The following is a 54,984-nucleotide window of genomic DNA, read 5'->3' on the forward strand; positions in this document are numbered from 1 at the left end:
CGGAGACCTCGCCGGAACCGCCGGAACTCCCCGACCCGGTACCGCCCGTCGAGCCGTCACCGGACGGCAGTTCCGCGTCCGCGCTCAGCGCCACCGACAGGTCGACCGGGTCGAGTGCGGTACCGGCCTGGTAGTAGCCGCTGAACGCCTTGGCCCCGGCCTCGGTGAGGGTCGCCGTGACGTCGTCAACGGTGATCACGTCGTCCTTCGCGGTCAACTCCCCGGAGTCCGACTTGAGTTCGGCGAGGACCACGTCCTGCGTCGTCGTGCCGAGGCTCGTCACGTCCGCGCTGAGCTGACCCGAGCCGTCGGCGAGCTTCACATGGAGGTCGCTGAGGGTCAGGTCGAGGGCGTAACTGCCGTTCGTCTCATGGCCCTTGAAGTTCACGGCGCCCTCGAAGGCGGCCGAGAGGCTGTCGGGACCCTTGTCGCCCCTGTCGTAGGAACCGGTCGCGTTGACGAAGGTGAACGCCCCGTTGCCCGTGGCCTGCGTCGCGCCGCCGGACGCGGTGATCTTCCCGTTGGCCACCCCGCCGACCACATAGCTGCGGAAGGATTCCTTGACGCCCCAGCCGAGCCGCCCGTTCACGACCTCGCCCTCGGCGGCGGGTTCGGTCGCCGTCGCCGACGGGCTCGCGCTCGAACTCGCGCTGGGAGAGGGGCTGTTCGGGGTCGGTGAGGTCTCCGGGGCGGTCGGGGTCGGCGACGGCGAGGTGTCCCCGGTGGGCGACGGCGTCGAGGTCGGCGCCGGTGAGGTCGACGCCGTCGGCCGGACGACGGTCAGGGGGTCGCCGGCCGCGTTCTCGTAACCGGCGCTGCCGAAGACGTCCGCGGCCTGCTTGGTGAGGGTGGTCGCCATCTCCTTCATGCTCTGGGTGACGGTGACCGTGGCGAGCGGCACGTCGTCCGTGGTCGTGCCGTCCTTGGTCACATCGGCGGTGATCTCGGCGTCCTTGCTGTCGAACTTCACGTCCGACAGGGTGATGTCGAAGCCGTGCAGTTTCGACTGGATCGTCAGGCCGCCCTGGAAGGCGAGGTCCACGGTGTGGCCCGTCGCGTCGTAGGTGCCCGCGCCCTCGACGAAGGTGAACGCCCCGTTGTCGGCCGCCTGCGTCGCCCCGGCCGACGGCGTGAAGGTTCCCATGGCGAAACCGGTCACATAGGTGCGGTACGACTGCTTGATGCCCCACGTCAACTCGTAGCCGCTGAGCGGCACTTCAGCCGCCGAGGCGGTCGTCGCCCCGGCCGTGGCCAGCACGGTGGCCCCGAGCACGGCGGCGGTCGCGACGGCGGCGGCGAGCGCGACGGAACGCCGCCGTCTGCCGGCGAGGACGGCCGAGGTGGCCGAGGTGGCTGGGGTGTCAGGTGTCGCCGGGTTGGCTCGCATGACGGGGTTCTCCTTGGGAGTGGCCCACCCGACGAGGGGCGGGTGCAGTGAAGTGCGGGGGGTGCGGTCAGGCTTGCGGGGGCTCGGGGGCGGTGCCCTTGTCCGGGGAGCCGCCGTCGGGGGTGGCCTCCACCGCGACCCGTGTCCGGCGGGCCCTGATGGCCAGGTACGCCGCTCCCGCCAGCAGCAGCGCTCCCGCCGCCAGGCTCACCGGCAGGGTCGGGAAGGCGTCCTCGCTCGACGTGCCGGAGACCGGCTCGGGTGAGGCCTCGGTGGTCGACGTAGCAGACGGGGAGGGGGAGTTGGTGGGGGTCGGCGTGGCGCCCAGGTCGGGGAGGGGCGGCAGCTTCGCGTCGTCGGTGAGGGCGACGGCGAGGGAGACCGGGTCCATCGCGGTGCCGGGCTGGTACATGGCGCCGAACGCCTTCGCGCCCTCGGCCGTCAACGTGGCCGGTGCTTCGGTGAGTTGGGCGAGACCGTCGGCCGACTTCAGGCTCTTGGCCTCGAAGGTGACCAGCGCGACCTTCTTACCGGTGAAGTCGGCGCCGGTCACGTCCGCGGAGAGCGTGCCCTTCCCGTCCTCGACGGCCACCCGCACCCCGCTGAACCGCAGATCCAGCCCGTGGGCGCCGGTGAACGCGACGGCTCCCGCGAACGCCGCCTTCAACTCGCCCTTCTCGTAGGTGCCTTCGCCCTTCGGGAAGCGGAAGAGGGCGCCGCCGTCCTGGGCGCCGTCGGACAGGGTCCACTCGCCCTGGGCGATGTCGCCGGTGACGTACTCGCGGAAGGTGCGGCGCACACCCCAGTCGACGGCGCCGTCCTTCACCTCGTCGCCCGACGTCTCCCTCTTCTCCGGCTTCTTCTCCGGCGACGTGGAGGCCTTCGGGGTGCTGGTCGGCGTCGGGGTGGAGGCGGCGGCCCGGACGTCGGCCGTGAGGCTCACCGGGTCCAGGGCGGTTCCGGCGGTGTAGTAACCGGCGAAAGAGGCGGCGCCCTGGGAGGTGAGGGTGGCGGGGAGGTTGGTGAGGACGACCTCGTTGCCGTCGCCGTGCATGTCGATGGAGCCCAGGGACAGGGCGGCGAAGGGGACCTGGCTGGACGTGGTGACCTTGCCGGTGTCCTTCGCCTTGCTGACGATGTCCACGGACAGCGTGCCCGTGGAGCCGGAGATGCTCACCGTGGGGCGGCTGATGGTGAGGTCGAGCTGGTAGACACCGGCGTCGGTGCGGTGCCCGAGGAAGTGCACGCCGCCCGAGAAGCCCGCCCGGAACGACCCCGCCGCACCGTCGTAGCTGCCGCTCGCCGAGTGGAACCGGAATCCGGCGCTGCCGACCGTGGCCGCGCCGCCGGTGAGGGAGTAACTCCCCTTGGCTATCGGCCCGGTGACATAGGACTGGAACGACGATTTGATGCCCCAGTCGAGCCGGCCGCCCTGCACGGTGCGGCTCGCGGCGTGCGCCGTGGACACAGGGAGCAGGGCGCCCAGGACGGCCGCGCAGAGCACGGTCACCAGGGCACGTAGACGCGCGGGCATGGGGAGTCCTCCGGATACGACAGCCGGTAGCGAGCAAAGGTAAGGCTAACCTAAGCTTTACCGAAGCCCTACGGCAGTGGCCGACAGAGAGGAACGGACCAGACAGTGCGACGCTTGCGCACACGACTGGCGGGAGCACTGGTGTCCGTGCTCACCCTGACCCTGACCGCGACCGCCTGCGGTGGACCGGCGGACACGGGTTCCGCCGCCAACTCCCCTACCACAAAGGCCACGTTGGCCGCCGCCAACCGGGTCGAGCCGTTGACCGGCACCGCCCGCCCCGACCTCCCCGTCACCGTCGGGTCTGCCGACGGGAAGAAGGTGACCGTCGAGCGGGCCGACCGGATCGTGCCGCTCTCCGGCAGCCTGAGCGAGATCGTGTTCACCCTCGGCCTCGGCAGCCGGGTCGTCGCCCGGGACATCACCGCGACCTTCGAGCAGGCGGCGAAGCTGCCCGTGGTGACCCGCGCCCATGACGTCTCCGCCGAGGGCGTGCTCTCCCTCAAGCCCGATCTGGTGCTCGCCGAGACCACCACCGGGCCTTCCGAGGCCATGGACCAGATCCGCGCCGCCGGCATCCCGATCGTGGTGGTCTCCCCCGCGCAGGGTCTCGACGACGTCGCCACCCGCATCGGCGCGGTCGCTAACGCCCTCGGGGTACCGGCGGCCGGGAAGCGGCTCACCGCGCGGTCGGAGGCCCGTATAGCCACCGTCCGCAAGGGAGTTCCCCGGGAGACGAAGAAGCCGCGGGTCGCCTTCCTCTATCTGCGCGGCTCCGCCTCCGTCTATCTGATCGGCGGCAAGGGCTCGGGCGCCACCTCGCTCATCGAGGCGGCGGGCGGCGTCGACGCCGGGGCCGCGTCGGGGCTGACGAAGGACTTCACCGCGATCACCAGCGAGGCCCTGGTGAAGGCCGCGCCGGACGCGATTCTCGTCATGAGCAAGGGACTTGAGTCGGTCGGCGGCATCGAGGGACTGGTCAGGATTCCCGGCGTCGCCCAGACCCCGGCCGGGCTCGACCGCCGGGTCGTCTCCGTCGAGGACGGCGTCCTGCTCAACTACGGCCCCCGCACCGACCAGGTCCTCACCTCCGTCGTCGCACAGCTCTACGGCAAGGGCGGCGACGCCCGATGACCGTGCTGGACAAGGCAGTTGAGGGCGATGTCACCGCGCCCGTCCGGCGTCGGCGGCCCACCGGGGCGCTGCTCACCGGCGCGCTGGTCGTCGCGTTGGTGGTGCTGATCCCCGTCGCCGCCTCCCTCGGCGCCTACCCGGTGCCGGTCGGCCATGTGCTGGCCTCCGTGCGGCACCATGTCGGGCTCGGCGGCGGGGAGTTGGACCGGGTCGCGGAGTCGGTGCTGTGGAACGTGCGGTTCCCGAGGATCGTCCTCGCGCTGCTGGTCGGCGCCTCCCTCGGGTGCGCCGGGGCCCTGATGCAGGGGGTGTTCGGCAACCCGCTCGCGGAACCGGGGGTGATCGGCGTCTCGTCCGGTGCGGCGGTGGGCGCGGTCGCGGTGATCGCGTTCGGCATCGACTTCCTCGGCACCTGGACGGTGTCGCTCTTCGCCTTCGCCTCCGGGCTCGTGACCGTGCTCCTCGTGTACGCGATGTCCCGGTCAGGGGGGCGCACCGAGGTCGTCACGCTGATCCTGACCGGCATCGCGGTGAACGCGTTCGCGGGGGCGCTGATCGGCCTGTTCCTCTTCTTCGCGGACACCGCCGCGATCAACCAGATCACCTTCTGGCAGCTCGGTTCGCTCTCCCAGGCGACCTGGCCGAAGGTGCTCGCGGTGCTGCCGTGCGCGGCGATCGGCCTGGGGATAGCGCCCCTGTACGCCCGCCGTCTCGACCTCCTCTCGCTCGGTGAACGCCCGGCCCGGCACCTCGGCGTGGACGTGGAGCGGCTGCGGATCGTGCTGGTGCTGGTGATCGCGCTGCTGACGGCGGCCGCGGTGAGCGTCTCCGGGATCATCGGCTTCGTCGGCCTGGTCGTGCCGCATCTGCTGCGAATGGCGGCGGGCCCCGGGCACCGGTTGCTGGTGCCGGCGAGTGCGGTGCTGGGCGCGCTGGTCCTGCTCGCCGCCGACCTCACGGCCCGCACGGTGGCCGCCCCCGCCGAACTTCCCCTCGGCGTCCTCACCGCCCTGCTCGGCAGCCCCTTCTTCTTCTGGCTGCTGCGCAGAACCCGCCGCAGACAAGGGGGTTGGGCATGACAGCCCCGCCGAGCCACCTCCCGCGACGACGCCTGCACCACCGTTCCCCTCGTACGGAACGGCGCCTGCACCACCGTTCCCCTCATGCGCAACGACGCCTGCACCACCGTTCCCCTCATGCGGAACGACGCCTGCACCGCCGTTCCGCCGCCTCGCAACGACCCCTGCACCGCCGTTCCTCCTCCAAGGACCCCGTATGAGACGCCTCCTGCGGTCGCGACCCGCGCCGCCCTCTCCCGCCGCTCCCGGTGATCTGCTCGCCGAGGCCGATGCCGTGTGCGTGCGGCTCGGGGGCCGGGATGTCCTGGACGGGGTCGGTCTCGGGGTGCGGGCCGGTGAGGTGTTGGCGTTGGTCGGGCCCAACGGGGCCGGGAAATCAACCCTGTTGGGAGTGCTCGCCGCCGATCTCCCGGTCGTCTCCGGTGTCGTGCGCATCGACGGCCGCCCGGTCACGGAGTGGTCCGCGCCCGAACTCGCGCTGCGGCGGGCGGTGTTGCCGCAGTCGGCGGCGCTGTCGTTCCCGTTCACGGTCGAGGACGTCGTGCGGATGGGGCGGGCACCGCACGACGCCTCCCCCGCCGAGGACGATCTCGCGGTGGCCGGTGCGATGGCCGCGACCGAGGTGACCGGCTTCGCGGACCGCCCGTTCTCCGCGCTGAGCGGCGGGGAACGCGCCCGGGTCGCGCTGGCCCGGGTCCTCGCCCAGCAGACGCCGTTGCTGCTGCTCGACGAACCGACCGCCGCCCTGGACCTCAAACACCAGGAGCTGGTGCTGCGGCTGTGCCGGGAGCGGGCGCGGGCCGGGGACGCCGTGGTGGTCGTGCTGCACGATCTGGGGCTCGCCGCCGCCTACGCGCACCGGGTGGCGGTGCTGCACGCCGGACGGGTCGCCGCCGACGGGCCGCCCGGTGAGGTGTGCACGCGGGCGCTGCTGTCCCGGGTCTACGACCAGCCGGTGGACGTGCTCCCGCACCCGCGCACCGGCGCGCTCCTGATCACCCCTCAGCGGGACCTTTGAGTTCCCTTTGACCACCACTTGGCGCGCATTTTGAGCCACCGTGATCGGCTTGTGCCCCGTCACCCCACATGAGAGCTGAATCACCGCATGGGCGGGTATCACCTACCCGAGGCTTGGATAAGTTAGGCGAGCCTCACCAATCCCGGGTGAGCCCGGAACCGCGATTTCTCGCCACCTCTTGGAGCCCGTATGCGAGCCGTCAGACTCTCGTTCGTGACCGCCGCCGCCACCGCGGCGGCCCTGACCGCGGTCACCGGCTGCACCGAGAAGAGCACCGGCGACGGTGACGGCGCGATCCAGGTGACCGCCGCCGACACGACGTGCGACACCTCGACGAAGTCCGTCCCGGCCGGGCAGGTGACGTTGAAGATCGCGAACTCGGGTTCGCGGGCGACCGAGGTGGAGATCCTCTTCCCGGACGACCGGATCGTCTCCGAGAAGGAGAACATCGGCCCCGGCACCAAGTACACGCTGACCGCCGAGGTGAAGGCCGGTGCGTACGAGATCGCGTGCCGCCCGGGGATGAAGGGGCACGGGGTGCGGCAGAAGCTGACCGTGACCGGCGGCAAGGTCGCCAAGCGGGACCCGAAGCTGGACCAGGCCGTGGCCGCCTACCGCGCGTACGCGCAGGAGCAGGCGGACGCGACGATCCCGAAGGTGGAGACGTTCGCGAACGCCGTCAAGGCGGGCGATCTCACGGCCGCGAGGAACGCGTTCGCGCCGTCCCGGGTCGGCTGGGAGCGCACCGAGCCGATCGCGGAGTCGTTCGGCGACATCGACCCCAAGACCGACACCCGCGCCGACGGCCTGGAGGCCGGGCAGAAGTGGACCGGCTGGCACCGCCTGGAGAAGTCGCTCTGGGAGGACAAGAAGATCGGCGCCACCGAGAAGTCCCTCGCCGCCGAACTCGTCACCGACCTGAAGGACTGGCAGCAGCGGGTCGGCAAGGCCGAGATCACCCCGACCTCGATGGCCAACGGCGCCAAGGAACTCCTCGACGAGGTCGCCACCAGCAAGGTCACCGGCGAGGAGGACCGTTACTCGCACACCGACCTGAGCGACTTCCAGGCCAACGTCGACGGCGCGCAGAAGGCGTACGAGCTGCTCAAGCCGGTGGTGCGGAAGAACGACGCGGCGCTCACCACCGAACTCGACAAGGAGTTCGCGGCGTTGGACACACTGCTCGACACGTACCGCTCGACGTCGACGTCGGACGGGTTCGAGCCGTACGACAAGGTCGGCAAGGCGCAGCGCAAGGAGCTGTCGGACCAGGTCAACGCCCTGGCCGAGCCGCTGTCCAAGCTCGCCGCCGCTGTCGTGAAGTAGGCGTGGCCATGACCGAGACTCAGGATGCGGGGGCGTCGGCGTCCCCTTCGCGGCGGGCGCTGATCGGCTGGGGCGGGGCCGGGCTCGCGCTCGGCGCCGTCGCGGCGGGCGGTGCGGTGGCGCTGGCCGGGGAGAGCGACGACGCCGATCCCACCGGCGGCGCGGTCGCCTTCCACGGCGCGCACCAGGCGGGGATCGCCACGCCGGTGCAGGACCGGCTGCACTTCGCCGCGTTCGACGTGAAGACCGACGACCGCGCGGAGTTCGTGCAGTTGCTGAAGGACTGGACGGCGGCGGCGCGGCGGCTGACGGCCGGGCACACCGTCGGCGACGGCGCGTACGGCGGGCTCGCGGAGGCGCCGCCGGACGACACAGGCGAGGCGCTGGGGCTCACACCGTCGCGGCTGACGTTGACGATCGGTTTCGGGCCGACGCTCTTCGACCGCTTCGGCCTCAAGGACAGCCGTCCCGCCGCCCTCGTCGACCTGCCGAAGTTCCCCGGCGACAACCTCGACGCGACCCGCACCGGCGGCGACCTGTGCGTGCAGGCCTGCGCCGATGATCCGCAGGTCGCCGTGCACGCGATCCGCAACCTGGCCCGCATCGGCTTCGGCACCGTCGCCGTGCGCTGGTCCCAACTGGGCTTCGGGAAAACGTCGTCGACGACCCCGAACGCCCAAACCCCCCGCAATCTCATGGGGTTCAAGGACGGCACGCGCAACATCGCGGGCACCGAGACGGACCGTCTGAAGAAGTACGTGTGGGCCGGTGCCGGGGACGGACCGGCCTGGATGACCGGCGGCTCGTATCTCGTGGCCCGGCGTATCCGCATGAACATCGAGACGTGGGACCGGAGTTCGCTCCAGGAGCAGGAGGACGTGTTCGGCCGCGACAAGGGCACCGGCGCCCCGGTCGGCAAGGCGAAGGAACACGACCAGCCGTTCCTGAAGGCGATGAAACCGACCGCGCACGTCCGTCTCGCGCACCCCGACTCCAATCACGGCATCACCATCCTGCGCCGGGGCTACTCCTTCACCGACGGCACCGACGGCCTCGGCCGGCTGGACGCGGGGCTGTTCTTCCTCGCCTACCAGCGTGATGTGCGCGAGGGGTTCATCCCGCTCCAGCGCAGCCTGTCCGCGAAGGACGCGCTCAACGAGTACATCCAGCACGTGGGTTCGGCGGTCTTCGCCGTGCCGCCGGGCGTCCGCGACCAGGACGACTGGTGGGGCCGCACGTTGTTCACCAAGGAGGCGTAGGGCCGTGTTCTCCAACTATCTGATCGGCCTGCGTGAGGGCCTCGAAGCCAGTCTCGTCGTCTGCATCCTGATCGCCTACCTGGTCAAGACCGGGCGGCGGGACGCGCTGAAGCCGATCTGGACCGGCATCGCCGTCGCGATCGTCCTCGCCCTGGGCTTCGGCTGCGTCCTCGAATTCGGTTCCCAGGAGCTGACGTTCCAGGCGCAGGAGGGGCTCGGCGGCTCGCTGTCGGTCATCGCGGTGGGCCTGGTGACGTGGATGGTGTTCTGGATGCGGCGCACCGCCCGGCACCTCAAGGCGGAGCTGCACGGCAAGCTGGACGCGGCCCTCGCGATGGGCACCGGCGCCCTGGTCGCGACGGCGTTCCTGGCGGTGGGCCGGGAGGGTCTGGAGACGGCCCTGTTCGTGTGGGCGTCGGTGCACGCGGCCGGTGACGGCACCCCGCGTCCGCTGGTCGGGGCGGCGCTCGGCCTGGCCACGGCGGTGTTCCTCGGCTGGCTGTTCTACCGGGGCGCGCTGCGGATCAACCTCGCGAAGTTCTTCACCTGGACCGGCGGCATGCTGGTGGTCGTCGCGGCGGGCGTGCTGGCGTACGGCTTCCACGATCTCCAGGAGGCCAACCTGCTGCCGGGCCTGACCGACCTGGCGTTCGACATCAGTGGCACGATCCCGCCGGACAGCTGGTACGGCACGCTCCTGAAGGGTGTCTTCAACTTCCAGCCCGACCCGACAGTCCTCCAGGTCACGGTGTGGCTGCTGTACCTGGTCCCGACGCTCGCCGTGTTCTTCGCCCCGGTAGGGTTCGCCTCCGGGAAGGGGAAGGTGGAGCAACCTGATGAGCAGGGATCGCGGCCCTCGCAGGCCCCGCAGTCTTGACCGGCGCGTACCGCGGCTCGACCGGCGTGTACTGATGGCGGCCACGGCGTTGGCGTTGTCGTTGACGGCGAGCGGGTGCGTGGTGGTCCACGGGGAGCGGGTCGTGCTCCCCTCGACCACCCGCGCCGAGGCCGCGAAGGCGCTCCAGCAGTTCACCGCCGCGTACAACAAGGCCGATGCGGCGTACGACAGTTCACTCGACGCCGACCATGTGACCGGGGCGCTCGGGGACATCGACGCGGCCCGGTTGAAGGCCGGTCACGCCAACAGTCCGAGCGGCAACGCGGCGCACACTCCGCTGGAGTTCAGCGACGTCACGTACACGATCCCGGAGAAGGCAGGTTGGCCGCGCTGGTTCGTGGCGGAGGCGCAGGGCAACAAGGGCGGAACGTCGCACTGGTTGATGGTGTTCACCCGGCACGGTCTCCATGAGACGTGGCAGGTCGCCTACTTGACGTTGATCGCGCCGAACGCGCTGCCCGAGATCAAGAAGAACGCCGCCGGCTGGGCCGAGAACGTCCCCGCGAACTCCCCCGAACTCGCCGTCCCGCCCGGCGAGTTGAGCAAGGACTACGCGACGTATCTGAAGAGCGGCGGGCAGACCTTCGCCGCCGGGCCGCACACCGACCAGTGGCGCGCGCAGCGCCAGAAGGCGGGCAAGCGGCCGGGGCTCACCACGCAGTACATCGACGAGCCGCTGACCGACGGCGACTACGCCCCGTTGGCGCTGCGCACCGAGGACGGCGGCGCGCTGGTGTTCTTCACCACCCGGCGCTACGAGAAGCAGACGGCGTTCACCGGCACGTCGATCCCCACGCCGAACGCGAATGTGCAGGCGCTCACGACCGGCGAGATCAAGCAGTCGCTGACGATGGAGTTCATGTCGAACGGCGTGGCCGTCGACCCCGTCAAGGGCGCGTCGAACGACAAGGTGAGCATCGTGTCCCGCCTGGAGGGTCTGACGTCGGCCGAGGGCGGCTGAGGGTCAGCGGCGCATCGGCCAGCCCGCGCCGACCTGGTCGTGGTCGGCGGGGTCGCTCTCCCGTCCGGCGTACCGGGCGCAGGCGTCGGTGAGGGTTTCGAGGAGGCTCAGCGGGTCGGGCAACGGGTGTTCCGGGCCGCGCACCCAGTGCACGGACTGGCCGTCGTCGCCCGGGAGTCGGGCGGGCGGGACCAGCACATAGGAGCCTCGGCAGTGCCAGCGAAGACCGGGGTGTTCGTCGGCGGTCTCGGGGTGGCAGTCCAGCTCGCACGGCCACCACTCGTCCTCGTCCTCGGGGGTGCCCCGGGTGAGGGTGAAGAACAGCAGCCGCCCGTCGTCGCTCTCGGCGACAGGCCCGACGTCGATCCCGGCGCCGAGGAGCCGTTCCAACGCTTCCTGACCGGCCTCCAGGGGCAGGTCGAGGACGTCGTGGACCATGCCGGTCGCGGTGATGAAGTTGGCCTGCGGCTGGTGGCGGGCCCAGCGTTCGATCTGCGCGCGGTCGGTGGTGGACTGCGTCTGCCAGGCGAACGACACCGGGTGCCGGGCCGGGGTGGGACAGCCGACGCGGTCGCAGGAACACCGGTAGCCGGGCGCCGGGTGGGCGGCGGGCGCGAGCGGCAGTCCCGCCCCGGCGGCGGCCAGCAGCAGGGCCTCACGGTCGGCGGTGTCGGCGGCCTCCTTCGGCCGGCGTTTGCGCAGCCACTGGGAGAGCCTGCCCGGCAGGCCGGTCCGTTCCGAGTCCGCGTTGTCCGCGCTCATCTGCCCCTCGCCTCGCTGTCGTGCAAAACAGCATGCCCTATGGTCCCACTCGCGAACGCCTCGGGGGGCCGGAGCGGGCATCCCGGGCACGGGGGACGAGAGCCCCCTCACACCGTAATCACACACCATGACCACTTTTCACGCCCTTTTCACGGCGCACGCCCCCGGCGCCGAGGCCGCTGTTCTCACACACTCCTCACCTCGGGGTGAGGCCGCCGAGGGCGTAGTCGACGAGGGTGTCGGTGTAGGCGTGGCTGATGGGGCCGGTGTGCTGGAGCCAGCGCTGGGCGAGCGGTGAGACGAACAGTTCGAGGGCGATCCGCGGGTCGACCTCGCGGCGGACCTGTCCGGTCTCCTGCGCGGCCGTCAACCGGTCGACGTACAGCTGGAGTTGGGGTTCGAGGAGCCGGGCCACGAACTCCCGCCCGAGCCGTTCGTTGACCACGCCCTCGGCGGCCAGCGCGCGGGTCGGGGCCTCGAAACGGGGGTCGAGCAGCTCGTCGACGGTGGCCCGCAGCACGGCCTTGAGGTCGGCGGCGAGATCCCCGGTGTCCGGGAAGACGAACGGTTCCTGCCCCGCGTCGAGGGCGGCCCGCTCCGACAACGCGAGAAACGCCTCAAGCAGCACCTCGGCCTTCGAGGGCCACCACCGGTAGATGGTCTGCTTCCCCACCCCGGCCCGCGCGGCGATCCCCTCGACGGTGGTCTTCGCGAAACCGACCTCGACCACGAGAGCGAGCGCGGCATCCTGAATAGCCCGCCGAGCCCGCTCACTACGCCGCCCGCCCCCGCCGGAGCCCTCCTTGACCATAAAGAAACGGTACCAACGAGCCGGGGGGCCTTGAGTGGCCTGCTCTCGGGGGGGCACTTGCAGCCTGCGGCACGGACACACCGACAGGGGCGCGGGGCACTTGCAGGCGGGCGTCCGGGCAGCCCACATAAGGGGCGCGGGGAACTGCGCGACCAGCCACGACGGCGCCGCACCCGACAACCGCACCGCACCGCACCGCACCCCGCGAGGGCTGCCGCCCGCTCCGGCGACGAGACATCTCCCGTCGCCGGAGCGACCAACCACCCCTACGAGTACTTCACGCACACATTCAGCCCGAGGGCGCGGCCCGATCTTATGCGACCCTCACATCCCGAAAGCAAACGGGTTCGGGGCACCGAAACGCTAGCTCTCACCGTCCGCCAACAGCCCCGCAGGCGGCCACACATCGCCCCAACTCGCATCACGCGCCGCCTTGTAAAGGTCCCCGTGACGTTTGGTGATCGTCGTGCGATGGAGCGCTGGTTCCCGTTCGCACAGATCCAGAAGCACCTGCCCCTTGCGGATCTGCGGCTTGCGAACGACGCGGGAGGCAGCCGGCACGACCGGCAGCCGGGTTGCCGCGACGTAACTGAACTTCTCGTCCTCGTACGCGAGCGACCCCCCCTTCACCTGCCGGTGCAACGACGACCGACTCACCCGAGCCGAGAAGTGGCACCAGTCCTCACCGGGAACGATCGGACACGCGTCGTCATGCGGACAGGGCGCGGCGACCTTGAACCCGGCGGCGACCAGTCGCCCCCGCGCCTCGATGACCCGCGCATACCCCGCGGGCGTCCCCGCCTCCACGATCACGACAGCCTGCGCCGCACCGGCAACCGCATCGACAAGGGCGACCCGATCGGGCTCGGTGAGTTCGTTGAGAACGTAGGAAACGGTGACCAGGTCCGCGGGCTCGACAGCGAGCGCCGACCCGATGCGGGCCCGCTGCCAGCGGACGTCCGCCAACTCCGGGAGCGCGGCGGCGAGTTCACGCCCGAGGGCGAGGGCGGGTTCGGCCCAGTCGAGAACGGTCACCGGACGGACGCCGCCCCACGTCGCCGCCGTTGCCCAGGTCGCCGCGCCGGTGCCGCCACCCACGTCCGTGTGATCGGCCGGCGTCCACTCCGGAACGGCGTCGGCGAACTCCGCGAGCGCGGTGCGGACGGCTTCGAAGGTCGCCGGCATGCGGTACGCGGCATACGCGGCGACGTCGGCGCGGTCGCGCAGGATGGGGGCGTGGGTGGGGGGCGCTCCGCGGTACGTGGAGATGAGCCGGTCCACTGCCGTGGCGGCCTGGCGGGGTGGGAGGCCGTCCAGCACGTCGGCGAGTATGCGGCGCAGGGTCTGGGCGGCGTCGTTCACCCACCGAATTCTAGGCGACCAACGCGAGTGGAACTGCGCCGCTGAACGGGCACCGCCCTCACCCGCCGGACGGGCTGTTTGATGCCGACCTGCACTTCCTCGGCACCCAAGAGCCCTGGGGGCTGCGCCCCCAAACCCCCGCGTCGGCCCTGAACGGGCCTCGTCCTCAAACGCCGGACGGGCTGGTTGGGGCTGGCCCGCGCTCCCTCGGCGCCGAAGAGACTTGGGGGCGCTGCCCCCAAACCCCCGTTCGGCCTGAACGGCCTCGTCCTCAAACGCCGGACGGGCTGGTTGGGGCTGGCCGTGCCGGAAGAGGTACCCCGCCCCACCACGTCGACCGGCACTCCTGCCGCGCGGGCCTCGACGACGGTGTCGGAGGTGGCGGTGCGGGACCAATAGCCTCGCGGAACGACTGGCTACGGCCACGGGCCAGGTCCAGAAGGACAGTTGGGCACCTTCAGCTCGCCGCCCTCATGTGGCCGGTGTCAGCGTCGCCCACGCGTCGAGCCGCCGGACGGCGTGGCCGTGCTTCACGCGTGCCGGGGGCGGGCAAGCCGTTCCGCCGCGTCCAGTACCAGCCCCCACGGGTACTCCTTCGGTCGGCTCTGGCCCGGTTGGTTCGGTACGAACCCGCCCTCGCCGTAGAGGACTTCCACGCCCATCTCGCGGAGTTCGCTGATGCTCCGCTCGAATCGCAGGTGCTGTACGTAGGCCGCGTTCACGCACGGCATCAGTACCAGCGGGATGTCCTTGCCGACTCCCTCGGCGACGACCCCGACCACGAAGTCGTGAGTCAGCCCCAGCGCCCAGGAGTTCACCGTGTTGAAGGTGGCCGGTGCGACCGCGATGACGTCCGCCTTCGGCCACACGTCCGGCTCGCCCGGGGTCTTGTACTCGGACCGCACCGGATGCCCCGTCAACTCGGCCAGTACAGGCACCTGATCACCGAGCCACCGCACGGCCGTCGGCGTCAGACCCAGACACACATCGAACCCTCTGGCCTGCGCATCCTCGACCACCCGCCCGACGTCGAAGACGGGAGGCGCTGCCGAGCCGAACAGGTAGAGCACAGGAGTCGTCATGCGCTCTATCCGATCACACACGACCGGCCCGCTCGGGGCCGAGGCGATGGCAGCCCGGAGCCGACCGGGCGTACCGTTCTGAGTGTCGACGTCAGAACGGAGCCGATCGTGCCCTACCCAACTGACCTTCACAGCGGCGGAATCGGTGCCCGCATAGAGGAACTGCGCAAAGTACGCGGCTACTCCCTCCGCCAGCTCGGACAACGCGCACACGTCTCGCACGGCATGCTCGGCATGATCGAGAAGGGCGACAGGAACGCTTCCGAAGCCGTCGTCGGGGCCGTCGCCCGCGCGTTGGGGGTGGGTGTCTCGGTGCTCCGTGGACAGCCCTACCGCGAACAGCTCCAGCAGGACCAGATCGACCAGATGCTGGAGCCCATGGGCAGCGCGCTCGACAACTGGGACGTCCCCCCTGCCGACGACGCCATGGCGCCCCGGTCCGTGGCCGAGCTGCGGCAGGCCACCATGGAGACCCGCGGGATGCGGGAGCGTGCCGAGCTGGGGCAGCTCGCCGCCACGTTGCCCGGCCTGCTGGAGGAGTTGGCGCTCGCCGTCTTTCAGCACGACCGGCCGGGCCGTGATCGCGAACTCCTGCACTGGTGCCAGGCAGAAGCCGCGCGCGGCGTCTGGCGCGTCGCCTACCGGATCGGCGAAATGCATCTGGCCCGCCTGGCGCTGTCCCGCATGGCCTCGGCCTCCGCCCGGTCCGGCGACCCCCGGCAGGTGGCGATCGAACGGTGGATGCGCGCCCAGACCAGTTTCGAGGGCGGCCGGCCGGGCCTGGACATAGGAGTCCGGCTCCTGCACCAGGCGCTCCGGGACCTGGACGACGACGGCGATGTCCACACCCGGGCCGTGCGCGGCTCGCTCTACCTGAAGGGCTCGATCCTCGCGTCCCGTCAGGGCGACGCCGACGGCTCGAAGGGGTGGCTGGCCGAGGCCAAGGACCTTGCGCGGCAGACCGGCGAGACCACGTCCTACGAACTCACCTTCGGCCCGACCAACGTCGCCCAACACGCAGTGGCCGCCGCAGCAGACCGGGACGAGCACGGCGAGGCCCTGGAGTTGGCGCGGGAGGTGCACCTGCCCGAGGGCTACCCGGCCGGGCGCGCCGGCCACTTCTACATCGACCTCGCGCGCGCTCAGGTGTGGACGGCACAGCACGACGCCGCGTTCAACTCACTGCTGAAGGCCAAAGAGGCAGCACCACAGCAGACGCGGCATCACCCCCAGGTACACGAGACGGCCGCCGCTCTGCGCCGAGCACGCGCCAAAGTGACCGACCCACTCCGGGAGTTCTCCCTCTGGTGCGGCGTGTAGCGCTCCATTGACTGTGTGTCAAGAACCTTGGTGTCCACAGTCCGTGGACACCAAGGGCTTGCGCGCTGGCGACGATGTGACGAGTAACTCACTCACCGTCACATGGAGCCGACCCCATGACACCCCAGACCTACCGCCCACCCATCGAGGCCGCCCTCGCCCTACCCGCCCTCGCGGACCTGGACGAGCCCCGCGCGACCGGCCGCGCCTGCGTCTGGAACGGCGAACCACTCACCATCGAGACCGCCGTCGACCTGGGCGAACAGACGGACCCCGCCGGCCGCGTCTGTTTCCTGCGGGCCTGCCGCAAGCACGCCGGAAACGCCGCCCACCGCGCCCTCATGGAGCACGCCCCGAGCTGTGAGCAGTGCACCGACAACGCCGGTGGCTGCGACCTGGGCCGCATCCTGCTGCGCCTCATCCGGGACGGTCGCCGGTGATCCGCCCGATCCGGTACTGGAACGGCGTCCCCGTCCCGTTTCTCACTGCCTGGTCCGGCGAGGACGCGCCGCCGCAGGCGTTGGTCGTGCGGCACGGCAGGCAGGTCAGTGGCCTCGGCTTCCGCGACGAAGACCCGGCTGTCGACCGGCAGTTGAACGTGCTGTGGATGCGCATGCCCGCCGTGCCCGGCGTCGGTGAGCCCCGCTGGGACACCGTCCACGCCCTGCGCCAGCGCCAGACCATGACCCGCTCCCGCTGCCAGCTCTGCGGCGGAGCCGTACTCGACGCCCGCGCGGACCAACGCCTGCTGTTCCTGTTCGGGGCGTCGGCCGACCGGCACCCCATCGGCGACGGTGAGCGCACCTCCAGTCCCCCGCTGCACGCCACCTGCGCTCAACTCGCCGTCCAGCAATGCCCATTCCTCCGGCGCGGGTGGGTCGCCGCCCTCGTCGGATACACCGTCGACTGGGGCATCGCCGGAACCGTCTACGACCCGGACACCCTCACCCCGCTCACCGGACGCGTCGACGAGGTCCGCTACTACTCCGACCCCGTCGCCCTGCGGTGGGTCCTCGCCGCCCGCCTCATCGTCACCCTGCACGAGATCGACCCGGTGACCGACCTGGACACCCTCGCCGCCGGGGAACGCGCCCGCATCGAAGTCAGGCAGGCACCCCGGTGACCGCCCGCCCCCGGCGCACGTTCCGACTCCCCCGCTGGTTACGCCGACGCCGACGCCGTTCAACTGGCCTGCCCTGTAAGCCGTTTCCCCGTACCGGCACCCCGCCCCTGGAACCCTCCCTCTACCGGGCCGAGGTCCGTGCCGAGGGTCCCATCCACGGCACCGGCGAGAACGCCCAGTGCGTGCTGGCCGCCTTCCAGTCCATCTCCCCCAAGCTGGTGCTGCGGTGGCTCAGCTCACGGGCGTTGCACCTCGCCCACCGGCTCGACCCCGTCCCCGTCCGGCGGCCCTGGGTGTCGCCGCTGATGCACACCATCAGCTACCCCGCACCCGCCGGGCCCGCCCGACTCCGTGCCTGGGCGGCCGATCCGGCCCAACTCGACGCCGCCCGGGCGCACATCAAGAGCGGCTACCCCCTCTTCGTGAGGTTCACAGACACCGACGGCTGCATCTACACCCTCACCGTCTGGCCCGTCGCCTTCCACGCCAACTGGCCTGTCCAGCACGGCCGTTCCGCACCCGGCATCCCCGCTCACCCCCTCCACGCACTCGCAACACAGGACCCATGGACGTCACCGTGACAACTCCCCCTCACCTCAAGGCCGCCGCCCGCGACGCCGCCCGCGCCGACAGTGACGCCATCATCCAGCGTTACCAGGCCCGCGAACCCGTCTCCCGCATCGCCGCCGACTACCACGTCACCGCCAACTGGCTCGGGCTGCGCCTCATCGAGTGGGGCGTCCCCCGGCGTCACCGGCACGAAGCCCACGCCCTGCGCCGACCCGCCGGGCACGTCTTCCGAGGCCGCACCCGGCGTCGTTCCACCGCCGAAGTCAGGGCCGCCCAGGCCCAGTTCACCGGCGACCGAGCCGACGTCACCGCCCGCTACCTCGCCGGAACCTCCATCACCAGCCTCGCCCGCGAATACCAGGTCAACCCCGTCTGGATCACCGAGCGGCTCGACTGCTGGGACGTTCCCCGGCGTCGGCGTCCCGCCCCGCGCCCGGCGGAGAGTTGAGCGTCAGGCGCCGCGAGCCATTGTGCTGACCCGCGTCGGTGAGCCGTTCCACAGGCTGGTCGGTACGGACCTGCACCACAACGAACCGCCGAGCCAGCTCAGACAGCCCGCGCCACGAAGAACCGCCCCCCCTCACCGCACCGCCCTGCGCAACCGCGTCGCCGCGCTTGCCCTGGGGGCGTTGTTCGGAGGTTTGCGGCGTGGGTGGACCGTGTTGGCCAGGAGGATCAGGAAGGTGTCGGTCGAGGGGTCGAGGACGAGGGACGGGCCGGTGAAGCCGGTGTGGCCTGCCGCGCCGTTGCCTGCCAGGTCGCCCATGAACCAGGGCTGGTCCACCGCGAAGCCCAGGCCGGGCGGGGTCAGGAGGAGGTCGACGAGGTCGGGGGCGAGGATGCGGGCCTGGCCGTAGGCGCCGCCTGCCAGGAGGGTGCGGCAGAAGACGGCGAGGTCGCGGGCGGTGGCGAAGAGGCCCGCGTGACCGGCGACGCCGCCGAGCGCCCAGGCGTTCTCGTCGTGGACGACACCCCGCAGCATGCCCCGGTCGGCCTTGGCCCACGGGCGGCGCTGGTCCTCGGTGGCCGCAGCGGCGGGGCAGGGGCCGAAGTGGGTGGACGGCATGCCGAGGGGGCGCGTGATGCCGTCGCGGACGAGGACGTCGAGGGGGCGGTGGGCGACGCGTTCCAGGACGCGTTGGAGGAGGAGGAAGTTGAGGTCGGAGTAGGTGTAGGTGCCGGGCGGGCGGGCCGGGGGCTCGGTCTTGAGTCGGGTCCAGGCCTCGGCCGGGGTGCGGTGTTCGTAGAGCGGGAGTTCGGGGCGCAGGCCCGAGGTGTGGGTGAGGAGCTGGCGGACGGTGAGGCCCGCGCGGGCCGCCGCCGGGAAGTCGGGGAGGTGGCCGCCGATCCGGGCGTCGATGCCGAGGGTGCCGCGTTCGATCTGCTGGGCGGCCGCGACCGCCGTGAACAGTTTGGTGACCGACGCCAGATCGAAGGGCGTGGACGTGGTCGCCAACACCCGTTCGCCGGGCGGGAGTTCGACGCCGGTGTCGGTGTCGGGGTCGTAGGCCGCGTAGCGGACCGCCCAGCCCGCCGCGCGTTCGACGGCGATGACGGGGCCGCGCCCGGCCACCACGACGGTGGCCGGGGCCCAGGGGCGCTCGCCGGTGGTGAGGTCACGGACCTCGTCGGCGAGCAGCCGCAGCTCACCGGCGTCGAGTCCGGCCCGCTGTGCCGTGCCCCTGCGCAGTCTCGGTGCGCTCAGTTCCCCGCTCCCTCCACTTCCGCACGCCTGTTCCCAGGACGGCACAGTCCCACGAAGAAGGCGAGGGCCACCAGTGCGGACGCCAGTTGGACGACGGCCATCGGGACGGCGGTGTGCTCGCCCGCGATGCCGACCAGCGGCGAGGCGACCGCCCCGATCAGGAACGACGACGTGCCCAGCAGCGCCGACGCGGAACCGGCCGCCTGCCGGGTGCGCATCAGGGCGAGGGCCTGGGCGTTGGGCAGGGTCACGCCCATCGCGGACATCAGCACGAAGAGCCCGACGGAGACGGGGACCAGGCCGACCGGGCCGAAGACGCCCGTGGTCATGAGGAGCAGGGCGATCGCGGCGCCGATGACGATCAGCAGGCCCACCCCGAAGACCCGGTCCAGGCGGGCCCGGCCGACCAGCACCTTGCCGTTGAGCTGCCCCGCGAGAACCAGGCCGACGGAGTTGACGCCGAACAGCAGGCTGAACGTCTGCGGCGACGCCCCGTAGATCTCCTGGATGACGAACGGCGACGCCGAGACGTACGCGAACAGCGCGGCGAAGGTGAAACCACCCGCGAGCATGAACCCGGTGAACGGCAGATCGGCGAGGAGCCCCCGCATCGCGCGCAGGGCGTCGCCGACCCCGCCCGCGTGCCGGTCGGCCGGTGCGAGCGTCTCGGGGAGCTTGGTCCAGACGATCGCGGCGAGCAGGACGCCGACCCCGATGAGGACGACGAACACGCCCCGCCAGTCGGTCACCCGCAGGATCTGGCCGCCGATCAGCGGCGCGACGATCGGCGCGACGCCGGATATCAGCATCAGCGTGGAGAAGAACCGGGCCATCTCCATGCCGTCGTACAGGTCGCGGACGACGGCCCGCGCGATCACGATCCCGGCCGCCCCGGCCAGCCCCTGGAGCAGCCGGAACGCGACGAGGAGTTCGACCGTCGGCGCGATCGCGCACAGCGCGGTGGCGACGACGTACACGGCGAGCCCGACGAGCAGCGGGCGGCGCCGTCCCCAGCGGTCGCTCATCGGGCCGACCACCAGTTGCCCGAGGGCCATGCCGAGCAGGCAGGCGGTGAGGGTGAGCTGCACGGTCGCGGCGGACGCGCTGAGGGAGCGGGTGACCTCGGGCAGCGACGGCAGGTACATGTCCATCGCGAGCGGCGGGGTGGCGGTGAGCCCGCCGAGGATGAGGGTGACCAGCAGGCTCGCCTTGCGGGCGGCGGGCAGGTCGGCGGCGGTGACGGACGGCGGCGCCGTCGTACGGTTGAGGTCCTGCATGGATGTGGATGCCCCCTGGTCGGGCATGTGCCCCTCCCTCTGCGAGTACGGCGCCACCTATGCTCTCAGCTCGAACTGAGTGCCGACGGTCACATGAGCGAGGCCACATGAGCGAGGGGCGGACACCGGGATGACGGCCAAGAACGTGCGATGGGGAATCCTGGCGACGGGCGGGATCGCCACCGCGTTCACGGGAGCGCTGGTGGATCTGCCGGACGCGGAGGTCGTCGCGGTCGCCTCCCGCAGCGAGGCCTCCGCGCGGGCCTTCGCCGAACGCTTCGGCATCCCCCGCGCCTACGGCGACTGGAACGCCCTGGCCAACGACGCCGAGGTGGACGTCGTCTACGTCGCCACCCCGCACGCGGCGCACCGGGCCGCCGCCGGGCTCTGTCTGGAGGCCGGCCGCAACGTCCTGTGCGAGAAGGCGTTCACCCTGAACGCGCGCGAGGCCGAGGAGCTGGTCGCGCTGGCCCGGGAGCGCGGGAGCTTCCTGATGGAGGCCATGTGGATGTACTGCCACCCCCTCGTGCGGCGCCTGAAGGCCCTGGTGGACGACGGGGCGATCGGCGAAGTCCGCACCGTGCACGCCGACTTCGGGCTCGCCGGCCCCTTCCCGCCCTCGCACCGGCTCCGGGACCCGGCGCAGGGCGGGGGCGCGCTGCTCGATCTCGGGGTCTATCCGGTGTCGTTCGCGCATCTGCTGCTCGGGGAGCCGACGGGGGTGTCGGCGCGGGCGGTGCTCTCGGAGGAGGGCGTCGATCTCCAGACGGGCGCGGTGCTCTCCTGGGCGAGCGGCGCGCTGGCCACCGTGCACTGTTCGATCACCGGAGACACGCCCGTCGCCGCGTCGGTGACCGGTTCGGCGGGGCGCATCGACATCCCGGACGGCTTCTTCTTCCCGGAACGGTTCGTGCTGCACCGGGACGGCCGCGACCCCGAGGAGTTCACCGCCGACCCGGCCGACGGCCCCCGCGACACCCTGCGCCACGAGGCCACGGAGGTGATGCGCGCCCTACGCGCCGGTGAGCGCCAGTCCCCCTTGGTCCCGCTGGACGGCACCCTCGCCGTGATGCGCACCCTGGACACCATCCGCTCCCAGACCGCGGTCCACTACCCCACGGAGTCGTGACTCATGAACACCTCCCCCCCAAGAATCGCCGTAGTGACAGGCGCAGGCTCAGGAATCGGCAGAGCGGTGGCAAGAGAGTTACTGGCAGCAGGCTGGTCGGTGGCGCTGGCAGGCCGCCGCCTCGAACCCCTGGAAGAAACGGCGAAGTTGACAGCCCCGGGCCCGGCAACGCCGGTCAGGGGCGCGGGGCTGTCGTCTGATGTGCGGCTCCGCCGCGTGGGCGCGACCAGCCGAGACGGCGCCGCACCCGACGAACGACCGGCCAGAGCCCTCCCCGTCCCGACGGACGTGTCCGACCCCGACCAGGTGTCCCACCTGTTCACGACGGCAGCCGAACACTTCGGCCGCATCGACCTGTTGTTCAACAACGCGGGCGTCTCCGGCCCAGGCGGCGTCCCCGTGGAGGACCTCCCCTTCGACGCCTGGCGCCACGTCGTGGACACCAACCTCACCGGCGCGTTCCTGTGCGCGCAGGCGGCCTACCGCCATATGAAGAACCAGTCGCCGCAAGGCGGCCGCATCATCAACAACGGCTCCATCTCCGCGCACACCCCCCGCCCCCACTCCATCGCCTACACGGCGACCAAGCACGCCCTGACGGGACTGACCAAGTCCCTCTCCCTGGACGGCCGTTCACACCACATCGCCGTCGGCCAGATCGACATCGGCAACGCGGCGACGGACATGACCGACCGGATGTCGGCCGGTGTCCTCCAGGCCAACGGCGAGATGGCGCCGGAGCCGGTGATGGACGTCGCCCATGTCGCCCGCACCGTACGGCACATGGCCGAACTGCCGTTGGACGCGAACGTGCAGTTCGCGACCGTGCTGGCCACGACGATGCCGTACGTGGGCCGGGGCTGAGCCACCCGCCCCCGTCGGCCCGGTAGCTGCGGCTTCACGATGTGCACAAACGGAATCTGACCATCCGCCCCATCAGGGCCGGTCAGTGACTTATGCTCAAGTCTCCTCCACGAGAGCTTCACATCTGGAGCACCGGGTACGTCCGTACTGGACCACTGATTTCCGCGGCCACACCGAGGGGGGAGGCGGCAGCCGTTCCGGGGCATCGGGTGGGGGTGGACCGCGCGACTCGATCGCGCGGTACGCACCGACCCCGGAACGGCTGCCGCACAGACCGGAGTTGACCGGCCAAGCCCACACCCGGCCGACGCCCACACCCGGCCGACGCCACTCACCCCGGCCAGCGCCACTCACCCCGGCCGACGCCAGTCAGCCCACCGACGTGAGTCAGCCCCCGACGTGCATCAGCCCCCGGCCTCACTCGTCGTCGCCCACGTCGGTCGCCCCGCGTTGCTCTCCCCGCCCCTCCCGGCGCCGGCGCAGCGCCCACGCGCCGCCCGCCAGCAGCGCGACCGCACCGCCCGCGCCCTCCAGCACCGCCCACGGTGAACGCCCGCCGCCGTTCGACGCCGTCGCGGACGTGCCCGGGGTGCCCTTCGCGCCGTTCGCCCCCCTCGTCGTCTTCGCGCCGCCCTCGCTGAGCGGGTCGGCGAGGACGCCCACCGGCTTGGCCGAACTCCCTTGCGCGAAGCCCCAGTCGAGCAGCGCGGCGGTCTCCTCGTAGACGGCGTTGTAGCCGCTCCTGGGATGCATGACGGTGACCAGCAGGGTGCGGCCGTGGCGGGTCGCGGCGCCGGTGAAGGTGTTACCGGCGTGGCTGGTGTAGCCGTTCTTGACGCCGATCATGCCCCGGTACGCGCGCACCCCCGACTCTCCGGACAGCAGCCGGTCGGTGTTCTGGATCTGGAACGTCTTGCCGCCGCCCGCCGGGAAGTCGGCGATCCGGGTGGCGCAGTAGGCGCGGAACTCGGTGTTCTTCAGGCCGTGCCGGGCGAAGAGGGTGAGGTCGTAGGCGGACGACAGCTGCCCCTCATGGTCGTAGCCGTCGGGGCTGACCACCCGGGTGTCGAGGGCCTGGAGGTCGTCGGCCTTGGCCTGCATCTGGGCGACCGTGCGGGCCATGCCGCCGTTCAGTTTCGCCAGGACGTGCACGGCGTCGTTGCCGGAGCGCAGGAAGACGCCCTGCCACAGCTGGTCGACGGTGTAGGTGAGGCCGGGTTTGACGCCGACCAGGCTGGAGCCCTCGGGGACGTCGGCGAGGTCGGCGTCGGTGACGGTGTGCCGCGCGGTCGGGTCGAGCTTGGGCAGGACCGTGTCCGCGAACAGCATCTTCAACGTGGACGCGGGCGCCAGCCGCCGGTGCGCGCGGTAGGCGGCGAGCACCTCCCCGCTGTCGTGGTCCGCGACCAGCCAGGCGTCGGCGGAGAGCTTCCCCGGCAGGTCGGCGCCCTGGGCAGCGGCGCTGGCGAGGCGGGTCCCGCCGATGACGGTCGAGGCGTGCGCGGGCGTCGCGGCGAGCGGGAGCGCGGCGGCGGCGAGGCCGAGAGCGGCACGGCGGGTGAGGGGGGAAGTTTCGTGCACCGGAAGACGGTACACCGCACTGAACAGCGGTTTCCTTGCAGTGAGCCATCAATCACCTGGGGGTTGCCTGTCTGAGGAAATTCTGATCCAACTCCTGGCTTTCTCAGGGCTTACACATCCTTTACTCACCCCGGTTCAAAGGTTTCTCCCTAGCTTGTGGCAGCGACCACAGCGGGCGCCAAGAACCTTTAGGGAACGGGATGTTTGGCATCTATCTCAAGCGTGAGCTGAGCCGGAGAAAGAAGGCGGCTCTGGTCATCGCCATGGGCCTGGCGCTCGGTATCGCGCTCGTCATCACCGTGAACTCGGTGACGGCCGGTATGCAGCAGGCCCAGGACAAGGTTCTGAAGTCCCTCTACGGCCTCGGCACGGACATGACCGTCACCAAGGCGCGGTCGGCCCCGACGAGCGGCAGCGGGCAGCGCGGCCCGAGCTTCAAGTTCGACGCGAAGTCGAGCAGCTCGTCGAGCCAGAGTTCGGACCGGGTGATGACGCAGGGTGGTCAGGTCCTGAAGTCGTCGCTGGTCGAGAAGGTCGCCGGGCAGCAGGGCGTGGCGAGCGCGGTCGGCGCCCTCACCCTGAACGTCACGAAGGTCGACGGCTCCTTCACCCAGGGCAAGGCCAAGAGCAGCAGCGGCACCGGGGGCAGCGGCCAGGGCGGTTTCGGCGGGGGCGGCGGCAACGGCGGCGGCAGCGGTCAGCCGCAGGTGCAGGGCGGCGGCGCCAACTTCAACGTCAACAGCTACGCCGTCGCCGGTGTCGACGTGGCGCACCAGGATCTCGGCCCGCTGGCCGCGATGAAGGTCACGTCGGGCAAGACGTTCACAGCGTCGCAGACGGACGCGAAGGTCGCCGTCGTCAGCGCGTCGTACGCCAAGGAGAACAAGTACACGGTCGGCAAGACCCTGAAGATCTCCGGCACGACGTTCACGATCATCGGGATCGCGACGCCGGACAGCAGCGAGTCCACCACGGACGTGTACCTGCCGCTGAAGCAGGCACAGACGCTGGGTGACGCGAAGAACGAGGTCACCACGATCTACGTCAAGGCGACCGACTCGAAGCAGATCGCGGCCGTCAAGAAGACCATCCAGAAGAACATCTCCGGAACGACGGTCACCACGTCCTCGGACCTCGCCTCCACGGTCTCCGGCTCGCTGTCCACGGCCTCGAACCTCGCGACCAGCGTCGGCAAGTGGCTGTCGATCGCGGTGCTGGCGGCCGCGTTCCTGGTGGCGGCGCTGCTGACGTCGTCGGCGGTGTCGCGCCGGGTGCGGGAGTTCGGCACGTTGAAGGCGCTCGGCTGGCCGAGCCGCCGGGTGACCCGGCAGGTCGTCGGCGAGTCCATGGTGAACGGCCTGGTCGGCGGCGTCCTCGGCATCGGCCTGGGCCTCGCGGCGGCCTACGTCGTGACCGCGATCAGCCCGAAGCTGACCGCGCAGGTCGGCTCCACGGGCGGCGGCGGTGGCGGTGGCATGGGTGGCGGCCCCGGTGGCGGCGGTCCCGGCCGGCAGTCGGCGTCGACCACGATGGAGATCGCCCTGACGGCGCCGGTCTCCCTCACCACCATCGCGCTCGCGGTGGGCCTCGCGGTCACCGGCGGTCTGATCGCCGGTGCGATGGGCGGCTGGCGGGCCTCCCGGATGCGCCCGGCCGACGCGCTGCGCAGCGTCTCGTAACCCCCTCCACCTCGACCATTCGCGGAGAAACCCCATGTACAGACTCACCGGCGTCACTAAGCGCTACTCCCGGGGCAAGGAGACGGTGGAGGCGCTGCGCGGCGTCGACCTCACGATCGAGGACGGCGACCAGCTCGTCATCCAGGGCCCCACGGGCGGCGGCAAGTCCACCCTGCTCCAGATGATCGGCGGCCTGGACCGCCCCTCGGACGGCAGCGTCGAGCTGGACGGCACCGACCTCGCGACCATCAGCGAGGCCAAGCTCACCCGGCTGCGCGCGGAGAAGATCGGCATCATCTTCCAGTCGTTCAACCTGATCCCCACCCTCACCGCCCAGGAGAACGTCGAAACGGCCCTGGTGCCGCTCGGCGTCAAGCCCGCCGAACGCCGTGAGCAGGCGGCCGAGGCGCTGCGCTCGGTGGGTCTGGGCGAGCGGCTCGGCCACGCGCCGTCGGAGCTGTCCGGCGGCCAGCAGCAGCGCGTCGCGATCGCCCGCGCGCTGGTGAAGAAGCCGAAGGTGCTGCTCGCCGACGAGCCCACCGGCAACCTCGACGAGGGCACCCGCGACGACATCATGGCCCTGCTGGAGGGGCTGTGGCGCGAGCACGGGCTCACGTTCGTCATGGTCACCCACGACTCGTCGATCGCCCGGCGCGCGCCCCGCGTCGCCACCATCAAGGCCGGCCGCCTGACCCTGACGGAACGCCAGGTCCCAGCCGCCGGTTAGGACACCGGCCGGTCAGGACGCCGGTCGGTCCACGGATGTCGGCCGGTCAGGACGTCGGCCGGTCAGGACATCGGCCGGTCGGTCGCGAGGACCGCTCATTGTCGGAGGATCAGGGTGATGTCGGCCAGTTCCCCGACGGTGAGCGGTCCTTTCTCGATCGCCCCGGCGTTCTCCTCGGCCTGCGCGACGGACCGGAAGCCGGGGATCGGCACGGCGAACGGGTGGTACGTCCACAGCCACCCGAGGGCACCTTGCGCGGGCGTGCGCCCCCCGACGGTGAGCGCCTCCCGCAGCGCGTCGACCCGCTCGACCCACCCGGCGTCGGCGCCCGCACCCTCGTTGAACCCGGGCAGCCAGGCGGGCGGCGAGTTGCGGATGTCGCCGCTCTCCAGCACCCGCCCGGGCCGGTGCTTGCCGCCGAGCAGGCCCATGGCGAGCGGGCTGCGGATGATGCTCGTGAGCCCGGCCCTGGCCGCCGTCTCGAACATCGCGTCCATCTCGTCGGAGTCATGGAACACATTGGCCGCGTGCTGAACGGCGAGACAGTGGGCGCCTTCGCCGAAGAGGCGGGCCCGCGCCGGGTCGTCGGTGCTCCACCCGTACCCCCGGATGAGCCCTTCCCGCACGAACTCCTCGCAGAGTTCCCGGAGTTCGAGGGCCCGCTCGGGGGCGACGTCCCCGAGGTGCAGTTGATAGAGGTCGATGTGATCGGTGCCGAGGCGGGCGAGGGAGGCGGTGAGGGCGCGGCGGGCGTGGGCGGGTGAGTCGTCGGTGCCGGTGCGGGTGCGGGTGGCCTCGTCGAAGACGTTGCCCCATTTGGTGGCGATGACGACCTCGTCCCGGCGCTTGCCGAGGGCCCGTCCGAGCACGCGCTCGCTGTGCCCGGCGCCGTAGGTGTCGGCGGTGTCGAAGAAGGTGACGCCGAGGTCGAGGGCGCGGTGGATGGCCCGCACGGACTCGTCGTCGTCGACCTTGCCCCACCCGAGCGGCCGCCCGTCGGCGTCCTGCCACTCACCGCCGATGGCCCAGCACCCGAAGCCGAGCGCACTGACCTCGATGGCGTCGCGCCCCAATGTCCTTGTGGTCTGCATACTTCAGAACGTTAGGAGTTGAAGCACACCCGAGGTCAAGTGCCGCGCCGTGCGGGCCTCTTACGCCTGGCCGGTCTCGAACCGCGAGATGAGTCCGCCCTCTTGGACGTGGAAGGTCCACCGGGTGCGCATCTCGCCCCAGGTGTCGTTGGAGAAGTTGACGACGAGCCCGCGCCCGTCCCGCATTTCCCGGTCGACGTCCATGTGGCCGTGGGTGGAGAAGATCTCCCGGTCGATCCAGTCGGCGAGGTCCCGGTCGGTGCCGTCGTCGGCCATGGTGGCGTCGGGCGTGAGCAGGGCGAGGAAGGCGTCCCGGTCGTGGGCGTTGACGGCGGCGACGAAGGCACGGACGGCCGGGTCGCTGAGGCGGGCGAGCTGAATCGTCATGCCGGTCAGCCAAACACCCCTCCCCCACCCTCGCCACCCGAACGGCCGCGCGAACGGAGCCGGCCTCCACGCGGCCTGCGACGGTGGACGGGGAGGGGACGCGGCCCGGAGAGGGAGGACTCTCCTGGGCCCATGCCTACGCACGTCTACCGGGTGGAGCCACGATGACGACCTGCTGCTACGACCGACGTGATCTGGGCCTGCTGCTGCTCCGGGTGGGAGCCGGGGCGGTGCTGGCGGCGCACGGCACGCAGAAGCTGTTCGGCTGGTTCGGGGGCGGCGGCCTGGAGGGCACGGCCCGGATGATGGAGTCCATCGGCTATGTGCCGGGCAGGGCGAGTGCGACGGCGGCGGGCCTCGCGGAGGCGGGCGGCGGCGCCCTGCTGGCGCTGGGCCTGGCCACCCCGGCGGCGGGTGCGGCGGCGGCCGGGGCAATGACGGGTGCGGCGGCGATCCACACCCCGAACGGCTTCTTCAGCCAGGGCGGCGGCTACGAGTACCCGGCCTTCCTCGCCCTGACGACGACCTGCCTCGCGGTCAGCGGCCCCGGCCGCCTCTCCCTCGACCACGCCCTGGGCCACCCCCTGAACCGCCCCTGGATGGTCCCGGCCGCCCTGGCGGTCACAGCAGCGGTCACGGCAACCGTGGTGACCCGCAGAAACACCCGAGTCCGGGAGGGGAGGGGGGAACAGGAGGCGTTGTTCGGGGAGTGAGGGGGCGTGGGAGGCGTCGGGGGCGTGCAGTAGGGGGAGAGGCTCACGCCCCGGGTGGGTGGCTACGCCCCCGGTGAATGGCTCACGCCCCGGGTGGGTGCGGTTGCCCGGAGGTGAAGGTGCTCAACAGTTCGCGGCTGGCGAGGGTGAAGGGATGGCCGGGACCGAGCCCACGTTCCCGTCGCGTGACGACGTCGGCCATCAACGCCGTTCCCTCGTCCGGGTGACCGAGTGCGGCACGGGTGCGGGCCAGGAGCTGCTGCGCGGAGAGGGCGATCGGGTAGTCGGGGCCGAAGCGACGCCGGTAGGCCTCGGTGACCAGCCGTAGTTCCGCGTCGGCGGCCGCGAATCGGCCCAGCTGGTAGAGCGCCCAGGCCCGGTTGTGGCGGGCGCCCAGGGTCACCGTGTGGTCGGGGCCGAGGAGCCGGTCGCACGCGTCGGGCAGATCGAGCAGCGCGCCGCCCTCCTCGACGGTGACCTCGGCGGCGGACAGCAGCACCAGCAGGCTCGACCGGGAACGCAACGTCAGCGGATGCGCGGCGCCCAGCGTCCGGCGCCGCCCGGCGACCGTGGCCCGCAGCAGCGCGAGCGCCTCGTCGCGTCTGCGCAGGTTGCCCAGCACGAGCTGGAGCCCGTGGGCGCTGTCCAGGGTGTCCGGGTCGTCGGCTCCGAACAGCCGGTCCTGGGCGGTGCGGACCTCGGTGAGCAGCGGCTCGGCCTCCGGGTACCGGCCCAGCCGGAACAGCGCGCGGCCCGCCCGGGAGCGGGCGGCCAGGACGGCCCGGTGTTCCGCGCCGAGTCGCCGTTCGCCCAGGTCGGCGGCGGTGCGGGCGGTCTCCCAGGCGGAGAGGTAGTCGCCGGTGCGGTGCAGGGCGACGGCCAGCCGGGTCGCCACCTCCAGCGCCTCGGCCGCCGTGGCCGGGGCCCCGATACGCCGCAGCAGGGCAAGGGCGTGCGGCACGAGCAGCCGCAGCAACGGATCGTGCGGACCCGCGTCGGGACGCTCGGGAACGGCAACGTCCAGGAGGCGTACGGCGGTTGAGTCCAGCACCGGCGCTGTCCCGGCCGGGGTCGCGGCCGCGACGCTGTCGAGCAGCACGCCGTGGCTGTGCACGCACCGCGCCCCGACGTCGACCAACTCGGTCAGCGACTGGTCGAGCAGGGCACGCAGGGCGGTCTCACAGCGGGCGGGCGGGAGAACGGCGTCGAGGTCGGCGCGGTTGAGCAGGGACAGCGGCAGGGGTTCGGGGGCGAACCTGGCCAACAGCCGTAGCAGCGCGGTCGCTTCGGGCAGCCCGCGCGCCTCGAAGGCGTCGAGGGTGAGTTGCCAGGTCAGTCCGACCAGGTGGCGGGGGTCCTTCCGGGACAAGGCATCGGCTCCTTGGTCGATGAGTTCGACTCGTTCCCCCTCGTCGAGACGGCGACCGTAGGTCTCCATCGTCCAGGGGTCGAGGACTTGTTGAGAGAGGAAGCCACCGGCCAGGGTGAGGGCGAGGGGCAGCCGCCCGAGGCGCTCGGCGATCTGAGCGGCCTCCTCCTCGGTGCCGCTGTGCGGGGCGAGGTCACGCAGCACGCGCGCGGCGTCGGCCCCGGGCAGCACCCCGATGTGCTGGAGTTCCGCCCCGGGCCACCAGTGAGCGGCCGATCTGCGGGTGGTCACCACGACGGTCCCGCGCGCGCTGGTGCGCAGCCAGCTCCCGTCACCGAGGATCTCGGGCTGATCGGCGTTGTCGAGCACCAGCAGCCAGGGCTCCGCGGAGCGGTCGAGGTACTGCCAGACGAGATCGGCGGCGGCGCGCAATCCGTTGCGGGCGGCGAGCAGTTCACCGTCGGCGGCGCCCCGGTCGGCGGCGACCGCGAGCATTCCGGCGCGCAGGCTCGCGCGGTCGGACGCGCTGACCCACAGCCCGACCCGGCCGCACGCGTCGACGGCGAACTGGAAGAACGTGTAGGCGACCGCCGTTTTCCCGCACCCGCCCATGCCGTACAGCACATAGACCTCGCCGCAGCGCCCCGCGCGCACGCCCGCGCGCAGCCGTTCCAGCACGTCCGCACGGTCCCGCAGAACGACGGGAGGCCGCCCGACGGCCGGACGGCGCACCGAGTCGGGCCCACCGGCCGGGTCGGTCTCCGCGCCGTAGTGGTGGTGCTCGCTGATGTGCTGATCACCCGACGCCTGGAAAACCCGCCCCCGGTCCTCGGCGCGCCCGTCCATCGCGCCGGTCATCGCGGCGCGTGGTGCTGGTCGCGCCCCGCCTGGTAGATCCGGGCGTGGCCGGAGGCGGTGGCGTGCTGGGTGACGGTGGGCCCGGTCGCGCCGTCGGGGTCGAGGACGTCGAGGAGCCGACGCAGTTCGACAGCGGCCTCGGGCTGAGCGACGAGCAGCCGCCGCAGCCGCCCCTGCCACTCCAGATGCAGTTCCCCCAGGGTCTCCTGATCCCCGACGCCCCCGGCCGCCAGGGCGTCCTCGCGGGTGGCGGCCAATTCGGCAACGACAGCCTCGGCCCGCTGCGGCTGCACCCGCCGCCAGAGCTGACCGATCCCGTCCTGAGTGCGACGCCAGGCGTCGGTGGTCATCAGGGTGACGAGTGTGACTCCGGCGGTCTGTGCGAGTAAGGCGGTGTCAGGGTCCACAGTTTCCCCCATCGAAAGTTTTTCGGAAGTCAAATTATACGTTAAATAGGTTTTGCTTCACCTGTGTCCACTGCACTTTGATACCTTGCCGCCTCGCGACCTTACCGTCGTACTCTTGGGCCGGACAGGGCACCGGAGAACCACCCGCATCGGGACCGGGAGTCCGATTCTGTTCTGGTCGAGCCGGTTGGCCGACTGCTAACTTCATGAAAGATTGTGACTCGATCGAGGGAGACGATGACCATGGCCCGGCCTTGGGAAGCAGACCCGACCACGACGTTCAAGCGGCGCCTGGGGAAATCGCCGCAAGAATTAGGAAACACCACGGACAACCCCGACTGCCCCGATATATGGGAACTCGAAAACGGCGACATCGCCGTCATCGGCCGGGACCTCACGGGATCGCTCGGCGGGAACCTGCCGTCCGGCGTCTCGGTCGGGGCGGACGAGCGACTCGTTGTCATCCCCAGGAACATGTTGATCGCGGCGAAACCGGATATCCCTAGTGTTTGATTCCTTCCCCGGTGGTTCCTCCGAGCGTATGGACCGCCCCTCGTATCACGCGGACTTCCGTCAGGTTCGTGAAAGCGGAATCCGCTTCCAGAACAAACTTGAACGCGGGCAGAACTTCAAGGAGCGGGGTTTTGCCAGCTGGGAGGCGTTCGCCGAGGGCGAGTGGGACAAGGCACTCTCCCTCGTCGAGGAGAAACGCGAGGTCTACGCCCAGCAATTCCGCGAGGCCGCCCAATTAGGCATCTCAGAACGCCGCCTGCGTGTAGTCGAATTCCCGGTCACCCCCTACGTCCAGTGGGAACTGCACGTTCTCCGCCTGCGTGTGGAACTGGGCGACGACATCAAGGTGCTCGACGCCCGGAAAATCGCGGACATCGAAAGGGAACGCCCCGTCCCCGAGGTGGTCATCCTCGGCGACGTCGTCATGTACGAGGTCTGCTACGACGACGACGGAAACGCGGCGGGGTCCAGGCGCTTCACCGATCCCGCGCTGATCTCGGAAACCCTGGCCGGTTTCGAGGCCCTGTACGAACGCGCGGAGGATTTCCACACCTTCTTCGACAGGGAGATCACCCCTCTCGCCCCACCGGCGGTACCCTCCTGAGCCCGTCGAAAGCCACCACGCGCTCCCCATAGCCCCCCTCTTCGCCGGGGCGATGGACGACGGCCGCTGGGCACTGGCCCACCGCCTCAACGGGCCACCGGACGTCAGGGCTCGCCTCCCCCACTCCACCGGTGTCGCGGAACGCACCCGGGCGCAGCATCCTGGAGTAGCCGGGAAGGAGGCTCGCCAGCGTGATGGCCGACAGTGGACCCGAACGGTGGACCGCCCGTGTCCTGGACAGTCCGATCCTCGGGCTGCTCCCGTGGATCATCTTCGCGGTGGTCGTGGGACCGGGCCGGTTCGAGTTGGGTGTGGCGCTGGCGCTGGCCTGCGCGGTGGCCGTGGTGATCGCCGGACGCGTCTGGCGCCCCGGCAGCTCGTGGAAGCTCCTGGAATTCTGCGACGTTGCCTTCTTCGCGCTCCTCACCCTCGTCGGCACCCTCGCCTCCGAAGGCACCCTCCGCTGGCTGGAGACCTACTCGGGCGAGATCGCCAACATCGCCCTGCTGGTCATCGCCTTCGGCTCCATGGCCCTGCGCATGCCCTTCACGCTCCAGTACGCCCGCGAGCAAGTGCCCCGCGCCCAATGGGAATCCCCGCTCTTCCTGCGCACCAACTACATCATCACCGGCGTCTGGGGCGCGGCCTTCCTGGTCGCCGCGATCGCCGGCGCCTACGGCGACCTCGTCCAACACGACCCCAACAACATCTGGACCGGCTGGATCATCCAGATCGCGGCCATCGTCGCCGCCCTCCGCTTCACCCGCTGGTACCCGGCCCGAGTCCGCGCCCGAGCGGCAGCCGCGAACGCCGGGAAGCAGGACGACTGACGGTCATCGCGACCCAAGTGCGCGGTGCGGCACCCGAGTTCACCGAGGCTCAACGAGGTCCACTGCTGCGGTCGACAAGGATGCCGGGTTTGCTCATCTCGCCCCTTACGCCCCCGCCGGTGTCGTAGCGTGACCGACGGTGACGCACCGACGCGGGCTGCTTGTACGCGTGGTGCCCCCATGTGTACGCGGCCCACGGCGTGACGGCGTTCCTACGGGGGACGTTGGTCCGGAGAGGTGATGACCATGATGGAACGTCCAGGTATGGCGGTAGGGCAGGAAACCCCTCAGAGCGACGGCGCCGGAGCCGTCCTGGCCTTCAGAGACGGCTGGGAAAACGACGACGAGGACGGACAGCGGCCTGCGGACGACGCGGGCAGGGGCGTCGCCATCGCGTTCGGCAAGAACTTGAAGATCCTGCGCATGCGAGCGGGACTGGATCGACCGGCACTCGGCAGTCTCATCGGCTACTCGCCCGGGACGATCGCGTCGTACGAGCAGGGACGGCGGATTCCCAACGGCGACACGATCGACAAGTGCGACGAAGTCCTCGGTGCGGGCGGGCTGTTGAGCAACTGGAAGGAGCAGATGGAGCGGGCTCAGTACCCCGTGTTTTTCCAGGGGATGGCTTCCCTGGAAAAGGTGGCGATTGAACTGCTCTCGTACAGCACGCTCGTGTTCACAGGACTGATCCAGACCGAGGAGTACATGAGGGCACTACTGGCGATGCGACGTCCGGCCCTGGACCAGGAGACCGTCGAGCAACGCGTGGCGGCACGATTGAACCGACAGGGCATCTTCGAACGCCAGCCCTCACCGCTGCTGAGCTTCGTACTCGACGAGTCAATCTTGCGGCGTCCTTACGGCGGCAAGGCGGTCCTGCGTAGGCAGTTGGAGAACGTACTGCTGATCGCCCAGAGGCCAAACGTCGAGATCCAGGTCATGCCGCTCAGCTGTGAGGACAACGCGGGTGTGAACGGGCCATTCACCGTCATCACCAGGAAGGACGGCAAGAGGTTCGTGTACGCCGAGGCCGAGGGCATCGGGTCCCTCAAGACCTCTGCGGAACAGACGACGCTCTCCCACGGACGCTATGGGATCATCCGATCACAGGCTCTCTCGCCACGAGAGTCCATGGCATCCATCGAAGGAGCGCTGAAATCGCTATGAACAACGCTGAGCCCTCGGCTGTCGCCTCCAACCTCGCCTGGTTCAAGAGCAGTTACAGCGGAACCGAGGGCGGCGAGTGTGTCGAGGTCGCCGCCAGCACGGCGGCTGTCCACGTTCGGGACTCCAAGAACCCGGAGCGTGGCAACTTCGCTGTTTCGCCCGCCAGTTGGGGCGATTTCTTGACGTACGCGAGCGTCAGCGCGTGAAGTGAGTCGTCGACGGGGACGCTGTGGGTATGTCTGAACTTCACTGGTTCAAGAGCACCCACAGCGGAGCCGAGGGCGGCGACTGCGTGGAGGTCGCGCTGAGTTGGTCCAAGAGCAGCTACAGCGGGGCCCAAGGCGGTGAATGCGTGGAGGTGGCGGCTACCCCCGCCACCGTCCACGTCCGTGACTCCAAGTCCGTTGCCGGGCCCGTGTTCTCGGTGTCGCGTGCGGCGTGGGTCGAGTTCATCGAGGTGGTCTCGTGAACGCCGTCGAGTCCACGCCTGCTGCCGCCAACCTCGCCTGGTTCAGAAGCAGTTACAGCGGTGCCGAGGGCGGCGAATGCGTAGAGGTCGCCCTGAACTGGGTCAAGAGCACCCACAGCAACACCGAGGGCGGCGAGTGCGTCGAGGTCGCCGCCTGCACCGCCGTTGTGCATGTCCGTGACTCCAAGGTGGCCGCCGGGCCCGTTTTCACGGTGTCGCGTGCGGCGTGGGTGGGCTTCATCGGGCTCGCGTCGTCGTAGCCGTCGGCCGGGTTCCTTCTCCCCGCCCCCGACGCCAGGCCCCGCACGCCGCAGCCCGCTCCCCGTAACCGGGGTCTCTCCGCCACCCCGGCGCACACCCCCGCCCCCGTCGCGCGCCCCGCACGCCACCCCACTCCCCCGTACCCCCACCATCACCCGATCCGGTGGATTGGAGGACCCGCGCCCGGAACTGGCAGCCTCCGGCTCCACAGTGGGAGCGCGTGGCTTCAGGGACCGCCACTCACAGACATACGGCTTCATGAAAGGCGGCATCACTGATGCGGACGGAAGCGCTCAACCGGGTCCGGCTCGTGTTCACCCTCTTCGACGCCAACGGCAACGGGGTACTGGAGGCGGACGACTTCGAGCTGATGGCGGGCCGGGTCCGGGACGCCGTTCCCGCTGCGGAACCGGCGGCTCAGGAAGCGATGGCGACCGCGTTCCGGCGCTACTGGGAGACGTTGGCCGACGAGGCGGACACGAACGGCGACGGCCGGGTCGACTTCGAGGAGTTCACGGCGTGCGTGCTGGCGCCCGAGCGGTTCGACGCGGTGGCGGCGGAGTTCGCGCGCGCCCTGTCCACCGTCGGTGACCTGCGGGGCGACGGTCGGGTGGGGCACGCGGAGTTCGTCGGGCTGATGCTCGCGATCGGCTTCGCACCGGCCAACATCCAGAGCCTCTTCGACGCCCTCGGCCCCGACGAGAACAACCGGATCTCCTCCGCCGTCTGGGACGAGGCCATCCGCGAGTACTACCGCCCCGACGCCGGCGGCACCCTCGGCGACCTCCTGGTGGCCGCCACCCCGGTCGGCTGACCTCGGCGCAGTCCCACGCTCAGAGTGCCGGCATCGGAAAGGGCCTCCGACGCAGTTCGGAGGCCCTTTGCGAGGTGGGGCGGCAGACGAGTCGGGCTGTACGCCGGATTTTGTTCGCCCGGTGCCTCGCGGCGGCCGGGGAGACGGCCATCCATCTAGGGCCGACGTTGCCGCCGGCCTCGTGCGGTCTACCCGCGGACTCGGGCGAGCAGCCCTCGAACGTCCGCGCAGGAACCCGTATCTCTACGGGCGCCCTTTTGACCTTGCTCCAGGTGGGGTTTACCTAGCTGCCCAGGTCACCCTGGGCACTGGTGGTCTCTTACACCACCGTTTCACCCTTACCGAGGACCGAGGCCCCCGGCGGTCTGTTCTCTGTGGCACTGTCCCGCGGGTCACCCCGGGTGGCCGTTAGCCACCACCTTGCCCTGTGGAGTCCGGACGTTCCTCGGGAAGCCCCCTAGGGGGACTCCACGCGGCCGTCCGCCCGGCTCGTCTGCCGTGGGGACAAGTGTATGCGCCGGGTGCCGGTGCTCGGGCCCGCCGCCGTCGCCAGCACCGAGCCCAGCAGGATCAGGGCGAAGGACACGACGACCGTCGGCGTCAGGGGCTCGCTCAGGAACAGCGCGCCCGCCGCCACCGCGACCGCCGGGTTGACGTAGGTGATGACCGTGGTGCGGGTCGGGCCGACCTCCTTGATCAGCTCAAGGAACGCCACGAACGCCACCGCCGTGCAGATCACGCCGAGCCCGGCCAGCGCGGCGAGCGAGGAGGCCGACGGCATGGTCGTGGGCCGGGTCAGGAACGCCGCCGGGGCGTAGACCAGCGCCGCCAGCGTCAGGCACGCCGCCGTCAGGTGCAGCGACGGAACGTCTCTGAGGGAGCGGGCCGCGATCACGGGCGCCGTCGCGTACCCCACGACCGTCACCAGCACCTCGGCCAGCGAACGGGCGTCCCCACCCGTGAGGTGCGGCACGGTGAGGACGGCGACGCCCGCCAGGCCCAGGGCGAGGCCGGTGACACGGCGCCCTCCGAGCCGTTCCGTGTCCCCCAGCGCGCGGGCCACGACGACGCCGAGGATCGGGACGCCCGCGATCAGCAGCCCGGCGGTCGAACTGGACAGGTGCCGTTCCGCGTCGGTGAGGGTGAACCACGGGACGAGGATCTCCGCGCCCGCGAACGCCAGCAACGGCGGCCAGTGCGCACGCACGGACCGGATCAGGCCGCCCTGCCGGAGCGCGAACGGCAGCAGCAGGAGCGCGCCCACCGCGCACCGCGCACCCACCACCAAGGACGGCGAGAGGTCCGTCACCGCCACCTTGATCAACAGGTAGGGGATGCCCCAGACGACCCCCAGCAGGGAGAACAGGAACCAGCCACGTGCAGTCATGCGGCCAGTGTCGGACCGTTCAACGGCCGTCGTCTTGAACGCTGTTGCGGTACGCGGCCGGTGTGACGCCCAGCACCCGGCGGAACCAGCGGGTCAGATGCGCCTGGTCCGCGAAGCCGACGGCACCGGCCGCCTCGGCGGGCCGCAGCCCGGCGTCGAGGAGCGCGCGGGCCCGGTGCACGCGGTGCTGGGCGAGCCAGGCGTAGGGCGGCACGCCCATGGTGGTGCGGAAGGCGCGCAGGAGCTGGTAGCGGGAGAGGTCGTGCGCGGCGGCGAGTTCGGCGAGGGACGGGGGGTCGGTGAGTTCGTCGGCGAGCCGGTCGCGGACGGCGTGCGCGACGCGGGCGGCGTCCGGGACCCGGTCGTCGACCGGACGGGACGTGGAGTGGCGGCGGGCCAGCGCGGTGAGCAGCCACGGCAGCCGGGACTCGGTCTCCAACGGGTCGGGGCAGGCGCTCAGTTCGGTGTGGGTGCGGCGGAGCGCTGCGGCGAGTTCGGGGTCGTCGATGACGGCGTCCCGGAAGTGCGGCACGCCACCCCGGACGCCGTCGGTGAGGAGGGCGGGGGCGGCGTAGAGGGCACGGTAGGCGTAGCCGTCGGTCGCCCGCGCGGGGCCGCCGGTGTGCATCTCGCCGGGCGCGAGAACGACGATGTCGCCGGGGGCGCTCAGGACGTGGCCGCCCCGGTAGTCGATGACCTCGCAGCCGCCGACGGTGACCCCGACCGTGAACTCCTCGTGCGCGTGCGGCGCGTACACATGCCGGTCGAACCGCGCGCTCAACAGATCGAGCCGAGGCCCACCCCGCCCCACCCGAGCCCTGGTCCACTCCGCCCACTCCCGCCCCACCACCCACACCCCCTACGGCCACAACACGGCCCCCCTCAGAGAAAATCCGCGATCTCCAGACCCAACCCGAAGGGCTCGGGGAGCGAAGCCCCCCCTCTGTGGAGAGCACAGGCAGGGGGGCTGTGCGTCGTACGCTGTTTGGCAGTTCGCAACGAAGGAGATCTTCCGTGCTTGTCCTGCTGCCGCCCTCCGAAGGCAAGGCCGTGTCCGGCCGTGGCGTCCCCCTCAAGCTGGAGTCGCTCTCCCTGCCGGGGCTCACCGAGGCGCGGGCTGCCGTGGTGGACGAGGTGGTCGAGCTGTGCGCGGGTGACGCGGAGAAGGCACGCGAGGTGCTCGGGCTGACGGTGGGGCAGCTCGGGGAGGTCGAGAAGAACGTCGAGCTGCGCACCGCCGGGGCCCGGCCGGCCGGGGAGATCTACACGGGCGTGCTGTACGACGCGCTCGATCTGGCGTCCCTCAGTGAGGACGCGGGCGCGACGGAGCGGGCGGCGCGGTCGTTGCTGATCTTCTCGGGGCTGTGGGGCGCGCTCCGGGTCACCGACCGGATTCCTTCCTACCGTTGCTCGATGGGCGTGCGGTTGCCGGGACTCGGGGCGTTGGGCGCGTACTGGCGGGGGCAGCTGGCGGACGTGTTGCCGGAGGCGGCCGGAGAGGGGCTCGTCCTCGATCTGCGGTCCGCCGCGTACGCGACCGCGTGGAAGCCGAAGGGGGAGATCGCGGAGCGCACGGCGAGTGTGCGGGTGCTGTACGCGCCGACCCGGAAGGTGGTCAGCCACTTCAACAAGGCGACCAAGGGCCGCCTCGTCCACAGCCTCCTTAAGACCGGCGCGGCGCCCGCCACCCCGGCCGAACTCGTCGAGGCGCTGCGGGATCTCCGTTACGAGGTCGAGGCACAGGCCCCCACGAAGGCCGGCCAGCCCTGGACGCTGGACGTACTGGTGACCGACGTCCACTGATGTCCGACGGGCCAGTGATGTCCGACGGCCGCTGACATCCCCACGGCCGCTGATGTGCGGCTTTCCGTGTGTCAGCTGTTCCGTGCGTCCCCTGCACCGGGCGGGCTCATCGCCGTTCCCCGTGCTGGTTGCAGCATGCGCAACGGGCGTTGCTCATGTTGCGTGGCCTCGGCAGGATGAGCGGCATGACCGCACCCGCTTCGGCGTTCTTCTCCCCCGTGCCGTCCGTGCTGGACCTGGCGCCTGTCGTGCCCGTCGTCGTGATCGAGGACGTGGCCGATGCCGTGCCGCTCGCGCGGGCGTTGGTCGCGGGTGGGCTGCCCGCGATCGAGGTGACGCTCAGGACCCCGGCCGCGCTGGACTCGATCCGGGCGATCACCGGTGCCGTGCCGGGCGCGGTGGTCGGGGCCGGGACGGTGCTCACGCCCGTGCAGGTGAGCGAGGCGGTGGCGGCGGGGGCGCGGTTCCTGGTCAGCCCGGGGTGGACGGAGACGCTGCTGGAGGCGATGCGCGCGTCGGGGGTGCCGTTCCTGCCGGGGGTGTCGACGACGTCGGAGGTGGTGGCGCTGTTGGAGCGCGGGGTGCGGGAGATGAAGTTCTTCCCGGCGCAGGCGGCGGGCGGCACCGCGTATCTGCGGTCGCTGGCGGGGCCGTTGCCGCAGGCCCGGTTCTGCCCCACCGGTGGCATCGGCGCCGCGAACGCCCCCGAGTACCTGGCGCTGCCCAACGTCGGTTGCGTGGGCGGTACCTGGATGCTGCCCGCCGACGCGGTGGCCGCCGGGGACTGGACGCGGGTCGAGGCGCTGGCCCGGGAGGCGGCCGGGCTCGGCCGACGGAGCTGACCCCCGTCGGCCCGATCCGCCGGACCCCGGTCAGCTCAGGTGCGAGGTGTCGTTGAAGAGCCGCACGCTCGCGTTGCCGTCGGCGTAGTAGGCGACGGAGGACAGGGACGCGGCCGACAGTTCCATGCGGAACAGGGCCTCGGGCGGGGCGCCGAGGGCGAGTCGGACCAGGATCTTGACGGGCGTGACGTGGGTGACGAGGAGGACGGTGCGGCCCGCGTACTCGGCGATGAGCCGGTCCCGGGCGACGGCGATCCGGGCCGTCGTCGCCGCGAAGCTCTCGCCGCCGCCGGTGGGTTCGGCCTCGGGGTCGGCGAGCCAGGCGTTCAGGTCCTCGGGGTGGCGTTCGCGGACCTCGCCGAAGGTGAGGCCCTCCCAGGCGCCGAAGTCGGTCTCGCGCAGCCCGTCGTCGACGATCACGTCGAGGCCGAGGCGGGCGGCGGCGATCCCGGCGGTCTCCCGGGTCCTGGCCAGCGGCGAGGCGACGATCGCCTCGACGGTCCCGCGCCGCGCCAGTGCCGCCGCGACCCGCGAGGCCTGGTCCCGGCCGACGTCGGACAGCGCGGGGTCGCTGCCCCCGCTGCCGGAGAACCTCTTCTGCGGGGTGAGCGGTGTCTCGCCGTGCCGCAGCAGCAGGAAGGACGCGGGTGCCCCCATGTCGGCGGGGCCCCAGCCGGAGGCGGCGACGGGCTGCCCGCCCCGCTGGCCGACGGTGGCCGAACCGCCCCCTGCGGCCCCGGCCACCTCGTTCCCGGCGTTACTGGTCACGTCGCCCACCTCATCCCTCGCCCTGCCGACCCGCGTTGATCACGCTCGCGGGAATCCTCTCGTAGATCACCGGCTCCGGAAAGAACATCCAGGCCACCCGGCCGACCCCGACACCTACCTGACCGATACTCGATCTTCCGACCCCGCCGGTCTCCTCCTCGCCCACCGGCGCGAGAAGGCCAGGCCGGACCACTCGCCCCCGTCGGCCTGAACGGCCTCGTCCGCAATCGCCGGACGGGCTGGATGAGGCCGACCCCGCCGATGCGGGCTCCGGAGTCGCCCGTCCCGACGTCCTCGACACAACATGCCGTCCGGCGTCGAGGGCGTTCGGTGGTGCCACTCGGCGGCGCCTGGGCGTGCGTCCGGCCAACACGGAGAACGACTCCACGCTCCTCGCCGAAGCGGCCAAACTCGGTCGAACTCGGTCGGCAGGGCCGTTGCACACCGCGCGTCGAACGGAGCTACCCGCTCGAACGGATCGCGGAGGCGCACGCAGACTCCGAGGGCGGACCCACCCGGGGGAAGATCGTCGTCCGCGTCTGAGGCACCGCCCCGGAGGCCAGCGCGTCCGGGGATTCCCCGGCCCACTCCGGAGAAGGGGCGTGCCCGCCCCCGGGGACAACTCCCCACCCCCGTAAGGGACTTACAGCCCCGATTCCCCCGTGCGGACCAGGATGCGGCGGCAGTTCTCACAGCGGACGACCGTGTCGGGGGCGGCCGCGCGGATCTCGTTGATGTCGGTGATCGCCAGCTCCTGGCGGCAGCCCTGGCAGGTGCGCTGGTAGAGCTTGGCCGCGCCGATGCCGCCCTGCTGGGAGCGGAGCTTGTCGTAGAGCTTGAGGAGGTCGTCCGGGATGGTCGCGGAGACGACCTCGCGCTGCTTGGTGACGGTGGCGACCTCGCCGTCGATCTGCTCGAAGGCGGCCTCGCGGCGGGCGGTCGCGTCGTCGATCCGGCCCTGGACGGCACCGGCGCGCTCGGTCAGTTCGGCCACCCGCTCCTGCGCGGACTCCCGGCGCTCCATGACCTCCAGCACGATGTCCTCCAGGTCGCCCTGGCGCTTGGCGAGGGAGGTGATCTCGCGCTGGAGGTTCTCCAGGTCCTTGGGCGAGGTGACGGCGCCGGAGTCCAGGCGCTGCTGGTCGCGGACGGCGCGCTGGCGCACCTGGTCCACGTCCTGCTCGGCCTTGGTCTGCTCGCGGGCGCAGTCGCTGTCCTCGGTCTGCGAGGCCACCAGGAGGTCGCGCAGCTGGGTGTGGTCCTTGGTCAGCGACTCGATCTCGGCGTGCTCGGGCAGCGACCGGCGCTTGTAGGCGAGCTGCTGGAGACGGACGTCGAGATCCTGGACGTCGAGGAGGCGGATCTGGTCGGCGGGCGCGGCGTTCAGTTGGGGGCTCCAGGTGAAGGGGTGTGACTGGTCCAGGGGTCGGTGACCGTCGTGGAGACGTGCACCCGCAGGTCCCAGCCGTGGCGGTCGGAGATCTCGTCGAGCTGGGCTGCGGCCAGCTCGCACCAGGGCCACTCGGTGGCCCAGTGCGCCGCGTCGAGCAGCGCGAGAGGTGTGGAGGAGGGGTGCGCGCGGGCCTCGGACGCCGGGTGGTGGCGCAGGTCCGCGGTGAGGAAGGCGTCGACACCGGCCGCGCGGACCTGGCCGAAGAGGCTGTCGCCCGAACCGCCGCTGACGGCGACCGTGCGCACGACGGCGTCGGCGTCCCCGGCGACGCGGATGCCCTGCGCGGTGGCGGGCAGCGCGGCGGCCGCGCGGTCGGCCAGTTCGCGGACGGTGACGGGGTGGTCGAGCGCGCAGACGCGGCCCAGGCCCCGGCGCCCCGTCGGGTCGGTCGGGTCCGGCACCAGGGGGCCGACGACGCGGAGGTCTAGGGCACCGGCCAGCGCGTCGGAGACGCCGGGGTCGGCGGTGTCGGCGTTGGTGTGGGCGACGTGCAGGGCGATGTCGTTCTTGATCAGCGTGTGCACGACCCGGCCCTTGAAGGTGGAGGCCGCGACCGTCGTCGTTCCGCGCAGGTAGAGCGGGTGGTGGGTGACGAGCAGGTCGGCGCCGAGCCGCACCGCCTCGTCGACGGTCTCCTGGACCGGGTCGACGGCGAACAGGACGCGGCTGACCTGCTGGTCGGGCTCGCCCACGACGGTGCCGACCGCGTCCCAGGACTCGGCCCGCTCGGCGGGCCACAGTTCCTCCAGCGCGGCGATGACTTCAGACAGACGGGGCACGGGAAAAGGCTACCTGCCTGATCCGCGGGGCTGAACCGGTGCGGGCGGCCGACTCCTGCGGAGGGCTTCGCTCAGCACAGAGGTCGCCGTTCCCTCTGGCGAATCGTTCCTGCGCCACCCGTATGTGTGAAGGGTCGGCCTCGTGGTCCCCCGCCCGTGCGTACGAAAACTAGCTTCGTGGCCGGAGGTGACCAGACGATGACAGCCTGTGCGATCGAGTCCGAGGCAGCCCCGGAGGACGGCATTCCGCCGACGGGCTGCGCGATCACCGTGGACGGCGCGTACGCCGCCCGGCTCGTGCGGGACGGGGACCGCTGGTTCCCGGAACGCTGGACGCTGGACGGCCCGGAGCCCTACGCGGTGCCGCTGCCCGGCAACCAGCCGGAGGAACCCGGCACCGAGGTGCATCCGATGGGCGACGGGCGGGTGCTGATCCGCCGCCCGGCGGGCCCGCGCCAGCTCTTCTCCCTGCTCTACCCGACGGGTCCGCACACCGGCGAGGTGCTGATCGGCGCGGTCGAGTGCCCCGGCGACGACACCCGGCTGCGGCTGCTGCCGCCCGCGCCCTGTGGTGAGCGGGCGTACGCCCTCGCGGTGGGCCGGCGCTCCAGCGCGGTGTGGCGGGTGGCGGGCGGCGCGGGCGGCCCCGAGCAGCTGGCGGAGGTGCCGGGGCGCTGCTCGGGCGGGGTCTGGCTGGACCGGGGCGGGCGGCTGCTCGCGCTGGACCGGGAGGTGGGCGGGCGGACCAAGACGGTCGTGGTGGACCTGGGGCGCGGGGGCGAGGTGTCGCCGTTGCTCCAGATCGCCGACGACAGTGACGACCGGCTGCTGCTCGCGGACCCGGACAGCGGTCTGCTGCTGATCAGTTCGGACGCGCCGTCGCCCGGTGAGGCGCGGCTCGGCTGGGGGGTGCTGGGTTCCACCCTGCCGGTCCGCTTCCCGAGGAGCCTGCGGCTTCCGGGGTGCGCGGTGACACCGTTCGCGATCCAGCCGGGGCAGGTGCTGACGCCGGAGAGCTGTGCGGTGGCGGCGCGGGTGGAGGGGGCGATGGGGACGTGGGTCGCGGTGTGGCGTCAGGACCGGGGGCGGTTGCAGCATTTCCCGGCCCCGGTGGGGTGGTTGGCGGGCGCGGGGCTCTGGTCGAGCGACGGGGTGCTGCAACTGCCGTACAGCACACCTGAGTTGGCGTGCGGGGTGGCGCGGGTGTCGGCGCCCTGGGGTGCGCCGGGTGCGGGCGAGGTGAACTCCGGGGAAACGGCGGGTCCTTGTCCGGCAACGGCTTCGTCCTGCCCGTCCGACGCGAGCGGACCGGCGCCTGAGCCGCCGCCGGGGCCCGCTCCCGCGCCCTCGGCCCAGTCCGCCGCGGCTCGTCCGGTGCCGTTGCGGGAAGCGCCGTTGGGACGTCTTGTAACGAACCCGTGCCGGATGGTGTGACGGGCTGGATTCGGGGTGTGCGGTGCCGGTTAGAATCTTTCGGCTGTTAGAAAGATCATGTTGACGGGGTGAATTCATCCGATGAGCGATGCCAGCACGCACCAGACACCGTCCGACGACTCCCAGCAGTCCGTCGGCCACGGCCGGCACCGCGGTGAGGTCTCGGCCCAGGAGGGTCCGACCGACCCCCACGGCCGTCACCGCAAGCCGGAGCAGACCAGGACGGCCGCGGCCTGAGAGGTCACGCGGGTGAAGGGGGCGGTCCGCCGACAGGCGGGCCGCCCCCTTCCCGTTCCCGGCACCCGCCAACTACCCGGTGCTTCAACGGTGTTCAACGACGGTGTCGGCCAGGACCGGCGCGTCGTCCCGCTCCACCGCGCTCACCTCGACCCGCACAGAACCGGCACCGCCCTGCCGCCTGTCCTGCCCGTCCTGCCGTTCCTGGCGCCACATCCGCATCCGCAGGGTCTCGCCCGGGAAGACCACCCCGGCGAACCGGGTGGCGTAGGAGCGGACCCGGCCGGGGTCGCCGTCGAGCAGGGTGTCGACGACCGCCGGTGCCGGTCACGGGACCCGCGAACGGTGACTGGTGACTGGTCGCCGGTGACAGGTGATGGGTGGCCGGTGATGGGTGGCCACTGACAGATGACCGGTGATGGGTGACGGGTGAGCGGTGACATTTGTCCTGCCCGGGTCCGTACATGAGCCTCTGCCGGGTGCGGTGTCCCGGCCCGTAGCGTCGACGCCATGCCCTCAACGACACCGATGACACCGTCGCCGTCCAGGCACCGGGAAACGGAACCGGCCGTAGCGCCGCCCGTGTGGCCGCTGGCGCCGCCGCGCACCCTGTGCTGTCCTCCCGCCGGTCCTGCCGGGCCGGCGAAGCGGAGGGCGAGGGCATGAGCAGCGGACGGGAGGCCAGGGACCGGCTGGCCGAGTGGCGGGTGGCACGGGCCCGGTGGCGGGCGGACATGCGGACCTACAAGGCCGACCGCAAGAAGGCCCTCAAGGAGGCCCGGGGCACCGGCGAGCTGCCCCCGCATCCGGGGCCGCCGCCGACCGGCTTCGCGCTGCTGCCGTGGCTGCTGCTGGGCCTCGGCTCGTTCTCCAACCTGCTCCAGGGCCAGACGCCGAACCCCTGGATCGGCAGCGTGGGCCTGTTCACGTTCAACTCCCTGTACGTGTATGTGACGTTCAGGGCCTTCGACAAGGAGCGGCGCGACACCCCGTCGACGCGGGGCGTGCTGGTGGCCATGGGGGTGATCACCTGCGCCCTCGCGGCCGGTTACGGCGGCAGCTGGCTGTACTTCTTCCCGCTGCTCGGCCTCGCCACCGGCGCGGTGGTGCGCGGCCCGCACCTCGGGCAGATCGGCCTCGCGCTGAGCGCGCTCGCGGCGGGCGTGGCGTCGTTCCGGCTCGGCTGGGGCGCGCTGAACATCGCCTACGGCACCTTCCTGTCGACGGTGGTGACGGCGGCGATCCTCTCGCTGTCCGAGGCGGTGCGTGAACTCCACGAAGCGCGCGAGAAGTTGGCGCGGCAGGCGGTGGAGGAGGAGCGGCTGCGGTTCTCCCGGGACCTGCACGATCTGCTCGGGCACACCATGTCGGTGATCGTCGTGAAGTCGGAGGCGGCCCGGCGGCTGGCCCCGCGTGACATGAAGGCGGCGCTGGCCCAGATCACCGACATCGAGTCGGTGGGCCGGCAGGCGCTCACCGAGATCCGCGAGGCCGTCACCGGTTACCGGGAGGGCAGCCTCGGCACCGAGCTGGAACGGGCCCGGTCGGTGCTCGACGCCGCCGGGGTGGAGCCCGTCGTGACCCGCTCGGGGCCGCCGCTGGCCTCGCGGACGGAGGTGCTGCTCGGGTGGGTGGTGCGGGAGGCGGTCACCAACGTGGTCCGGCACGGCGGCGGGGCGAGCCGCTGTGAGATCACCCTGACCGGGGCCGCCGAACGCGTCCGCCTCACCGTCGCCGACAACGGCCCCGGCGTCCAGGGCGTCCAGTCCGACGCGCGCGACGGCACCGGGCTCACGGGGTTGTCCGAGCGCCTCGCGGCGGCGGGCGGCTCCCTGGACGCGGGCCCGGCGCCGCGCGGCGGCTTCACGGTCACCGCCGAACTCCCCCTGGAGGCGGGCGAGTCGGCGGCGTCCGGTGCGGCTACGGAGCCCAGGGCGCGCTGACCGCCCAACTCACGTCGTCCGTCCAGGAGGTGGCGCTGTCCCAGGCGTTGGACCCGCCGTCGCCGGCGACATAGACGTTGAGGTTGTAGTGGCGCAGATAGCGGGTCGGGTAGTTGTAGGAGGCGAACGAGGTGCCGGTGCCGCTCTTGCCGGTCTGCGGGCAGAAGGTCGCGTCGGCCCTGAACTGAGCTGTGCCGTCCATCGGTTGGCGGGTCAGCTTGAAGTTGTAGTGGCGCAGGAAGTCGCCGGGGTAGTTGCGGGACTCGAAGGACACGCAGGAGCTGCTGGCGAGGCCGCGCCGGACGATCCAGGTGGCGTCGTTCTTGTCCAGCGTCGAGCTGCTCGATGTGATCGGGGAGACGACGGCCGCGTTGTCCTGGTGGCGGACGTAGTCGGTGGTGCAGCACGCGGTGGTGGCGCGCAGCGAGATCTCCGAGCCCGGTGTCAGCGACCCCGTCGAGCCGGTGGCGCCGCCGTAGCCGACGGAGACGATGTTCGACTGGACGGCGTCGTCGGCCGCGTCGGTCGGGATGCCGGAGGTCATCACGCCCTCGAAGAACGAGCCGAGGGAGCCGTTGCTGTTGTCGCCGCCGGTGCCGAGGACGATGGCGCCCTCCTGGTGCAGGGGCGTGTATCCGCCGCCGTTGACGGTGGGTTCACCGCCGGAATAGCTGGTGGTCAGGGTGCCCGACTGGGCATTTCCGGATTTCAGCGCGAAATGGTTCTGCCCGTTGTTCTTGAGCAGCGCCGTCACGAACGGCAACGGGCCGCTCCCGGTGTTCGCGGTGTTCTTGCTGTATCCGGAGTCGGACTGGAACAACCCGTTCTCCAGGTCGGCCTGGACCCACGGGCCCTGCCCGTAGCAGGGCGAGAACCAGCACTCGGTGCCGAAGTTGATGGCGTCCATGTGACCGTTGCCGGTGTCCTTGTTGTTGGTCTCGGCGTTGCCGTAGTCGAAGCAGCAGGCGCCGTTGACATGGGTGCCGGAGGTCACCATGTACATCCCCTCGGCGCCGCCGTTCACGGCCACGCCGGAGGTGGTGTTGTCCCGGTAGCCCATGCCGGGCGAGATCTCCAGACCGTAGACCTGGTGGCCTCCTGCGGTCACCGGCAGCGCGTCGGCGGGGGCGCCCACATCGGCCGCGCCGGCCCCGCCCGCGCCCTCGACGGTGAGGTCGTTGTGGCGCGTGGACTGGTCGTAGATCGTGGTGACGATGCAGGTGGAGGCGGAGCAGAAGGAGTCCTGGGCGGCGGCGTTCGCATAGCCGCCGGTGCTCAGCAGGCCGATGTCCGAGGTGGCGCCGTCGGAGGCGCGCCGCACTTGGTAGAGGGCGCCGGAGTAGGACGCGTACAGCGCCCGGACGAGGCTGTGCGCGGCGACGCAGGGGGTGCCGGCGGCGGCGTAGACATCGCAGGGCAGCGCGGCGGCGGCCTCGGCCCGCGGGACGCCGACGGCGAGCGCGAGGACGGTGACGAGCGCCGAGAGGGCGGCCAGGACCGCCATTTTGAATCTGGAGAACACGGTGACCTCTTCCGTTCCTGGTGGGGCAGTACGGGCAGGGCGGGTGACGTGCGGCGCGTTCACCATGTTCGGTATTTCGGATGTCGTTCGGGAGAAATTCCGGTCTCTTCCTGCCGCTCGAAATTCCGAACATTCCAGAAGGGCCGGAACGGAATTTCCGACCGGCAATGACAAAGGCGAACTCCGTACGCCGAGGCGATTGTTGGGCCGTGCCACCGAGCCGTCAAGACATGCGGAAGCGAACTAGGGCGATTCTTTAATCGCGCCGCCCGGCTCCTTGACCGAGCTGCCGGGACCGCCCGCCGCCTACTCTGGTGCCGTGAACGAAATGCCCCAGGATCACCGGCCGGCGAAGAGCGTGCGGGTCCTTCTCGCCGAGGACCAGCAGATGATGCGGGGCGCCCTCGCCCTGCTGCTCGGCATGGAGCCCGACATCGAGGTGGTCGCCCAGGTGGCCCGGGGTGACGAGATCGTCGACGCGGCGCTCCTGCACCGGCCCGACGTGGCCCTCCTCGACATCGAACTGCCGGGCCTGAGCGGCCTCGACGCGGCGGCGCTGCTGCGTACCGAGGCTCCCGACTGCCGGGTGCTGATCCTGACGACGTTCGGGCGCCCCGGCTATCTGCGGCGGGCCATGGAGGCGGGCGCCGCCGGTTTCCTCGTCAAGGACGGCCCGGTGGAGGAGTTGGCGGCGGCGATCCGCCGGGTGCTGACCGGCGAGACGGTGATCGATCCGGCGTTGGCGGCGGCCGCGCTGAGTGCCGGGCCCAGTCCGCTCACGGCGCGCGAGTGCGACGTTCTCAAGGCGTCGGCGGACGGTGCGACGGTGGCTGACGTCGCGGCGCGGCTGCATCTGTCCGAGTCGACGGTCCGCAACTACCTGTCGGCCGCGATCGGCAAGACCGCCACCCGCAACCGCACGGAGGCCCTGCGCGAGGCCCGCAGCCAGGGGTGGCTGTAGACCTCAACCGCCGTCCCCTGCGGCCCTCTTGAGCCCCATCCCCCAACCACCCTGCCCAGCAGGCCACTTCACTCCCCCGCCCTCAACTGCCGTGCCCGGCTGCCCTCTTCGTCAACTGCCGTGCCCGGCCGTCCTCTTCGGTCGGCTCGTCAACTGCCGTGCTCAGCCGTCCTGTTCGGTCGGCTCGTCAACTGCCGTGCTCGGCCGTCTTCTTCGGTCGGCCCGGGAGCCACAGGGCCATCAGGGCGACGCCCCCGAGCAGGACCACCGTGCCGGTGCGGAAGACCAGGGCGTAGCCCTCCGTCAGGGCCTGGGCCGTGGTGCTCGGGCCGGTGCGGGCCGCCGCGATCGTCGCCATCACGGCGAGGCCGAGCGAACCGCCCATCGTGCGGGAGGTGTTGACGAGCCCGGAGACCAGTCCCGCCTCCCCCGGCGCCGCCCCCGAGGTGGCCAGCGCGGCGAGCGGTGTCGCCGTCAGGCCCGCGCCCAGCATCATCAGGACGCCGGGAACCATGATCTCGGTGAGGTAGTCGCCGCGCGGGGTCATCGTCGACTGCCAGGCGAAGCCGGTCGCCGCGATCAGGGCGCCGAGTGCGGCGACGTTGCGGGCGCCGAAGCAGGGCAGGAAGCGGGGCGCGGCCTTGGAGCCGAGGAGCACGGCGAGGGAGCTGGGCACCAGGGCGAGGCCGCCCTCCAGGGGGCTGTAGCCGAGGACGTTCTGTGTGTAGAGGGTCATGAAGTACCACATGCAGAACATCGCGAAGCCGTTCACGAACATCGCCGCGTTCGCCGAGGACACCGCCCGCACCCGGAACACCCCAAGGGGCATGAGCGGGGCGGCCGTTCGGGCCTCGGCCAGCAGGAACAGGACGATCAGCACGAGCCCGGCGCCCAGCGGCAGCAGGGTCACCGGGGCCGTCCAGCCCTCGGCCTCGGTCTGCGAGATGCCGTAGGCGAGGGTGGCGAGCCCGGCGGTGACCAGGATCGCGCCGGGCAGGTCGAGACGGCGGCCCGCGCCGCTGCGGCTCTCCGGCAGCCTGAGCAGCGACCAGACCAGGACGACGGCGCCGACGGGCACGTTGATCAGCAGGACCCAGCGCCAGGAGAGGGTGTCGACGAGGAGGCCGCCGACCAGGCCGCCCGCCGCGCCGCCGCCCGCGCCGACCGCCGTCCAGGTGGCGATGGCCCGCGCCCGCGCCGGGCCCGGGGGAACGGCGGCCGTGAGGATCGTCAGCGTCGAGGGCGCGAGCACCGCCGCGCCGAGTCCCTGCACCGCCCGCGCGAGCAGCAACTCCCCGCCCTGCTGGGCGAGTCCGCCGCCCAGCGAGGCCAGCGTGAACAGGGCGAGCCCGACCAGGAACATCCGCTTGCGCCCGTACAGGTCACCGGCCCGGCCGCCGAGCAGCATGAACCCGGCGAACGCGATCGCGTACGCGTTCACGACCCATTGCAGGCCCTGGGCGCTCAGGCCGAGGTCGGCGCGCATCGACGGCAGGGCCACGTTGACGACGGAGATGTCCAGGACGACCAGGAACTGTCCGGCGCAGGCGAGCGCGACGACCAGCCAGGTGGGGGGTGCGGTGCGGGGCGCCGATATTCGGCTGGTGTCAGCGGCTTCGAGCATGGGTGTCATGTTCCCATTCAGGGCATGTCCCCCGGCATCGGATTTTCGCTGTAGCCGCCCCGAGCCAGGAGTCCTAGGCCGTCTCCGCCGGGGGCGCCTCCCCCGGAACCAGGTCCTCCGGGCCCCGCGACCGAGACCACCAGCGCCGATTCGCCATGGACCTGACCAGAGCGCCCCCCTGACCGGCGGCTGACGCGTCATCAGAAACCCATGGTGCGGTCAAGAATCAGTTAGCGGTGCGAAGCAACGGAATAGTTGCCCATGGATACGAGGTTCACCCAGAACTTATTCCACCTGGAGGCCTCCGCACATGACCCACACGACGACCGACCAGCCCGCCCGGGCAGCCAGCGGGGCCGTGGTCCCGGTGCTCGCCTTCGCGGGCATCGTTGTCGCGGTGATGCAGACCCTGCTCGTCCCGGTCATCAAGGACCTGCCGCAGCTGCTGGCCACCGCCCCCAGCAACGCGACCTGGGTCCTGACCTCGACCCTGCTGTCCGGGGCCGTGGCCACGCCGATCATGGGGCGCCTCGGCGACCTCTTCGGCAAGCGCCGCATGCTCATAGCCAGCCTCTCCATCATGGTGGTCGGCGCCCTGGTCAGCGCCCTCACCAGCCAGCTCCTGCTGATGATCGTCGGCCGTACCCTCCAGGGCTTCGCGATGGGCGCGATACCGCTCGGCATCGGCCTGATGCGGGACATGCTGCCGCGCGAGAAGCTCGGTTCGGCGATGGCCCTGATGAGTTCCTCGATCGGCGTCGGCGGTGGCCTCGCGCTGCCGCTCGCCGCGCTGATCGCGCAGCACGCCGACTGGCACGCCCTGTTCTACGGCGCGGCCGGGCTCGGGGTGCTGTCCATCGTCCTCACCCTCCTCGTCGTTCCGGAGTCCCCGATGCGCGCCGAGGGCACCTTCGACGTGCTCGGCGCGATCGGCCTCTCCGCCGGACTGGTCCTCTTCCTGCTGCCGATCACCAAGGGCAGCGACTGGGGCTGGACCTCCGCCACCACGCTCGGGCTGTTCGCCGCCTCGGCCGCCGTGCTGCTGCTGTGGGGCGTGATGGAGCTGCGGCTGAAGGCGCCGCTGGTCGACCTGCGCACCACCGCGCGCCCGGCCGTCCTGTTCACCAACCTCGCCTCGATCATGGTCGGTGTCTCCTTCTACGTCGTCTCGCTGGTGCTGCCGCAGCTCCTCCAGCTGCCGAAGGCCACCGGGTACGGGCTCGGCCAGTCGATGGTCACCGCCGGTCTGCTGGTCGCGCCGCTCGGCCTGACCATGATGTTCACGGCGCCCGTCTACGCCCGGCTGTCCGCGAAGTACGGCCCCAAGATCACCCTGATCCTCGGCATGCTGATCATCGCGATCGGCTACGGCGCCGGCCTCGGCCTGATGAGCGCGGCCTGGCAGAGCCTGGTCATCGCCGTCGTCCTGGGCGCGGGCATCGGCCTCGCGTACTCCTCGCTGCCCGCGCTGATCATCGGGGCCGTCCCGGCGTCCGAGACCGGCGCGGCCAACGGTCTCAACACCCTGATGCGGTCCATCGGAACGTCCGTGTCGAGCGCCGTCATCGGCATGGTGCTCGCCAACACCGCGCACACCGTCGGGGGTGTCGCCGTCCCGACGATGCACGGGTTCCGGCTCTCCTTCGTGATCGCGACCGGTGCGGTGGCGGTCGGGCTGCTGATGGCGTTCTTCCTGCCCGGGCGGCGGCCGGCCGTGGCGACGCAGCTGCGGGCCAGCAGCGAGGAGGATGCCCACCTTGCGCGGGCCGAGCAGGTGTTGCGGGGGTTTCGGGGGCGGGTGCTGGCGGCTGACGGTGCGCCGGTCGCGCGGGCCAAGGTCACGCTGATCGATCAGCGGGGGCGGCAGGCGGGGGCGACGTTGTCGTCGGAGGACGGTAGTTATGCGCTGGTCGTGCCTGCGCGCGGGGCGTATGTGCTGGCCGCTCGGGCCAGTGGGCATGGGCCGTTGGCGTCGTCTGCGACGCATGCGGGGGATGATCGGGCGGTTGATGTGGATTTGGCGTTGCCTGCGGGGGTGGTTTCGGCGGGGTGAGGGGTGCGGCGGCGCGGCGGCTGGTCGTGGCCGCGCGGCGGGGCTGTACATCGATACAGCCCCGCGCCCCTTACCGGCGTGGCCGGGCCGTGTCCTGGCAGGGGGCCGGCGTGCTCTAGGAGCGTGGGCGGGTGCGGCGCCGTCGTGGCTGGTCGCGCAGTTCCCCGCGCCCCTTTTCGGCGTGATCTGGTCGTGTCTTGGCAAGGGACCGGCGTCCAGGGGTGTTGGGGCTGGTCGTGCCCGCGCGGCGGAGCCGCACATCGGTACAGCCCCGCGCCCCTTCTCTGCGTGACCTGGCCGTGTCCTGGCAGGGGACCGGTGTGCCTTGGCCGCGTGGCCCGGGGACGGTCTTGGTGAGGAGTTGACCCCCTGTGCGAGTGGGGTTGGGGGTGCGGGAGCATGAGGGGGTGGGGGTTGGGGTGCCTTGTTTGTTTGGGTTGAGAGGTTGTTGTTGTGGGTGTGGTTCCTTCGTCTGGGGTTCTCGTTGCGTTTGAGGGGGCCAAGGGGTTCATGCCGCTGGATGAGGGGCTCGCGTTGTATGCGGCGGGCGTTGAGGCCGGGCGGCTGGGGCTGCCGTTGCTGGAGATCGGCACGTATTGCGGCCGTTCGACGCTGTTGCTCGCGGACGCGGCCCGGGCGGCCGGGGTCACCGTGCTCACCGTCGACCATCACCGGGGCAGCGAGGAGCAGCAGCCGGAGTGGGGGTTCCACGACCCGGAGACGGTCGATCCGCAGCTCGGGGTGATGGACACGCTGCCGTTGTTCCGGCGGACCCTGCACCGGGCCGGGCTTGAGGAGCAGGTCGTCGCGCTGGTCGGCCGCTCGCCGCGGATCGCCGCGCTGTGGAACACCCCGCTCGGGCTCGTCTTCATCGACGGCGGCCACACCGACGAGCACGCGAACGCCGATTACGAGGGCTGGGCGCCGCATGTCGCGCCGGAGGGCCTGCTCGTCATCCATGATGTGTTCCCGGAGCCCGAGGACGAGTTCACCGGCCAGGCGCCCTACCGCGTCTATCTGCGCGCGCTGGCCTCCGGCGCCTTCACGGAGGTCTCCGCGACCGGCTCCCTGCGCGTCCTGCGGCGAACAGGGGCCGGGAACTGAGGCTGGCGTTAGAGTCGCGGACGTGTCCTACCTAGGCCCTGGCTTCGAACCGCCCCCGTCCCTTCGTCGTCCCCGTGCCCGGACCGTGGCCCTCGCCGCGCTGGTCCCCACCGCACTGCTGGGCTGGCTCGTCTACGAGGCGGTCGCCTCGCCCGGCGGCGGTGATACCGGCGCGACGGCCGCCGGTTCTCCGAGCGGCGTCACGTCCAGTGCGCCCGCCGGCACGCCCTCCGACGACGCCAAGGAGTCGGCCACCGCCGCTGCGCCCGGCGCCGGGCCGCTCACCGGCAAGGTCGTCCTCATCGACCCGGGGCACAACCCGGACAACTTCAAACACACGGCCGAGATCAACCGCAAGGTCGACATCGGCACGAACATGAAGGAGTGCGACACCACCGGCACGTCCACCAACGCCGGTTACGCGGAAGCCGAGTTCACGTTGGATGTCGCGCGGCGGCTGCGCACGATCCTGCAACAGCAGGGCGCCACCGTGAAGTTCACGCAGGACGGCGACCGGGCGTGGGGTCCGTGCATCGACGAGCGCGCGCGGATCGGCAACGCCGCCCACGCGGACGCGGCCCTGTCCATCCACGCCGACGGCGCCCCGGACGGTGACCGCGGCTACCACCTCATCCTGCCGGGCTCGGTGCACGCGGGCGGCGCGGACACCCGGCCGATCGTCGCCTCCTCCGCCGACCTCGGCAAGCGCATCGGGGCCGGCTTCGCGCACGTCACGGGCAGCGCCCCCGCCAACTACGTCGGCGACGGCACCGGTCTCGTCACCAGGACCGACATGGGTGGTCTCAATCTCTCAACGGTTCCCAAGGTCCTCATCGAGTGCGGCAACATGCGCGACAGCAAGGACGCGGCGCTGGTGACCAGCGCGAGCTGGCGGCAGAAGGCGGCGCAGGGGATGTCTGAGGGAATCGTGAGTTTCCTGCGCGGTTCGTGATCAGAGCGCAGATCCGGGCGGACACGCCGACAGACGGGAGGATAGTGT

The 54,984-nt window shown here is 71.4% G+C and carries 55 protein-coding genes, 1 other RNA gene and 2 pseudogenes (1 of these 58 running past the window's edge); 36 read left to right on the top strand and 22 right to left on the bottom strand.

What is annotated here, in order from left to right:
- Both ACIQOU_RS25520 and ACIQOU_RS25525 read right to left on the bottom strand, forming a co-directional pair.
- On the bottom strand, positions 1–1,387 hold the 5' portion of the coding sequence (locus ACIQOU_RS25520; protein WP_401539313.1) for an HtaA domain-containing protein. 182 nt of this gene lie to the left of the window's left edge; the window shows 1,387 of its 1,569 coding nt (coding positions 1–1,387); it begins with the start codon at positions 1,385–1,387; the stop codon falls past the left edge of the window.
- 67 nt (positions 1,388–1,454) lie between these two features.
- Complete coding sequence (locus tag ACIQOU_RS25525) at positions 1,455–2,921, bottom strand: HtaA domain-containing protein (protein ID WP_401539315.1); 1,467 nt, start codon at positions 2,919–2,921, stop codon at positions 1,455–1,457.
- Between the two features lie 114 nt (positions 2,922–3,035).
- Between ACIQOU_RS25525 and ACIQOU_RS25530 the strand changes: the two genes are divergently transcribed.
- The 7 genes from ACIQOU_RS25530 to ACIQOU_RS25560 all read left to right on the top strand — a co-directional run bounded on the left by ACIQOU_RS25530 (position 3,036) and on the right by ACIQOU_RS25560 (position 10,596).
- A complete protein-coding gene (locus tag ACIQOU_RS25530; RefSeq protein WP_401539317.1) occupies positions 3,036–4,055 on the top strand; it encodes an ABC transporter substrate-binding protein in 1,020 nt (339 codons plus the stop codon).
- The gene (locus ACIQOU_RS25535; RefSeq protein ID WP_401539319.1) at positions 4,052–5,134 is read left to right on the top strand and encodes a FecCD family ABC transporter permease; all 1,083 of its coding nucleotides are present in this window, start codon (positions 4,052–4,054) and stop codon (positions 5,132–5,134) included. Before ACIQOU_RS25530 ends, ACIQOU_RS25535 begins: the two co-directional genes overlap by 4 nt.
- Positions 5,135–5,330: 196 nt before the next feature.
- The gene (locus tag ACIQOU_RS25540; RefSeq protein WP_401539321.1) at positions 5,331–6,152 is read left to right on the top strand and encodes a heme ABC transporter ATP-binding protein; all 822 of its coding nucleotides are present in this window, start codon (positions 5,331–5,333) and stop codon (positions 6,150–6,152) included.
- A 189-nt stretch (positions 6,153–6,341) separates the two neighbouring features.
- The gene (gene efeO / locus ACIQOU_RS25545; RefSeq protein ID WP_401539323.1) at positions 6,342–7,478 is read left to right on the top strand and encodes an iron uptake system protein EfeO; all 1,137 of its coding nucleotides are present in this window, start codon (positions 6,342–6,344) and stop codon (positions 7,476–7,478) included.
- A gap of 8 nt (positions 7,479–7,486) precedes the next feature.
- Positions 7,487–8,737 (top strand): iron uptake transporter deferrochelatase/peroxidase subunit, encoded by a 1,251-nt coding sequence (efeB, locus tag ACIQOU_RS25550; RefSeq protein WP_401539325.1) that lies wholly within the window; start codon positions 7,487–7,489, stop codon positions 8,735–8,737.
- Between the two features lie 4 nt (positions 8,738–8,741).
- Positions 8,742–9,614, top strand: coding sequence for an iron uptake transporter permease EfeU (efeU, locus tag ACIQOU_RS25555; protein WP_401539327.1), 873 nt, complete (start codon positions 8,742–8,744; stop codon positions 9,612–9,614).
- A complete protein-coding gene (locus tag ACIQOU_RS25560; protein ID WP_401539328.1) occupies positions 9,574–10,596 on the top strand; it encodes a hypothetical protein in 1,023 nt (340 codons plus the stop codon). The genes efeU and ACIQOU_RS25560 overlap by 41 nt, the downstream gene beginning before the upstream one ends.
- 3 nt (positions 10,597–10,599) lie before the next feature.
- Here ACIQOU_RS25560 and ACIQOU_RS25565 read toward each other — a convergent pair whose 3' ends face one another.
- From ACIQOU_RS25565 to ACIQOU_RS25580, 4 genes are all read right to left on the bottom strand, one after another.
- Positions 10,600–11,358 carry a bifunctional DNA primase/polymerase gene (locus ACIQOU_RS25565; RefSeq protein WP_401539330.1) on the bottom strand — a complete coding sequence of 253 codons (759 nt, stop codon included), beginning with the start codon at positions 11,356–11,358 and terminating at the stop codon, positions 10,600–10,602.
- A gap of 196 nt (positions 11,359–11,554) precedes the next feature.
- Entirely contained in the window at positions 11,555–12,169 is a 615-nt protein-coding gene (locus ACIQOU_RS25570; protein WP_401539331.1) for a TetR/AcrR family transcriptional regulator, read from the bottom strand.
- Positions 12,170–12,532: 363 nt separating this feature from the next.
- Positions 12,533–13,531 carry a small ribosomal subunit Rsm22 family protein gene (locus tag ACIQOU_RS25575; protein ID WP_401539333.1) on the bottom strand — a complete coding sequence of 333 codons (999 nt, stop codon included), beginning with the start codon at positions 13,529–13,531 and terminating at the stop codon, positions 12,533–12,535.
- A gap of 530 nt (positions 13,532–14,061) precedes the next feature.
- Positions 14,062–14,613, bottom strand: a complete 552-nt coding sequence (locus ACIQOU_RS25580; protein ID WP_401539334.1) for a flavoprotein — start codon at positions 14,611–14,613, stop codon at positions 14,062–14,064.
- A 108-nt stretch (positions 14,614–14,721) separates the two neighbouring features.
- Between ACIQOU_RS25580 and ACIQOU_RS25585 the strand changes: the two genes are divergently transcribed.
- The 5 genes from ACIQOU_RS25585 (at position 14,722) to ACIQOU_RS25605 (ending at position 18,074) form a co-directional block, all read left to right on the top strand.
- On the top strand, positions 14,722–15,933 hold the full coding sequence (locus tag ACIQOU_RS25585) for a helix-turn-helix domain-containing protein (RefSeq protein ID WP_401539336.1): 1,212 nt from the start codon (positions 14,722–14,724) through the stop codon (positions 15,931–15,933).
- 116 nt (positions 15,934–16,049) lie between these two features.
- On the top strand, positions 16,050–16,373 hold the full coding sequence (locus ACIQOU_RS25590; RefSeq protein WP_401539338.1) for a hypothetical protein: 324 nt from the start codon (positions 16,050–16,052) through the stop codon (positions 16,371–16,373).
- Positions 16,370–17,056 carry a hypothetical protein gene (locus ACIQOU_RS25595; RefSeq protein WP_401539340.1) on the top strand — a complete coding sequence of 229 codons (687 nt, stop codon included), beginning with the start codon at positions 16,370–16,372 and terminating at the stop codon, positions 17,054–17,056. Before ACIQOU_RS25590 ends, ACIQOU_RS25595 begins: the two co-directional genes overlap by 4 nt.
- Positions 17,053–17,637, top strand: coding sequence for a hypothetical protein (locus ACIQOU_RS25600; RefSeq protein ID WP_401539342.1), 585 nt, complete (start codon positions 17,053–17,055; stop codon positions 17,635–17,637). Before ACIQOU_RS25595 ends, ACIQOU_RS25600 begins: the two co-directional genes overlap by 4 nt.
- Positions 17,634–18,074, top strand: a complete 441-nt coding sequence (locus tag ACIQOU_RS25605; protein WP_401539343.1) for a hypothetical protein — start codon at positions 17,634–17,636, stop codon at positions 18,072–18,074. Before ACIQOU_RS25600 ends, ACIQOU_RS25605 begins: the two co-directional genes overlap by 4 nt.
- Positions 18,075–18,206: 132 nt before the next feature.
- On the opposite strand, the gene ACIQOU_RS25610 is transcribed toward ACIQOU_RS25605, so the two are convergent.
- Entirely contained in the window at positions 18,207–19,376 is a 1,170-nt protein-coding gene (locus tag ACIQOU_RS25610) for a serine hydrolase domain-containing protein (RefSeq protein ID WP_401539345.1), read from the bottom strand.
- On the bottom strand, positions 19,328–20,635 hold the full coding sequence (locus ACIQOU_RS25615) for a multidrug effflux MFS transporter (RefSeq protein ID WP_401539346.1): 1,308 nt from the start codon (positions 20,633–20,635) through the stop codon (positions 19,328–19,330). Before ACIQOU_RS25615 ends, ACIQOU_RS25610 begins: the two co-directional genes overlap by 49 nt.
- A gap of 103 nt (positions 20,636–20,738) precedes the next feature.
- Here ACIQOU_RS25615 and ACIQOU_RS25620 point away from each other — a divergent pair, with 103 nt between their 5' ends.
- Positions 20,739–21,737, top strand: coding sequence for a Gfo/Idh/MocA family protein (locus ACIQOU_RS25620; protein WP_401539348.1), 999 nt, complete (start codon positions 20,739–20,741; stop codon positions 21,735–21,737).
- 3 nt (positions 21,738–21,740) lie between these two features.
- Positions 21,741–22,601, top strand: a complete 861-nt coding sequence (locus ACIQOU_RS25625) for an SDR family oxidoreductase (protein ID WP_401539349.1) — start codon at positions 21,741–21,743, stop codon at positions 22,599–22,601.
- A gap of 417 nt (positions 22,602–23,018) precedes the next feature.
- Here the strand turns inward: ACIQOU_RS25625 and ACIQOU_RS25630 are convergent, their stop codons facing one another.
- A complete protein-coding gene (locus ACIQOU_RS25630) occupies positions 23,019–24,182 on the bottom strand; it encodes a D-alanyl-D-alanine carboxypeptidase family protein (protein WP_401539350.1) in 1,164 nt (387 codons plus the stop codon).
- Positions 24,183–24,382: 200 nt separating this feature from the next.
- Here ACIQOU_RS25630 and ACIQOU_RS25635 point away from each other — a divergent pair, with 200 nt between their 5' ends.
- Complete coding sequence (locus ACIQOU_RS25635) at positions 24,383–25,861, top strand: ABC transporter permease (protein WP_401539352.1); 1,479 nt, start codon at positions 24,383–24,385, stop codon at positions 25,859–25,861.
- Positions 25,862–25,895: 34 nt separating this feature from the next.
- A complete protein-coding gene (locus ACIQOU_RS25640; protein WP_401539354.1) occupies positions 25,896–26,588 on the top strand; it encodes an ABC transporter ATP-binding protein in 693 nt (230 codons plus the stop codon).
- Between the two features lie 95 nt (positions 26,589–26,683).
- Here ACIQOU_RS25640 and ACIQOU_RS25645 read toward each other — a convergent pair whose 3' ends face one another.
- Complete coding sequence (locus tag ACIQOU_RS25645; protein WP_401539356.1) at positions 26,684–27,679, bottom strand: aldo/keto reductase; 996 nt, start codon at positions 27,677–27,679, stop codon at positions 26,684–26,686.
- A gap of 60 nt (positions 27,680–27,739) precedes the next feature.
- A complete protein-coding gene (locus ACIQOU_RS25650; RefSeq protein ID WP_401539358.1) occupies positions 27,740–28,066 on the bottom strand; it encodes a nuclear transport factor 2 family protein in 327 nt (108 codons plus the stop codon).
- Positions 28,067–28,230: 164 nt separating this feature from the next.
- Between ACIQOU_RS25650 and ACIQOU_RS25655 the strand changes: the two genes are divergently transcribed.
- Complete coding sequence (locus ACIQOU_RS25655; protein WP_401539359.1) at positions 28,231–28,779, top strand: DoxX family protein; 549 nt, start codon at positions 28,231–28,233, stop codon at positions 28,777–28,779.
- Positions 28,780–28,861: 82 nt separating this feature from the next.
- On the opposite strand, the gene ACIQOU_RS25660 is transcribed toward ACIQOU_RS25655, so the two are convergent.
- Together ACIQOU_RS25660 and ACIQOU_RS25665 are read right to left on the bottom strand one after the other, a co-directional pair.
- Complete coding sequence (locus ACIQOU_RS25660; RefSeq protein WP_401539361.1) at positions 28,862–31,006, bottom strand: tetratricopeptide repeat protein; 2,145 nt, start codon at positions 31,004–31,006, stop codon at positions 28,862–28,864.
- Positions 31,003–31,413, bottom strand: coding sequence for a hypothetical protein (locus ACIQOU_RS25665; protein ID WP_401539680.1), 411 nt, complete (start codon positions 31,411–31,413; stop codon positions 31,003–31,005). The genes ACIQOU_RS25660 and ACIQOU_RS25665 overlap by 4 nt, the downstream gene beginning before the upstream one ends.
- A 243-nt stretch (positions 31,414–31,656) precedes the next feature.
- Between ACIQOU_RS25665 and ACIQOU_RS25670 the strand changes: the two genes are divergently transcribed.
- The 8 genes from ACIQOU_RS25670 to ACIQOU_RS25705 all read left to right on the top strand — a co-directional run bounded on the left by ACIQOU_RS25670 (position 31,657) and on the right by ACIQOU_RS25705 (position 36,074).
- Positions 31,657–31,926 carry a hypothetical protein gene (locus tag ACIQOU_RS25670; protein WP_401539683.1) on the top strand — a complete coding sequence of 90 codons (270 nt, stop codon included), beginning with the start codon at positions 31,657–31,659 and terminating at the stop codon, positions 31,924–31,926.
- Positions 31,919–32,530 (top strand): DUF6879 family protein, encoded by a 612-nt coding sequence (locus ACIQOU_RS25675; RefSeq protein ID WP_401539363.1) that lies wholly within the window; start codon positions 31,919–31,921, stop codon positions 32,528–32,530. The genes ACIQOU_RS25670 and ACIQOU_RS25675 overlap by 8 nt, the downstream gene beginning before the upstream one ends.
- Positions 32,531–32,724: 194 nt before the next feature.
- Positions 32,725–33,360, top strand: a complete 636-nt coding sequence (locus ACIQOU_RS25680) for a hypothetical protein (protein ID WP_401539365.1) — start codon at positions 32,725–32,727, stop codon at positions 33,358–33,360.
- 264 nt (positions 33,361–33,624) lie between these two features.
- Positions 33,625–34,530 (top strand): helix-turn-helix domain-containing protein, encoded by a 906-nt coding sequence (locus tag ACIQOU_RS25685; RefSeq protein ID WP_401539366.1) that lies wholly within the window; start codon positions 33,625–33,627, stop codon positions 34,528–34,530.
- Positions 34,527–34,736: a DUF397 domain-containing protein gene (locus ACIQOU_RS25690; RefSeq protein WP_401539367.1), complete on the top strand. Its 210-nt coding sequence runs from the start codon at positions 34,527–34,529 to the stop codon at positions 34,734–34,736. Before ACIQOU_RS25685 ends, ACIQOU_RS25690 begins: the two co-directional genes overlap by 4 nt.
- Before the next feature lie 29 nt (positions 34,737–34,765).
- Positions 34,766–34,999, top strand: coding sequence for a DUF397 domain-containing protein (locus tag ACIQOU_RS25695; protein WP_401539369.1), 234 nt, complete (start codon positions 34,766–34,768; stop codon positions 34,997–34,999).
- The gene (locus ACIQOU_RS25700) at positions 34,996–35,259 is read left to right on the top strand and encodes a DUF397 domain-containing protein (RefSeq protein WP_401539371.1); all 264 of its coding nucleotides are present in this window, start codon (positions 34,996–34,998) and stop codon (positions 35,257–35,259) included. The genes ACIQOU_RS25695 and ACIQOU_RS25700 overlap by 4 nt, the downstream gene beginning before the upstream one ends.
- 278 nt (positions 35,260–35,537) lie before the next feature.
- Entirely contained in the window at positions 35,538–36,074 is a 537-nt protein-coding gene (locus ACIQOU_RS25705) for an EF-hand domain-containing protein (RefSeq protein ID WP_401539373.1), read from the top strand.
- Between the two features lie 83 nt (positions 36,075–36,157).
- Here the strand turns inward: ACIQOU_RS25705 and rnpB are convergent.
- Positions 36,158–36,566: RNase P RNA component class A (rnpB, locus tag ACIQOU_RS25710), an RNA gene on the bottom strand.
- Between the two features lie 20 nt (positions 36,567–36,586).
- Here rnpB and ACIQOU_RS25715 point away from each other — a divergent pair.
- Entirely contained in the window at positions 36,587–36,733 is a 147-nt protein-coding gene (locus ACIQOU_RS25715) for a hypothetical protein (protein ID WP_401539376.1), read from the top strand.
- On the opposite strand, the pseudogene ACIQOU_RS25720 reads toward ACIQOU_RS25715, so the two are convergent.
- Together ACIQOU_RS25720 and ACIQOU_RS25725 are read right to left on the bottom strand one after the other, a co-directional pair.
- Positions 36,682–37,461, bottom strand: a pseudogene (locus ACIQOU_RS25720) (DMT family transporter); the annotation flags it as partial. The gene ACIQOU_RS25715 and the pseudogene ACIQOU_RS25720 sit on opposite strands and share 52 nt — an antisense overlap.
- A 19-nt stretch (positions 37,462–37,480) precedes the next feature.
- Positions 37,481–38,311 (bottom strand): helix-turn-helix domain-containing protein, encoded by an 831-nt coding sequence (locus ACIQOU_RS25725; protein WP_401539378.1) that lies wholly within the window; start codon positions 38,309–38,311, stop codon positions 37,481–37,483.
- Positions 38,312–38,475: 164 nt separating this feature from the next.
- On the opposite strand from ACIQOU_RS25725, the gene yaaA reads away from it, so the two are divergent.
- A complete protein-coding gene (gene yaaA / locus ACIQOU_RS25730) occupies positions 38,476–39,264 on the top strand; it encodes a peroxide stress protein YaaA (RefSeq protein WP_401539381.1) in 789 nt (262 codons plus the stop codon).
- Between the two features lie 185 nt (positions 39,265–39,449).
- Entirely contained in the window at positions 39,450–40,106 is a 657-nt protein-coding gene (gene eda, locus ACIQOU_RS25735) for a bifunctional 4-hydroxy-2-oxoglutarate aldolase/2-dehydro-3-deoxy-phosphogluconate aldolase (RefSeq protein WP_401539384.1), read from the top strand.
- A 30-nt stretch (positions 40,107–40,136) separates the two neighbouring features.
- On the opposite strand, the gene ACIQOU_RS25740 is transcribed toward eda, so the two are convergent.
- Entirely contained in the window at positions 40,137–40,874 is a 738-nt protein-coding gene (locus ACIQOU_RS25740; RefSeq protein ID WP_401539386.1) for a histidine phosphatase family protein, read from the bottom strand.
- Between the two features lie 261 nt (positions 40,875–41,135).
- Here ACIQOU_RS25740 and ACIQOU_RS25745 point away from each other — a divergent pair, with 261 nt between their 5' ends.
- On the top strand, positions 41,136–41,417 hold the full coding sequence (locus ACIQOU_RS25745) for a zinc-binding dehydrogenase (RefSeq protein WP_401539685.1): 282 nt from the start codon (positions 41,136–41,138) through the stop codon (positions 41,415–41,417).
- 100 nt (positions 41,418–41,517) lie between these two features.
- Here the strand turns inward: ACIQOU_RS25745 and ACIQOU_RS25750 are convergent, their stop codons facing one another.
- Entirely contained in the window at positions 41,518–42,261 is a 744-nt protein-coding gene (locus tag ACIQOU_RS25750) for a zinc ribbon domain-containing protein (RefSeq protein ID WP_401539687.1), read from the bottom strand.
- Positions 42,258–43,106, bottom strand: coding sequence for a Nif3-like dinuclear metal center hexameric protein (locus tag ACIQOU_RS25755; protein WP_401539389.1), 849 nt, complete (start codon positions 43,104–43,106; stop codon positions 42,258–42,260). Before ACIQOU_RS25755 ends, ACIQOU_RS25750 begins: the two co-directional genes overlap by 4 nt.
- Positions 43,107–43,304: 198 nt before the next feature.
- Between ACIQOU_RS25755 and ACIQOU_RS25760 the strand changes: the two genes are divergently transcribed.
- Entirely contained in the window at positions 43,305–44,540 is a 1,236-nt protein-coding gene (locus ACIQOU_RS25760; protein ID WP_401539392.1) for a hypothetical protein, read from the top strand.
- A gap of 81 nt (positions 44,541–44,621) precedes the next feature.
- Positions 44,622–44,777, top strand: coding sequence for a hypothetical protein (locus ACIQOU_RS25765; protein WP_401539394.1), 156 nt, complete (start codon positions 44,622–44,624; stop codon positions 44,775–44,777).
- 84 nt (positions 44,778–44,861) lie between these two features.
- Here the strand turns inward: ACIQOU_RS25765 and ACIQOU_RS25770 are convergent.
- Positions 44,862–45,095: pseudogene (locus tag ACIQOU_RS25770) on the bottom strand (MaoC/PaaZ C-terminal domain-containing protein); the annotation flags it as partial.
- Positions 45,096–45,439: 344 nt separating this feature from the next.
- Here ACIQOU_RS25770 and ACIQOU_RS25775 point away from each other — a divergent pair.
- Entirely contained in the window at positions 45,440–46,720 is a 1,281-nt protein-coding gene (locus ACIQOU_RS25775) for a sensor histidine kinase (protein ID WP_401539396.1), read from the top strand.
- Here ACIQOU_RS25775 and ACIQOU_RS25780 read toward each other — a convergent pair.
- A complete protein-coding gene (locus tag ACIQOU_RS25780; protein WP_401539690.1) occupies positions 46,698–48,224 on the bottom strand; it encodes an alpha-L-arabinofuranosidase B in 1,527 nt (508 codons plus the stop codon). The two genes, ACIQOU_RS25775 and ACIQOU_RS25780, sit on opposite strands and share 23 nt — an antisense overlap.
- Positions 48,225–48,570: 346 nt before the next feature.
- On the opposite strand from ACIQOU_RS25780, the gene ACIQOU_RS25785 reads away from it, so the two are divergent.
- Positions 48,571–49,203 (top strand): response regulator, encoded by a 633-nt coding sequence (locus ACIQOU_RS25785; RefSeq protein ID WP_401539693.1) that lies wholly within the window; start codon positions 48,571–48,573, stop codon positions 49,201–49,203.
- A gap of 187 nt (positions 49,204–49,390) precedes the next feature.
- Here ACIQOU_RS25785 and ACIQOU_RS25790 read toward each other — a convergent pair whose 3' ends face one another.
- Positions 49,391–50,836: a DHA2 family efflux MFS transporter permease subunit gene (locus ACIQOU_RS25790; RefSeq protein WP_401539399.1), complete on the bottom strand. Its 1,446-nt coding sequence runs from the start codon at positions 50,834–50,836 to the stop codon at positions 49,391–49,393.
- Between the two features lie 301 nt (positions 50,837–51,137).
- Between ACIQOU_RS25790 and ACIQOU_RS25795 the strand changes: the two genes are divergently transcribed.
- From ACIQOU_RS25795 to ACIQOU_RS25805, 3 genes are all read left to right on the top strand, one after another.
- Complete coding sequence (locus ACIQOU_RS25795) at positions 51,138–52,880, top strand: MFS transporter (RefSeq protein WP_401539401.1); 1,743 nt, start codon at positions 51,138–51,140, stop codon at positions 52,878–52,880.
- A gap of 510 nt (positions 52,881–53,390) precedes the next feature.
- Positions 53,391–53,984, top strand: a complete 594-nt coding sequence (locus ACIQOU_RS25800) for a class I SAM-dependent methyltransferase (protein ID WP_401539404.1) — start codon at positions 53,391–53,393, stop codon at positions 53,982–53,984.
- Positions 53,985–54,006: 22 nt separating this feature from the next.
- A complete protein-coding gene (locus ACIQOU_RS25805; RefSeq protein ID WP_401539406.1) occupies positions 54,007–54,936 on the top strand; it encodes an N-acetylmuramoyl-L-alanine amidase in 930 nt (309 codons plus the stop codon).
- Positions 54,937–54,984: the final 48 nt, after the last annotated feature.

Source organism: Streptomyces sp. NPDC091279 (genome assembly GCF_044757465.1).
Classification (GTDB): Bacteria; Actinomycetota; Actinomycetes; order Streptomycetales; family Streptomycetaceae; genus Streptomyces.

Bases quoted from the DNA above. Each gene is read 5' to 3' on its own strand.
- ACIQOU_RS25525 (WP_401539315.1), bottom strand. From the start codon at position 2,921: ATGCCCGCGCGTCTACGTGCCCTGGTGACCGTGCTCTGCGCGGCCGTC.
- ACIQOU_RS25535 (WP_401539319.1), top strand. From the start codon at position 4,052: ATGACCGTGCTGGACAAGGCAGTTGAGGGCGATGTCACCGCGCCCGTC.
- ACIQOU_RS25540 (WP_401539321.1), top strand. From the start codon at position 5,331: ATGAGACGCCTCCTGCGGTCGCGACCCGCGCCGCCCTCTCCCGCCGCT.
- efeO (WP_401539323.1), top strand. From the start codon at position 6,342: ATGCGAGCCGTCAGACTCTCGTTCGTGACCGCCGCCGCCACCGCGGCG.
- efeB (WP_401539325.1), top strand. From the start codon at position 7,487: ATGACCGAGACTCAGGATGCGGGGGCGTCGGCGTCCCCTTCGCGGCGG.
- ACIQOU_RS25560 (WP_401539328.1), top strand. From the start codon at position 9,574: ATGAGCAGGGATCGCGGCCCTCGCAGGCCCCGCAGTCTTGACCGGCGC.
- ACIQOU_RS25565 (WP_401539330.1), bottom strand. From the start codon at position 11,358: ATGAGCGCGGACAACGCGGACTCGGAACGGACCGGCCTGCCGGGCAGG.
- ACIQOU_RS25570 (WP_401539331.1), bottom strand. From the start codon at position 12,169: ATGGTCAAGGAGGGCTCCGGCGGGGGCGGGCGGCGTAGTGAGCGGGCT.
- ACIQOU_RS25580 (WP_401539334.1), bottom strand. From the start codon at position 14,613: ATGACGACTCCTGTGCTCTACCTGTTCGGCTCGGCAGCGCCTCCCGTC.
- ACIQOU_RS25590 (WP_401539338.1), top strand. From the start codon at position 16,050: ATGACACCCCAGACCTACCGCCCACCCATCGAGGCCGCCCTCGCCCTA.
- ACIQOU_RS25615 (WP_401539346.1), bottom strand. From the start codon at position 20,635: ATGCCCGACCAGGGGGCATCCACATCCATGCAGGACCTCAACCGTACG.
- ACIQOU_RS25620 (WP_401539348.1), top strand. From the start codon at position 20,739: ATGACGGCCAAGAACGTGCGATGGGGAATCCTGGCGACGGGCGGGATC.
- ACIQOU_RS25625 (WP_401539349.1), top strand. From the start codon at position 21,741: ATGAACACCTCCCCCCCAAGAATCGCCGTAGTGACAGGCGCAGGCTCA.
- ACIQOU_RS25635 (WP_401539352.1), top strand. From the start codon at position 24,383: ATGTTTGGCATCTATCTCAAGCGTGAGCTGAGCCGGAGAAAGAAGGCG.
- ACIQOU_RS25640 (WP_401539354.1), top strand. From the start codon at position 25,896: ATGTACAGACTCACCGGCGTCACTAAGCGCTACTCCCGGGGCAAGGAG.
- ACIQOU_RS25645 (WP_401539356.1), bottom strand. From the start codon at position 27,679: ATGCAGACCACAAGGACATTGGGGCGCGACGCCATCGAGGTCAGTGCG.
- ACIQOU_RS25650 (WP_401539358.1), bottom strand. From the start codon at position 28,066: ATGACGATTCAGCTCGCCCGCCTCAGCGACCCGGCCGTCCGTGCCTTC.
- ACIQOU_RS25655 (WP_401539359.1), top strand. From the start codon at position 28,231: ATGACGACCTGCTGCTACGACCGACGTGATCTGGGCCTGCTGCTGCTC.
- ACIQOU_RS25660 (WP_401539361.1), bottom strand. From the start codon at position 31,006: ATGACCGGCGCGATGGACGGGCGCGCCGAGGACCGGGGGCGGGTTTTC.
- ACIQOU_RS25670 (WP_401539683.1), top strand. From the start codon at position 31,657: ATGGCCCGGCCTTGGGAAGCAGACCCGACCACGACGTTCAAGCGGCGC.
- ACIQOU_RS25680 (WP_401539365.1), top strand. From the start codon at position 32,725: ATGGCCGACAGTGGACCCGAACGGTGGACCGCCCGTGTCCTGGACAGT.
- ACIQOU_RS25685 (WP_401539366.1), top strand. From the start codon at position 33,625: ATGGCGGTAGGGCAGGAAACCCCTCAGAGCGACGGCGCCGGAGCCGTC.
- ACIQOU_RS25690 (WP_401539367.1), top strand. From the start codon at position 34,527: ATGAACAACGCTGAGCCCTCGGCTGTCGCCTCCAACCTCGCCTGGTTC.
- ACIQOU_RS25695 (WP_401539369.1), top strand. From the start codon at position 34,766: ATGTCTGAACTTCACTGGTTCAAGAGCACCCACAGCGGAGCCGAGGGC.
- ACIQOU_RS25705 (WP_401539373.1), top strand. From the start codon at position 35,538: ATGCGGACGGAAGCGCTCAACCGGGTCCGGCTCGTGTTCACCCTCTTC.
- ACIQOU_RS25715 (WP_401539376.1), top strand. From the start codon at position 36,587: ATGCGCCGGGTGCCGGTGCTCGGGCCCGCCGCCGTCGCCAGCACCGAG.
- eda (WP_401539384.1), top strand. From the start codon at position 39,450: ATGACCGCACCCGCTTCGGCGTTCTTCTCCCCCGTGCCGTCCGTGCTG.
- ACIQOU_RS25745 (WP_401539685.1), top strand. From the start codon at position 41,136: ATGCGGGCTCCGGAGTCGCCCGTCCCGACGTCCTCGACACAACATGCC.
- ACIQOU_RS25760 (WP_401539392.1), top strand. From the start codon at position 43,305: ATGACAGCCTGTGCGATCGAGTCCGAGGCAGCCCCGGAGGACGGCATT.
- ACIQOU_RS25765 (WP_401539394.1), top strand. From the start codon at position 44,622: ATGAGCGATGCCAGCACGCACCAGACACCGTCCGACGACTCCCAGCAG.
- ACIQOU_RS25775 (WP_401539396.1), top strand. From the start codon at position 45,440: ATGAGCAGCGGACGGGAGGCCAGGGACCGGCTGGCCGAGTGGCGGGTG.
- ACIQOU_RS25780 (WP_401539690.1), bottom strand. From the start codon at position 48,224: ATGGCGGTCCTGGCCGCCCTCTCGGCGCTCGTCACCGTCCTCGCGCTC.
- ACIQOU_RS25785 (WP_401539693.1), top strand. From the start codon at position 48,571: ATGCCCCAGGATCACCGGCCGGCGAAGAGCGTGCGGGTCCTTCTCGCC.
- ACIQOU_RS25790 (WP_401539399.1), bottom strand. From the start codon at position 50,836: ATGACACCCATGCTCGAAGCCGCTGACACCAGCCGAATATCGGCGCCC.
- ACIQOU_RS25795 (WP_401539401.1), top strand. From the start codon at position 51,138: ATGACCCACACGACGACCGACCAGCCCGCCCGGGCAGCCAGCGGGGCC.
- ACIQOU_RS25800 (WP_401539404.1), top strand. From the start codon at position 53,391: ATGCCGCTGGATGAGGGGCTCGCGTTGTATGCGGCGGGCGTTGAGGCC.